At 64.3% G+C, this 52,141-nt stretch carries 48 protein-coding genes; 34 read left to right on the top strand and 14 right to left on the bottom strand.

Annotation, left to right across the window (positions count from 1 at the left end):
* Window positions 1-333 precede the first annotated feature (333 nt).
* Together purL and GIB19_RS05955 are read left to right on the top strand one after the other, a co-directional pair.
* A complete protein-coding gene (purL, locus tag GIB19_RS05960; protein ID WP_274884256.1) occupies window positions 334-4,233 on the top strand; it encodes a phosphoribosylformylglycinamidine synthase in 3,900 nt (1,299 codons plus the stop codon).
* A gap of 3 nt (window positions 4,234-4,236) precedes the next feature.
* Window positions 4,237-4,548, top strand: a complete 312-nt coding sequence (locus tag GIB19_RS05955; RefSeq protein WP_099428439.1) for an NGG1p interacting factor NIF3 — start codon at window positions 4,237-4,239, stop codon at window positions 4,546-4,548.
* Window positions 4,549-4,651: 103 nt separating this feature from the next.
* Here GIB19_RS05955 and tatC read toward each other — a convergent pair whose 3' ends face one another.
* The 3 genes from tatC to tatA are packed head-to-tail and all read right to left on the bottom strand — an operon-like array spanning window position 4,652 to window position 5,933.
* A complete protein-coding gene (tatC, locus tag GIB19_RS05950) occupies window positions 4,652-5,413 on the bottom strand; it encodes a twin-arginine translocase subunit TatC (protein WP_027595690.1) in 762 nt (253 codons plus the stop codon).
* Entirely contained in the window at window positions 5,410-5,700 is a 291-nt protein-coding gene (tatB, locus tag GIB19_RS05945) for a Sec-independent protein translocase protein TatB (RefSeq protein WP_186675777.1), read from the bottom strand. The genes tatC and tatB overlap by 4 nt, the downstream gene beginning before the upstream one ends.
* On the bottom strand, window positions 5,700-5,933 hold the full coding sequence (tatA, locus tag GIB19_RS05940; RefSeq protein ID WP_099428441.1) for a twin-arginine translocase TatA/TatE family subunit: 234 nt from the start codon (window positions 5,931-5,933) through the stop codon (window positions 5,700-5,702). Before tatA ends, tatB begins: the two co-directional genes overlap by 1 nt.
* 147 nt (window positions 5,934-6,080) lie before the next feature.
* On the opposite strand from tatA, the gene gspK reads away from it, so the two are divergent.
* Window positions 6,081-7,046 carry a type II secretion system minor pseudopilin GspK gene (gene gspK / locus GIB19_RS05935; RefSeq protein ID WP_274884251.1) on the top strand — a complete coding sequence of 322 codons (966 nt, stop codon included), beginning with the start codon at window positions 6,081-6,083 and terminating at the stop codon, window positions 7,044-7,046.
* Window positions 7,047-7,232: 186 nt separating this feature from the next.
* Here the strand turns inward: gspK and GIB19_RS05930 are convergent, their stop codons facing one another.
* On the bottom strand, window positions 7,233-9,311 hold the full coding sequence (locus GIB19_RS05930) for a PhoX family protein (RefSeq protein ID WP_274884250.1): 2,079 nt from the start codon (window positions 9,309-9,311) through the stop codon (window positions 7,233-7,235).
* Between the two features lie 224 nt (window positions 9,312-9,535).
* Between GIB19_RS05930 and GIB19_RS05925 the strand changes: the two genes are divergently transcribed.
* From GIB19_RS05925 to gspN, 12 genes are all read left to right on the top strand, one after another.
* Complete coding sequence (locus tag GIB19_RS05925) at window positions 9,536-11,176, top strand: lipoprotein UxpA (RefSeq protein ID WP_274884249.1); 1,641 nt, start codon at window positions 9,536-9,538, stop codon at window positions 11,174-11,176.
* Window positions 11,173-11,598: a pilus assembly protein PilZ gene (locus GIB19_RS05920; protein WP_274884246.1), complete on the top strand. Its 426-nt coding sequence runs from the start codon at window positions 11,173-11,175 to the stop codon at window positions 11,596-11,598. The genes GIB19_RS05925 and GIB19_RS05920 overlap by 4 nt, the downstream gene beginning before the upstream one ends.
* Window positions 11,599-11,601: 3 nt before the next feature.
* Window positions 11,602-13,377: a type II secretion system secretin GspD gene (gene gspD, locus GIB19_RS05915; RefSeq protein ID WP_274884244.1), complete on the top strand. Its 1,776-nt coding sequence runs from the start codon at window positions 11,602-11,604 to the stop codon at window positions 13,375-13,377.
* Entirely contained in the window at window positions 13,377-14,825 is a 1,449-nt protein-coding gene (locus GIB19_RS05910; RefSeq protein ID WP_027595698.1) for a GspE/PulE family protein, read from the top strand. The genes gspD and GIB19_RS05910 overlap by 1 nt, the downstream gene beginning before the upstream one ends.
* A 3-nt stretch (window positions 14,826-14,828) precedes the next feature.
* Entirely contained in the window at window positions 14,829-16,031 is a 1,203-nt protein-coding gene (gspF, locus tag GIB19_RS05905; RefSeq protein ID WP_274884242.1) for a type II secretion system inner membrane protein GspF, read from the top strand.
* Window positions 16,032-16,048: 17 nt separating this feature from the next.
* The gene (gene gspG, locus GIB19_RS05900; RefSeq protein ID WP_027595700.1) at window positions 16,049-16,483 is read left to right on the top strand and encodes a type II secretion system major pseudopilin GspG; all 435 of its coding nucleotides are present in this window, start codon (window positions 16,049-16,051) and stop codon (window positions 16,481-16,483) included.
* Window positions 16,484-16,585: 102 nt separating this feature from the next.
* A complete protein-coding gene (gspH, locus tag GIB19_RS05895) occupies window positions 16,586-17,053 on the top strand; it encodes a type II secretion system minor pseudopilin GspH (protein WP_274884238.1) in 468 nt (155 codons plus the stop codon).
* Complete coding sequence (locus tag GIB19_RS05890) at window positions 17,050-17,418, top strand: type II secretion system protein GspI (RefSeq protein WP_099428449.1); 369 nt, start codon at window positions 17,050-17,052, stop codon at window positions 17,416-17,418. Before gspH ends, GIB19_RS05890 begins: the two co-directional genes overlap by 4 nt.
* Window positions 17,415-18,005, top strand: coding sequence for a PulJ/GspJ family protein (locus tag GIB19_RS05885; RefSeq protein ID WP_027595703.1), 591 nt, complete (start codon window positions 17,415-17,417; stop codon window positions 18,003-18,005). Before GIB19_RS05890 ends, GIB19_RS05885 begins: the two co-directional genes overlap by 4 nt.
* On the top strand, window positions 18,002-19,087 hold the full coding sequence (gene gspL / locus GIB19_RS05880; protein ID WP_274884237.1) for a type II secretion system protein GspL: 1,086 nt from the start codon (window positions 18,002-18,004) through the stop codon (window positions 19,085-19,087). The genes GIB19_RS05885 and gspL overlap by 4 nt, the downstream gene beginning before the upstream one ends.
* Window positions 19,084-19,470: a type II secretion system protein GspM gene (gspM, locus tag GIB19_RS05875; RefSeq protein WP_265969746.1), complete on the top strand. Its 387-nt coding sequence runs from the start codon at window positions 19,084-19,086 to the stop codon at window positions 19,468-19,470. Before gspL ends, gspM begins: the two co-directional genes overlap by 4 nt.
* Entirely contained in the window at window positions 19,467-20,126 is a 660-nt protein-coding gene (gene gspN, locus GIB19_RS05870) for a type II secretion system protein N (RefSeq protein WP_274884234.1), read from the top strand. The genes gspM and gspN overlap by 4 nt, the downstream gene beginning before the upstream one ends.
* Before the next feature lie 890 nt (window positions 20,127-21,016).
* On the opposite strand, the gene GIB19_RS05865 is transcribed toward gspN, so the two are convergent.
* The 4 genes from GIB19_RS05865 to GIB19_RS05850 form a co-directional block, all read right to left on the bottom strand.
* Window positions 21,017-25,543 (bottom strand): hemagglutinin repeat-containing protein, encoded by a 4,527-nt coding sequence (locus tag GIB19_RS05865; RefSeq protein ID WP_099428453.1) that lies wholly within the window; start codon window positions 25,541-25,543, stop codon window positions 21,017-21,019.
* A 29-nt stretch (window positions 25,544-25,572) separates the two neighbouring features.
* Window positions 25,573-27,240: a ShlB/FhaC/HecB family hemolysin secretion/activation protein gene (locus GIB19_RS05860; protein WP_274884232.1), complete on the bottom strand. Its 1,668-nt coding sequence runs from the start codon at window positions 27,238-27,240 to the stop codon at window positions 25,573-25,575.
* 161 nt (window positions 27,241-27,401) lie between these two features.
* Entirely contained in the window at window positions 27,402-27,956 is a 555-nt protein-coding gene (locus GIB19_RS05855; RefSeq protein ID WP_027595710.1) for a L,D-transpeptidase family protein, read from the bottom strand.
* 18 nt (window positions 27,957-27,974) lie between these two features.
* A complete protein-coding gene (locus tag GIB19_RS05850; protein ID WP_027595711.1) occupies window positions 27,975-28,526 on the bottom strand; it encodes an NUDIX hydrolase in 552 nt (183 codons plus the stop codon).
* Window positions 28,527-28,651: 125 nt separating this feature from the next.
* Here GIB19_RS05850 and GIB19_RS05845 point away from each other — a divergent pair, with 125 nt between their 5' ends.
* From GIB19_RS05845 to purT, 5 genes are all read left to right on the top strand, one after another.
* A complete protein-coding gene (locus GIB19_RS05845) occupies window positions 28,652-29,251 on the top strand; it encodes a CoA pyrophosphatase (protein ID WP_027595712.1) in 600 nt (199 codons plus the stop codon).
* A gap of 57 nt (window positions 29,252-29,308) precedes the next feature.
* Entirely contained in the window at window positions 29,309-29,833 is a 525-nt protein-coding gene (locus GIB19_RS05840; RefSeq protein ID WP_085272711.1) for a gamma carbonic anhydrase family protein, read from the top strand.
* Window positions 29,823-30,026, top strand: a complete 204-nt coding sequence (locus GIB19_RS05835) for a DUF1289 domain-containing protein (RefSeq protein WP_085272712.1) — start codon at window positions 29,823-29,825, stop codon at window positions 30,024-30,026. Before GIB19_RS05840 ends, GIB19_RS05835 begins: the two co-directional genes overlap by 11 nt.
* A 62-nt stretch (window positions 30,027-30,088) precedes the next feature.
* The gene (locus GIB19_RS05830) at window positions 30,089-30,556 is read left to right on the top strand and encodes a VUT family protein (protein WP_099428457.1); all 468 of its coding nucleotides are present in this window, start codon (window positions 30,089-30,091) and stop codon (window positions 30,554-30,556) included.
* Window positions 30,557-30,632: 76 nt separating this feature from the next.
* Complete coding sequence (purT, locus tag GIB19_RS05825) at window positions 30,633-31,814, top strand: formate-dependent phosphoribosylglycinamide formyltransferase (RefSeq protein WP_027595716.1); 1,182 nt, start codon at window positions 30,633-30,635, stop codon at window positions 31,812-31,814.
* 136 nt (window positions 31,815-31,950) lie between these two features.
* Here the strand turns inward: purT and GIB19_RS05820 are convergent, their stop codons facing one another.
* The 3 genes from GIB19_RS05820 to GIB19_RS05810 all read right to left on the bottom strand — a co-directional run bounded on the left by GIB19_RS05820 (window position 31,951) and on the right by GIB19_RS05810 (window position 35,553).
* Window positions 31,951-33,252 (bottom strand): MFS transporter, encoded by a 1,302-nt coding sequence (locus tag GIB19_RS05820; protein WP_274884227.1) that lies wholly within the window; start codon window positions 33,250-33,252, stop codon window positions 31,951-31,953.
* Window positions 33,253-33,528: 276 nt separating this feature from the next.
* Window positions 33,529-34,734, bottom strand: a complete 1,206-nt coding sequence (locus GIB19_RS05815; RefSeq protein WP_027595718.1) for a transporter associated domain-containing protein — start codon at window positions 34,732-34,734, stop codon at window positions 33,529-33,531.
* A 9-nt stretch (window positions 34,735-34,743) separates the two neighbouring features.
* Window positions 34,744-35,553, bottom strand: coding sequence for a cytochrome C assembly family protein (locus GIB19_RS05810; protein ID WP_027595719.1), 810 nt, complete (start codon window positions 35,551-35,553; stop codon window positions 34,744-34,746).
* A gap of 263 nt (window positions 35,554-35,816) precedes the next feature.
* On the opposite strand from GIB19_RS05810, the gene ffh reads away from it, so the two are divergent.
* The 6 genes from ffh (at window position 35,817) to GIB19_RS05780 (ending at window position 39,898) form a co-directional block, all read left to right on the top strand.
* Complete coding sequence (gene ffh, locus GIB19_RS05805) at window positions 35,817-37,193, top strand: signal recognition particle protein (protein WP_027595720.1); 1,377 nt, start codon at window positions 35,817-35,819, stop codon at window positions 37,191-37,193.
* Window positions 37,194-37,451: 258 nt separating this feature from the next.
* On the top strand, window positions 37,452-37,703 hold the full coding sequence (gene rpsP / locus GIB19_RS05800; protein WP_011535318.1) for a 30S ribosomal protein S16: 252 nt from the start codon (window positions 37,452-37,454) through the stop codon (window positions 37,701-37,703).
* A gap of 5 nt (window positions 37,704-37,708) precedes the next feature.
* A complete protein-coding gene (rimM, locus tag GIB19_RS05795; protein ID WP_027595721.1) occupies window positions 37,709-38,245 on the top strand; it encodes a ribosome maturation factor RimM in 537 nt (178 codons plus the stop codon).
* A gap of 3 nt (window positions 38,246-38,248) precedes the next feature.
* Window positions 38,249-39,001, top strand: coding sequence for a tRNA (guanosine(37)-N1)-methyltransferase TrmD (gene trmD, locus GIB19_RS05790; protein ID WP_008094486.1), 753 nt, complete (start codon window positions 38,249-38,251; stop codon window positions 38,999-39,001).
* A 42-nt stretch (window positions 39,002-39,043) separates the two neighbouring features.
* On the top strand, window positions 39,044-39,394 hold the full coding sequence (rplS, locus tag GIB19_RS05785; RefSeq protein ID WP_027595722.1) for a 50S ribosomal protein L19: 351 nt from the start codon (window positions 39,044-39,046) through the stop codon (window positions 39,392-39,394).
* 96 nt (window positions 39,395-39,490) lie between these two features.
* A complete protein-coding gene (locus GIB19_RS05780) occupies window positions 39,491-39,898 on the top strand; it encodes an acyl-CoA thioesterase (protein ID WP_238216461.1) in 408 nt (135 codons plus the stop codon).
* A 3-nt stretch (window positions 39,899-39,901) separates the two neighbouring features.
* Here GIB19_RS05780 and GIB19_RS05775 read toward each other — a convergent pair whose 3' ends face one another.
* Window positions 39,902-41,728: a cation:proton antiporter gene (locus GIB19_RS05775; protein WP_274884209.1), complete on the bottom strand. Its 1,827-nt coding sequence runs from the start codon at window positions 41,726-41,728 to the stop codon at window positions 39,902-39,904.
* Between the two features lie 68 nt (window positions 41,729-41,796).
* On the opposite strand from GIB19_RS05775, the gene xerD reads away from it, so the two are divergent.
* From xerD to GIB19_RS05745, 6 genes are all read left to right on the top strand, one after another.
* Window positions 41,797-42,693: a site-specific tyrosine recombinase XerD gene (gene xerD / locus GIB19_RS05770; RefSeq protein WP_085272717.1), complete on the top strand. Its 897-nt coding sequence runs from the start codon at window positions 41,797-41,799 to the stop codon at window positions 42,691-42,693.
* A gap of 153 nt (window positions 42,694-42,846) precedes the next feature.
* Window positions 42,847-43,608 carry a thioredoxin fold domain-containing protein gene (locus GIB19_RS05765; protein ID WP_027595726.1) on the top strand — a complete coding sequence of 254 codons (762 nt, stop codon included), beginning with the start codon at window positions 42,847-42,849 and terminating at the stop codon, window positions 43,606-43,608.
* 82 nt (window positions 43,609-43,690) lie between these two features.
* A complete protein-coding gene (locus GIB19_RS05760) occupies window positions 43,691-44,995 on the top strand; it encodes a homoserine dehydrogenase (RefSeq protein ID WP_085272718.1) in 1,305 nt (434 codons plus the stop codon).
* A 58-nt stretch (window positions 44,996-45,053) separates the two neighbouring features.
* Complete coding sequence (gene thrC, locus GIB19_RS05755; RefSeq protein WP_027595728.1) at window positions 45,054-46,463, top strand: threonine synthase; 1,410 nt, start codon at window positions 45,054-45,056, stop codon at window positions 46,461-46,463.
* Between the two features lie 130 nt (window positions 46,464-46,593).
* Complete coding sequence (locus GIB19_RS05750; protein ID WP_238216455.1) at window positions 46,594-47,010, top strand: response regulator; 417 nt, start codon at window positions 46,594-46,596, stop codon at window positions 47,008-47,010.
* A 79-nt stretch (window positions 47,011-47,089) separates the two neighbouring features.
* Complete coding sequence (locus tag GIB19_RS05745) at window positions 47,090-47,371, top strand: DUF3509 domain-containing protein (RefSeq protein WP_027595730.1); 282 nt, start codon at window positions 47,090-47,092, stop codon at window positions 47,369-47,371.
* A gap of 139 nt (window positions 47,372-47,510) precedes the next feature.
* On the opposite strand, the gene GIB19_RS05740 is transcribed toward GIB19_RS05745, so the two are convergent.
* Window positions 47,511-48,386 (bottom strand): TIGR02285 family protein, encoded by an 876-nt coding sequence (locus GIB19_RS05740; RefSeq protein WP_274884201.1) that lies wholly within the window; start codon window positions 48,384-48,386, stop codon window positions 47,511-47,513.
* Window positions 48,387-48,401: 15 nt separating this feature from the next.
* Complete coding sequence (locus tag GIB19_RS05735; RefSeq protein WP_274884199.1) at window positions 48,402-49,601, bottom strand: CaiB/BaiF CoA transferase family protein; 1,200 nt, start codon at window positions 49,599-49,601, stop codon at window positions 48,402-48,404.
* Window positions 49,602-49,733: 132 nt separating this feature from the next.
* Here GIB19_RS05735 and GIB19_RS05730 point away from each other — a divergent pair, with 132 nt between their 5' ends.
* Together GIB19_RS05730 and recJ are read left to right on the top strand one after the other, a co-directional pair.
* The gene (locus tag GIB19_RS05730) at window positions 49,734-50,276 is read left to right on the top strand and encodes a YaeQ family protein (RefSeq protein WP_027595733.1); all 543 of its coding nucleotides are present in this window, start codon (window positions 49,734-49,736) and stop codon (window positions 50,274-50,276) included.
* Between the two features lie 30 nt (window positions 50,277-50,306).
* Window positions 50,307-52,016 (top strand): single-stranded-DNA-specific exonuclease RecJ, encoded by a 1,710-nt coding sequence (gene recJ, locus GIB19_RS05725; protein ID WP_274884198.1) that lies wholly within the window; start codon window positions 50,307-50,309, stop codon window positions 52,014-52,016.
* Window positions 52,017-52,141: the final 125 nt, after the last annotated feature.

The raw sequence follows: 52,141 nt of genomic DNA, 5'->3' as shown, positions 1-52,141 counted from the left end.
TTTGTTTCGGGCCAATCAATCCTGAACTATTAGCGCGCGGCCCCTTGTTTGTCCCTTTCAATATCGTGTCGTACACCAAGGGGTACGCGCGCCAATGGCACAGGCATGATTGGCCCGAAACAAATGTGGGAGCGGGCTTGCCCCGCGAAGCGCCGCGCGGGCGGCGCTCGATCTCACAGGCCATAAACCTCTTGAGGCGAGCACCCGAAATATTGACCCGCAAGTCCGGTTCCACCGCCCGACAGGCGCGGCGTAGAGCAGGTGCCGAAAGCCGCGGAATTAGGCTAGAATGCACGGCCTCTAAGCACACCCCTTCCTGAGGCTGTCCCGACGATGTTGATCCTGCGCGGCGCTCCTGCCCTTTCTGCCTTTCGCCACGGTAAATTACTCGAGCAACTGAGCCAGAAAGTCCCCGCTGTTACTGGTTTGTATGCCGAATTCGCCCACTTCGCCGATGTCGACGGCGAGCTGACCGCCGACCAGCAGCAGGTGCTGGGCCGTCTGCTCAAGTACGGCCCGAGCGTGCCGGTACAGGAGCCGACCGGCCGCCTGTTCCTGGTCGTGCCGCGCCTGGGCACCATCTCGCCCTGGGCCAGCAAGGCCAGCGACATCGCCCACAACTGCGGCCTGCAGTCGATCCAGCGCCTTGAGCGCGGCATCGCCTACTACGTCGCCGGCAACCTGAGCGAAGCCGATGCACAGGCCGTCGCCGCCGAACTGCACGACCGCATGACCCAGCGCGTGCTGGCCCAGCTGGAGCAGGCATCCGACCTGTTCAGCCACGCCCAGCCCAAGCCGATGACCTCGGTCGACATCCTCGCCGGTGGCCGCGACGCCCTGGCCAAGGCCAACGTCGACTTGGGCCTGGCCCTGGCTGAAGACGAGATCGACTACCTGGTCGCCGCTTTCCAGAACCTTGCGCGCAACCCGAACGACATCGAACTGATGATGTTCGCCCAGGCCAACTCCGAGCACTGCCGCCACAAGATCTTCAACGCCAGTTGGGACATCGACGGCCAGGCTCAGGAAAAGAGCCTGTTCGGCATGATCAAGAACACCTACCAGATGCACAGCGAAGGCGTGCTGTCTGCTTACAAGGACAACGCCTCGGTGATCGTCGGCAACGTTGCCGGCCGTTTCTTCCCGAACCCTGAAACCCGCCAGTACGGCGCGGTGCAGGAGCCGGTGCACATCCTGATGAAGGTCGAGACGCACAACCACCCGACCGCCATCGCGCCGTTCTCCGGTGCTTCCACCGGCTCCGGCGGCGAAATCCGCGACGAAGGCGCCACCGGCCGTGGCGCCAAGCCCAAGGCTGGCCTGACCGGCTTTACCGTGTCCAACCTGCGCATCCCGGGCTTCGAACAGCCATGGGAGCAGGCGTACGGCAAGCCTGAGCGCATCGTCGACGCCCTCGACATCATGGTCGAAGGCCCACTGGGTGGCGCCGCGTTCAACAACGAATTCGGTCGCCCGGCGCTGACCGGCTACTTCCGTACTTTCGAGCAGGCGATCAACACCCCGCACGGCGAAGAAGTGCGCGGCTACCACAAGCCGATCATGCTCGCCGGCGGCATGGGCAACATCCGTGAAGACCACGTGCAGAAGGGCGAGATCACCGTCGGCGCCAAGCTGATCGTGCTCGGCGGCCCGGCCATGCTGATCGGCCTGGGTGGCGGTGCGGCTTCGTCGGTCGCCACCGGTGCCAGCTCTGCCGACCTGGACTTCGCTTCGGTACAGCGCGAAAACCCGGAAATGGAGCGCCGTTGCCAAGAGGTCATCGACCGCTGCTGGCAGCTGGGTGACAAGAACCCGATCGCCTTCATTCACGACGTTGGCGCCGGCGGTATCTCCAACGCCTTCCCTGAGCTGGTCAACGACGGTGGCCGCGGTGGCCGCTTCGAACTGCGCAATGTGCCCAACGATGAGCCGGGCATGGCCCCGCACGAAATCTGGAGCAACGAATCGCAAGAGCGTTACGTGCTGGCTGTCAGCGCGGTCGACTTCGAGCGTTTCCAAGCCATCTGTGAACGTGAGCGCTGCCCGTTCGCCGTTGTGGGTGAGGCGACTGAAGAACCGCACCTGACCGTGACCGACAGCCACTTCGACAACACCCCGGTGGACATGCCGCTGGACGTGCTGCTGGGCAAGCCGCCGCGCATGCACCGTTCGGTCACCCGTGAAGCCGAACTTGGCGATGAATTCGACCCAAGCACCCTGTCGCTGGCCGATTCGGTCGAGCGCGTGCTGCACCACCCTGCGGTGGCCAGCAAGAGCTTCCTGATCACCATCGGCGACCGCACCATCACTGGCCTGGTGGCCCGTGACCAAATGGTCGGCCCATGGCAGGTGCCGGTGGCCGACTGCGCCGTTACCGCCACCAGCTTCGACGTCTACACCGGTGAAGCCATGGCCATGGGTGAGCGCACCCCGCTGGCCCTTCTCGACGCCCCGGCGTCCGGCCGCATGGCCATCGGCGAAACCCTGACCAACCTCGCCGCCTCGCGGATCGAGAAGCTGTCCGACATCAAACTGTCGGCCAACTGGATGTCCGCCGCCGGCCACCCCGGTGAAGACGCCCGCCTGTACGACACCGTCAAGGCTGTCGGCATGGAGCTGTGCCCTGAGCTGGGTATCACCATTCCGGTCGGCAAAGACTCGATGTCGATGAAGACCAAGTGGAGCGAAGAGGGCGTCGAGAAGAGCGTGACCTCGCCGATGTCGCTGATCATCACCGGCTTCGCCCCGGTCAGCGACATCCGCATGACCCTGACCCCGCAACTGCGCATGGACAAGGGCGAAACCGACCTGATCCTGATCGACCTGGGCCGCGGCAAGAACCGCATGGGCGCCTCGATCCTGGCGCAGACCCACGGCAAGTTGGCCAGTGCCGCACCGGACGTCGACGATGCCGAAGACCTCAAGGCCTTCTTCGCCGTGATCCAGGGCCTCAACGCCGACGGCCACCTGCTGGCCTACCACGACCGTTCCGATGGTGGCCTGATGACCACCGTGCTGGAAATGGCCTTCGCCGGCCACTGCGGCTTCGACCTGGAGCTGGACACCCTGACCAGCAAAGCGGAAAAAGTCGCCGCCATCCTCTTCAACGAAGAGCTGGGTGCGGTCATCCAGGTTCGCCAGGATGCCACCCCAGACGTACTGGCCCAGTTCAGCGCCGCTGGCCTGGGTGAAGACTGCGTCGCGGTGATCGGCCGGCCGACCAACAACAGCGAAGTGGTCGTGCGCCTGAACAGTGAAGAACTGTTCAAGGGCGACCGTCGCCTGCTGCAACGCCAGTGGGCCGAGACCAGCTACCAGGTTCAGCGCCTGCGTGACAACGCCGAATGCGCCGACCAGGAATTCGACGCGCTGCTCGAAGAAGACAACCCGGGCCTGTCGGTCAAGCTGGGCTACGACGTCAACGACGACATCGCTGCCCCGTACATCAAGAAAGGCGTGCGCCCGCAAGTGGCGATCCTGCGTGAGCAGGGCGTCAACGGCCAGGTCGAGATGGCTGCTGCCTTCGACCGCGCCGGCTTCGCCGCCATTGACGTGCACATGAGCGACATCCTGGCTGGTCGTGTTGACTTCGAAGCCTTCAAAGGCCTCGTTGCTTGCGGCGGCTTCTCGTACGGCGACGTGCTGGGTGCCGGTGAGGGCTGGGCCAAGTCGGCGCTGTTCAACGCCCGTGCCCGCGATGCCTTCCAGGCCTTCTTCGAGCGTACCGACAGCTTCGCCCTGGGCGTGTGCAACGGTTGCCAGATGATGTCCAACCTGCACGAGCTGATCCCGGGCACCGAGTTCTGGCCGCACTTCGTGCGTAACCGTTCCGAGCAGTTCGAAGCCCGTGTGGCCATGGTCGAGGTGCAGAAGTCCAACTCGATCTTCCTGCAGGGCATGGCCGGTTCGCGCATGCCGATCGCCATCGCCCACGGCGAAGGCCATGCCGAGTTCGCCAACGAAGCGGCACTGCTGGAAGCCGACGTGTCCGGTTGCGTGGCCCTGCGCTACGTCGACAACCACGGCAAGGTCACCGAAACCTACCCGGCCAACCCGAACGGCTCGCCGCGTGGTATCACCGGCCTCACCAGCCGTGACGGCCGCGTGACCATCATGATGCCGCACCCGGAGCGTATGTTCCGCGCTGTGCAGAACTCCTGGCGCCCGGATGAGTGGCAGGAAGATGCTGCGCTGATGCGTATGTTCCGCAACGCGCGCGTCTGGGTGAACTAAGGCGTGTACAAGCTCGCCTTCTTCGTCCCGGCCAGCCATGTCGAGGTGGTCAAGGCTGCCGTATTCGCCGCCGGTGGCGGGCGAATCGGTGACTATGACCACTGCGCCTGGCAAACCCTGGGCCAAGGCCAGTTTCGCCCGTTGGACGGCAGCCAGCCGTTTCTTGGGCAAGCCGGCCAGGTCGAGGTGGTCGAGGAATGGAAGGTAGAGCTGGTGGTGGCTGACGACCTGATCGCTCAGGTCGTTGCCGCGCTCAAGCAGAGCCACCCGTACGAGACGCCAGCCTATGAAGTCTGGCCACTGGCCGACTTCTAGAGCGCATCAAGGCTTTTCGCGGGCAAGCCCGCTCCCACAGGGATATCACCGGTACTGAAGCTTGTGATATCCCTGTGGGAGCGGGCTTGCCCGCGAAGAGGCCCTATAATCCCGCCACAACTTCATTGCCAGGCTCAGGCCGCTTCAACCCGCTACACGCCAACAACCCCACCTCGAACAGCACCCACATTGGCACCGCCAGCATCGTCTGCGAAAACACGTCCGGCGGCGTCAGAATCATCCCCACCACAAAGCACCCGACGATCACGTAGGGCCGGCTACGGCGCAGGGTCGCCACATCCGCCAACCCCACCCAGACCACGATGAACGTCGCCACCGGGATCTCAAACGCCAGCCCGAATGCCAGGAACAGCGCCATGATGAAGTCCAGGTACTGGCTGATGTCGGTCATCATCGCCACCCCATCGGGCGTGACGCTGGCGAAAAAGCCGAACATCATCGGGAACACCAGAAAGAACGCGAACGCCATGCCGGCATAGAACAGCAGAATGCTCGACACCAGCAGCGGCAGGGCAATGCGCCGTTCCCGGCGGTACAGCCCCGGCGCCAGAAACCCCCAGGCCTGGTGCAACAACAGCGGCATGGCGACGAACAGCGCGCACATCGCGGTCAGCTTGAAGGGGGTCAGAAACGGTGAGGTGACACTGGTCGCGATCATGCTGGCGCCCTCTGGCAGGAAGCGGCGCAGTGGCTCCGAGATCAGTGTGTAGAGGGTCTGGGCGAAGGGGAACAGGCCGGCGAACACCAACGCGACCAGCCCCAGGCAACGCACCAGGCGCTTGCGCAGTTCGCGCAGGTGCTCGGTCAGCGGCATGCCTGCCGCAGGGTCCATGGCAAGGCTCATGAGGCATTCTCCCTGGGTGCAGCGACGGTTGCAGGGTCATTGGCCGGTGGTGCGGCAAGGCTGATGCCCTGGCGCATTTCCTGTTCCAGGCGCTGCAGGGGCGCGCTGTCGAAGTTGGGCAACTCGATCTCGCGCTCCATCTGTGCGCGCAGGCCCTGCATGGCCCTGCGCGCCTGGCCCAGGCCACGCCCAAGCGTGCGTGCCGCAACCGGCAGCCGCTCGGGGCCCAGCACCAGCAGTGCGACGATGCCGACCAGCAGCAACTCGCTGAAGCCTACCTCGAACATCAGGCCTGACGGTCCGCTTGCGGCTGGGGCGTTGCCTGGCCGGTCAACGGCGCCTGTTGCTGCACCTGGGCGGTGCCGGGCGGGGTGACGTCGTTGTCACCGCCCATGGACTTGCGAAACCCCTGGATCGCCTCGCCTACATCGCTGCCCAGGCCCTTGAGGCGCTTGGTGCCAAACAGCAGGAATACGATCATCAGTACGATCACCAGTTGCCAGATTCCAATGCCACCCATTGCGACTACTCCTGTAAGGCCATGAAAAGGAAGGGCAATCCTGCCTCGTGCAGATGACGTGAACATGACGGAACGCACCCTTGCCATCTACCTGCAACAACCGGCGTGTTGACTGGCGCTTTTACTGGCCATGAGAGGCGGGTGCAGATGGGTGGTAAACGACAGCACGGCGCGGCCCTGCTGATGGTGATGCTGGTGTTGGCGATGCTCGCCGCCGGTATGGCCTGGCTGGTGGAAGATGGCCGGCGCCAGGTTGATGAAGTGCGCTTGTTGCACCAGCGGGTGCAGGTCAGGGCCATGGAACAGGCCGGCTTGGCCTATGCTGAGCAGGCGCTGCGCGATCCGGCCTGGCGGCTGAGCCCGTTGTTCTGGCAGGCCTTGCGCGGGCAACCGCTGAACTACGATTTTGGCGCAGGCCAGGCGCAACTGCGGGTGCGCGACCAGCACACGTGCTTCAACGTCAACGCATTGCTCGGTGCCGACGGTGAGCGCGCCGAGCGCCAGTTGCGCCGCTTGCTGGGCGACGACATGGCGGCAGAACGCTTGGTCGATGCCTTGGCCGATTGGCTCGACAATGACAGCGATACGCGCCTGCAAGGGGCCGAAAGTGCCCAGTACCTGCGCCAGCAACCCGCGCGCCTGGCGGCCAACCAACCGATGCTCGACACCAGCGAGCTGAACTTGCTGCTGGAGCCAGATGCCACGCGCCAGGGCCGCTACCCGATGCTGTGCGCTTTGCCGCAAACCACTGGCTGGCGTTTGAACGCCAATGCCTTGGGCCTGGAGCATCTGCCCATGCTCGAAGCCTTGTACGAGGGGCGCTACCCACGCGCGCTGCTCAGCCGCATCATCAGTGGCCGGCCGGCGTCGGGGTATGTGGATGCCGCTGCGCTGCGCAAGGCGTTGGGGGCGGTGGATGACGAGACGTTCGAACGGTTGAGCGAAGGGTTGCTGCTCAACAGTGGGCATTTTCTGTTGCAGCTGTCGTTCGAGGAAGAGGGGCGGGTGATGCGCAGCGCGTTTCAGGTCGAGGCGCTGGGGGTGGTGCAGTGGCATGCACGGGTGCCGGCGCAGCAGGTGCGGGTGAGGAGTCGTGAGCCCATGCTCTGGTAAACCATGCCGGCCTCTTCGCGGGGCAAGCCCGCTCCCACAGAGACTTCACTGCCCTTGAAACCAGTGTGGTAACTGTGGGCACAGGTACCACACTGTCCTTGAGACTGGCGGGTTTGCCTGTGGGAGCGGGCTTGCCCCGCGAAGAGGCCGGTACAGCCAGCACAAGGCTGACTGACCGGCTTGCGATCAGACCGTCCCGATCTCCCCGCCATCATCACGCTGAATCACCACCGTCGAAGCCCGCGGCCTTACCGTAGCCCCAGCCGGGGTCGCATCGGTCGCTTTGTCGGTATACGGCCAATTCTCCGGGTGCTGGATGTTGACGAACATCGACTTGTTGTCCGGGCTGAAGGCAATCCCCGTCACTTCGCAACCGTTCGGCCCGACAAAAAAGCGCCGCAAGTCCACCTGGTTCTGCGCGTTGACCGGCACCTGCTTGCCCGTGGCATCTACCAGGTCAGTGGGGATTACCGCCAACAACTGGTCATTGGTGTAGTCGGTCAGCGTGGTTTCACCGTTGTCGGTCTCGAACCACAACACGCCACGGCTATCGAAGCTCATGCCGTCAGGGCTGGCGAACTGGTTCAGTTCGGTCAGGCCAGAGCGGTTGATGTCGGCGGTACCGGCGGCATTGGCGCCAAACACGAAGATGTCCCAGGTGAAGCTCAACTGGTCGTCACTGTCGTGCCAGCGAATGATGTGGCCGTGGCGGTTCGGGCCACGCGGGTTGGCCGCGTCGACTTTCTCTGGCGTACGCGCGCTGTTGTTGGTCAGGGTCAGGTAGACATCGCCATTGAGCGGGTTGACTGTGGTCCATTCTGGGCGGTCCATCGGGGTCGCGCCCACGGCATCGCCAGCACCCCGGGTGTTGAGGATGATGCCCGGCAGGTCACCGTACAGCGCGCCAAGGGTGCTGCCGGCGGTGGTGGGGGTGGCGACGTCGAGCAACAGCCACACGCCGGTGCCGTCGGCATTGAAGCGGGCCACGTAGAGCTTGCCTTGGTCCATGTACTTGGCACCGGTGGCCAGGCGGTCGGCCGGGCTGGCGTCAGCGGCGTCCCACACGGCCGTGGAGACGAACTTGTACAGGTACTCGTTGTTCGAGTCGTCGCCCATGTACCAGACCAGCGGCTTGCCGGCCACCGGCAGGCCTGGGCAGCACCCTTCGTGGCGGAAGCGGCCCAGCGCGGTGCGCTTGGTGGCCAGGGTGGCGTTGTTGTACGGGTCGATCTCGACGATGTAGCCATAGGTGCTGGCTTCGTTGCGGTAGTCGTCGGTGGCGCTGGCGCCTTTGACCGTTACGTCGAAACGGGCGAATTCGTCATTCACCTCGGTGCTGTCACCGGCGGCGCTTTCCCATTTGTACTGGCCGCTGGAGGTGCCTACGCCGATACGGCGCTGGTCTTCAGGGCGGGTGCCTTTGTTGACGAAGATGCCCGGCCAGTTCTCTTCGCAGGTCAGGTAGGTGCCCCACGGGGTGTAGCCGTTGCCGCAGTTGTTGTTGGTGCCGCGGCAGTGGGTGCCGCCGGTGGAGTACTTGGTTTTGACGTGGTCGGTGCCGCGCAGCGGGCCGGTGATCTCCATGCGCGAGGCGGTGGTGAAGCGGCGGTTCAGCGGGTCGTTGTCGACCACCTGCCAGCGCCCGCTGACTTTCTGCAGGCGCACCACGCCGGCGCCGTGGGCGTTGATCTCTTTGCGGATTTCTTCGGCCGGGCGCTTGCCGTTGACGTCAGTGGTCGGGCCGGCCGGGTGCAGGGCTGCCGCGTCGATGTATTCGAAGTTGATGGCCAGCAAGCCGTCTTCGGAGCTGCCATTGATCGGGAAGAAGTGCATGCCGTCATGGTGCATGCCCATGGCATTGGCCTGGTCGGTCGAGGTGTTGCTGCCATCGGACTTCCACGGGTTGCCATTGCTGTTCAGCGGTGTGCCCCACGGCGCCAGCACATAGGCGCTGTAGCCTGCCGCGACGACACAGGCATCGGTGCGCGAGCCTGGGATGGACTGGAAGCCCAGTGCCAGTTTCGGGACTTCCGGTTCGGTTACCGGTGGCTCGGTCACCGGTGGTTCGGTGACAGGATCATCGTGATCGGAACCGCCATCACCGTCGAAGCAGCCTGTCAGGCCGGTCCCGGCGATCATGGCGATGGCGGCGCCCAGGCTGCCGCGCATGATGCTGCGGCGGCTCAGGTAGGCGTCCATGACGCTGGCCATCGGCAGATTGCCGCTGTGGTTCCGGTCCAGGTTGTCGCCGGTATCTCGACTCATCAGGGTGTCCTTATGTTGGCTGAGTTAGAGGAAACCGCGACTTTAGAGCGCAAGTATGATGATTCCTTGGCAGAAATATGAACGCGCGCTTAAAACTACTCGTTCTTACTTTTGGCCCTGACAGATCAATTCGGAATTGCTGTCTGATTTCTGCCATCAAACTGTCATGCGAACGCCGCAACATCCGGAGCCCAACGTGAACTTGGTTAAGGATGGCGGGCTCGATGGTAAGCAGTGTGAACAGGCGCGAAGTGATCAGCTGGATGGGCGTCGGTGCCTTGGCACCCTTGCTCGGCGCCTGTTCCGCCTTGCCAGGCCAACGTGGTGGCAATGCCAACCTGGATTTGCTGTATGTCGCCGACACCCTCGATGCCCGCCAGCCTGGCTTGGCCGTTGTCCCGGCAACGCGCCTGGGGCCGGTCAGCCACCTGGGGCGTGCGCCGTGGATGACCGGTGCCAGTGCCAGCATCGCCTTCCCGCACTTGGCCCCCTTGCTGGATGCCAGCCAGGCCGCGCACGCCAACCTCGGTGGTTACGCCGTGCTGGCCGCATTGCTGGAGCAGTTGCGTGGCGAGGCCGGGGCGGGCAACAGCCTGACCCTGGAAAACGGCCAAGGCTGGAACGGCAGCGGCCTGGCCTACCTGACCCAGGGTGAAAGCGGCGTGCAGGGCAGCCAATTGCTGGGCAGCGACGCTCGCGTCAGCAGTGACGAGCGTGTGCTCTGGCCGCAGCGCAGCACGGCGCTGTACCGCCAGGCCGCTGCCATTACGTTGGGCGCGGGGCTGGCCGACGAACAACGCGAAACCCTGGGGCTTGAAGCACTGCAGCTGTTTGAGCGCGGCGGTGCGCGCATTGCCGTGGTCGGCGTGACCGACCCTTACGCCCAGGACCAGAAAGCCTCCCTCAAACAGTGGTACCAGTCTTTGCTGCCGGTGTTCGAGCAGGCCCGGCGCGAAGCCGACCTGGTCGTGGCCATGGCCGATGTCGGCACCGGGCCTGGGCTGTGGCTGGCTGAACGGCTGCCGGCAATCGACGTGTTGCTCTGTGCGCGTGGCCAGGACCTGTGGCCGACGCCCGTGCAGGCCACCCAGGCCAACGGCCGCCGCGTACCGGTGCTGTTTGCCGGGTGCCGGGGCAGCGGGGCGTTTCGCTTGCGTTGCCAACAGGTGGCCGGGCAATGGCAGTTCGAGGGGCGTTTCTTCCCAGCGTTCGAACAGCAGCTTTCCCCGGCTGCGCAGGTGCGCGCCGGGCACTTTCAGGCACAACTGAACCAACAGCGCGCCGGCCACGCGGCGTGGCTCGATCAACCGCTGGCCAAGGCACCCCAGGCCTTGTGGCGGCGTGACACCCGCGGCGGCAGCTGGGACCGCCTGCTGCACCAGGCCCTGGCCGATGACAACAATTTGCCTGTGCTGCTGCCGGGCCTGCGTTATGACTGCCCATTGGCCTCAGGTGCAGCGATCACCCGCGAGCACCTGATCAGCCTGACCGGCGGCTACCCGGCCCCGGTGGTCGAGGCCCCGGCCAGGCAGGTGGAGCAAGTGCTGGAAAATGCCGCGGAACAGTTGTTCGGCGACCCGCTGCTGCTGGACAACAGCCAAGACCTGCCCCGCTGGCAAGGCCAGGCCTGGGGTGTCAGCTACAGCCCGCAAGGCAAGCGCATCACCGGCCTGGAACCGGTCCAGGGGCTGTGCCGCACCTTTGGCCTGCAGTTCGCGTCGCAGGCCGGCGAGCCACTTTGGCAGCGGGTAGAAGCCTGGCTGACGCGGCAAGGCGCCGACTGGCAACTGGCGCCGCTGCAGGTGCCCGAGGTGCGCTATGTGCAGGGGCACCCGGGCTGGCATCCACGGCAGTTGGCTTCGTGAGCCTTGGCGCGCGGCTGCTCACCGGTGGCTGCCTGACGTTGGCCGGTTGGCTGGCGGCGCAGTGCGTGCTGCAACTGGGCCGCCAGCCACAACCGGCCAGCCCCGTCCAGGCGGCTGCAGCCCAGTTGCCTGGGTTGATGGTCGGCCATTGGCAGGCGCCGGTCGATGACGGCGCGATCGTTATTACCCGTTTGCCACTGCATTACCTGGGTGGCCTCAAGGCCCAGCCGTTGTCGGCCAGCGTGGTGGTGCTGCGCTACGGCCAGCAGGTGCGCACACTGGCCCGCGGCCAGCGCCTGGCGCCAGGGATCGTGCTGCAGGACATCGACACCGATGGCCTGATTTTCAACAACCAGGGGCGGCGCGAACGCCTGCCCTGGCCGCCACGCCCCGCCGTGACCGGCTTCAAGCGGCAAGGATGAACGATGCCTGTTAAATACTGCGTGGCGGCTGCGCTGAGCCTGGCCCTGGCCGTGGCCTTACCCCAGGCCAGTGCCGAGGAGCCGGTGTTCGATGACAACGGCACGCCGATGTACGAAGTGAACTTCGTCGACACCGAACTGGGCGAGTTCATCGACAGCGTGTCGCGCATCACCGGCACCACGTTCATCGTCGACCCTCGGGTAAAGGGCAAGGTCACCGTACGCACCGTTGACCTACACGACGCCGATGCCATCTATGACATCTTCCTGGCGCAGCTGCGCGCCCAGGGTTACGCCACCGTCGACCTGCCCAATGGCAGCGTGAAGATCGTCCCCGACCAGGCGGCGCGCCTGGAGCCAGTGCCGGTGGAGCCTGCCGGGCAGCAGGGCGCGGGCAGCGACAGCGTGGCCACGCGGGTATTCGATCTACGCAACGCGGCCACCGAGCAAGTGGTTGGCATCCTCAAACCCCTGGTCGACCCTCGGGTAGGGGTGATCACCCCGTACCCGGCCGCGCATCAGTTGGTGGTTACCGACTGGCGCAGCAACCTCGAACGCATCGCCAGCCTGCTGCGCCAGCTCGACCGCCCCAGCGAAGCAGTGGGCAGCGCCAGCACCCAAGTCATGTACCTGCGCCACGCCAATGCCAGTGAAGTGGTGAAGGTATTGCGCGGGCTCAGCCAGGAAGGCATGGCACCGGCGCAAAGCACAGGCGAAGGGGAGAGCAAAGAGCCGCCGGTGACGGCTGCCGCCAGTAGCTCGGGCATCCGCCTGGAGTATGAAGAGGGCACCAATGCCGTGGTCATGGTCGGCCCCGACAGCGAACTGGCCGCCTACCGCGCCATCGTCGAGCAACTGGATATCCGCCGCGCCCAGGTGGTGGTCGAGGCGATCATCGCCGAGGTCTCCGACAGCAGTGCGCAAGAGCTGGGCGTGCAGTGGTTGTTCGCTGACGAGAAGTTCGGTGCCGGTGTCGTCAACTTCGGCAGCAACGGGGTGAACATCGCCAACATTGCGGGGGCTGCGGCCAGCGAAGACAGTGAGGCACTGGGCAAACTGCTGTCGGCCACCACGGGTGCCACGGCGGGCATCGGCCATTTTGGGGGCGGTTTCAACTTCGCCATGCTGGTCAATGCGCTCAAGGGCAAGAGCGGTTTCAACCTGCTCTCCACCCCGACCCTGCTGACCCTGGACAATGCCGAGGCGTCGATCCTGGTCGGTCAGGAAGTGCCCTTCGTCACCGGCTCCGTGACACAGAACAACGCCAACCCTTACCAGACCATCGAGCGCAAGGAAGTCGGGGTCAAGCTGCGGATCAAGCCGCAGATCAACGTCGACAACAGCGTGCGCCTGGACATCGTCCAGGAGGTCTCGTCGATTGCCGATTCCAGCGCCGCCAGCGATGTGATCACCAACAAGCGCGAGATCAAGACCAAGGTCATGGTCGAAGACAACGGCCTGGTGATTCTGGGCGGGCTGATCAGCGACGAGTTGAGCACCAGCAACCAGCGGGTGCCGCTGCTCGGGGACATTCCTTACCTGGGTCGGCTGTTCCGCTCCGACGCCAGCAAGAACACCAAGCAGAACCTGATGGTCTTCATCCGCCCGCGCATCCTGCGCGACGGGCCGAGCCTGGCTGGGCTTAGCGAGAACAAGTACCGCACCTTGCAGCAGACCACCCCGCTTCAGTTGCCAAACCTTGCGGGCGCAGAAGGTGGTACGCCACTGCTGCAGGTGTTCCCCGCCAGCCGAGCGCGCCTGGAAGGGGGTGACTGGTGATGCTGCCCTATCGCCTGGCACGCCAGGCCGGCCTGGCCATGACCCCGACCGACAGCGGCTGGCAATTGTGGCTGCGCCGCGACGCCGACAGTGACCAGTTGCAGGAGCTGCTGCGCGTGCATGGCCAGCCCAGCGCGCTGGCCTACCTGGAGCCTGCGGCATTCGACGAGCAATTGGGCCAGCTTTATCAGGGCGGCGATGCGGCCACCGAAGCGCTGATCGAAGGGATTGGCGACCAGGTAGACCTCGACAGCCTGATGAGCGAGATGCCGCGCATTGAAGACTTGCTCGAAAGCGATGACGAGGCGCCGGTCATCCGCCTGATCAATGGCCTGTTCGGCCAGGCCTTGCGCCTGCGTGCTTCGGACATTCATATCGAGACCTTCGAGCAGAGCCTGGTGGTGCGCCTGCGGGTCGACGGCCACCTGCGTGAGGTGCTGCGCCCGCCGCGGGCGCTGTCGGCGATGCTGGTGTCGCGGATCAAAGTCATGGCGCGGCTGGACATCGCCGAGAAACGCCAGCCCCAGGACGGCCGCATCACCTTGCGTGCAGCGGGGCGCGAGGTCGATGTGCGGGTGTCGACCTTGCCCGGCATCCATGGCGAGCGCGTGGTGATGCGTGTGCTCGACAAGCAGGCCAGCCTGCTGGCGCTGGACAACCTGGGCATGCCGGCAGCGGTGCTCGATGGCCTGCGCAGTTGCCTGGCGCGGCCCAATGGCATCGTGCTGTCCACCGGCCCGACCGGCTCGGGCAAGACCACCACGCTGTACGCCAGCCTCAACAGCCTCAACGATGGCAGCCGCAACATCCTCACCGTCGAAGACCCGGTGGAGTACGCCATCGCCGGCATCGGCCAGACCGCGATCAACCCCCGCGCCGGGCTGACATTCGCCACGGGCCTGCGGGCCATCCTGCGCCAGGACCCGGATGTGATCATGCTGGGTGAGATCCGCGACCAGGAAACCGCGCAGATAGCCGTGCAGGCCAGCCTCACCGGCCACTTGGTGCTGTCGACCCTGCACACCAACAGTGCGGTGGGCGCGGTGACCCGTTTGCGTGACATGGGCATCGAACCGTTCCTGATCGCCTCGTGCCTGCGCGGTGTGTTGGCACAGCGCCTGGTGCGGCGGCTGTGCCAGTGCGCGGTGGCGCAGCCGCTGCAAGCGGCCGAGCGTGACCTGTGGCCTGAACTGTGTGCATTGGGCAGCAGTTACCACGCAGTGGGGTGTGAGCTGTGCCAGGGCAGCGGTTATGTCGGGCGCCTGGGCCTGTACGAATTCATCGAACTGGACGCCGGCCTGATCGCGCTGCTGTACGACGGCGCCAGTGAGCAAGCCATGCAGGACTATTTGGCCGATCGTCGACGCAGCCTGGTGGCCATGGCCAGTGATTGCCTGGCGCGGGGCGAAACCAGCCTGGCCGAAGTGCTGCGCGCGGTGCAGGGCTGAGCCATGCCGACTTATCGCTATCAAGCCGTCGACCTGGCCGGCAAAGCCCACAAGGCCAGCCTGCAGGCCGACAGCGAGCGCCATGCACGGCAACTGTTGCGTGAGCAGGGCCTGTTCGCCCGCCAATTGCAACGCCATGAGGCAGGTACCCGGCAACCCCGCCGCCAGCGCTTGAGCCGTGCACAGCTGTGCGAATTGACCCGCCAGTTAGCGACGTTGACTGGCGCGGGCATACCCTTGGTCGATGCCTTGGCCACACTCGAACGGCAATTGCGCCAGCCGGCCTTGCACAGCGTGTTGGTCGCCTTGCGCGGCTCGCTCGCCGAGGGCCTGGGGCTGGCGCGTAGCCTGGCCCGTCAGGGGGCGCCGTTCAGTGGCCTGTACTGTGCGCTGGTCGAGGCCGGTGAGCGCTCCGGGCGGCTGGCCCAGGTGCTCACGCGCCTGGCCGATCACCTGGAGCAGGTGCAACGGCAACAGCACAAAGCGCGTACTGCCTTGATCTACCCCTGTGTGCTGATGGGCGTGTCGCTGGCGGTGGTGGTCGGCCTGATGACTTTCGTAGTGCCCAAGCTCACCGAACAGTTCGCCCACGCCGGGCAGAGCCTGCCGTTGATTACCGCCGTGCTGATCGGCCTGAGCCAAGGGCTGGTGCACGCCGGGCCGTGGCTGCTGGGGTTGGCGCTGGCAGGGGCGCTGCTCGCCAACTGGCTGCTGCGCAAGCCGCATTGGTGCCTGCGCCGGGATGCATGGCTGTTGCGCCTGCCACGTATCGGCAGCCTGCTGCAGGTGCTGGAAAGCGCACGCCTGGCGCGCAGCCTGGCGATTCTCAGCGGCAGTGGCGTAGCCCTGCTCGAAGCGTTGCAGGTGGCCACCGAGACGGTCGCCAACCGGCGCATTCGCCAGGCCATGGAACAGGTGCGCCAGCAGGTGCAGGGTGGTACCAGCCTGCACCGTGCGCTGGATGCCTGCCAACAGTTTCCGCCGTTGCTGGTGAACATGGTCGGCAGCGGCGAGGCCAGCGGCACGTTGGCTGACATGCTCGAACGCGTCGCCGACGACCAGGAACGCGGCTTCGCCCGCCAAGTGGACACCGCCATGGCGCTTTTCGAACCCCTGATGATCCTGGTGATGGGCGCCGTGGTGCTGTTCATCGTGCTGGCGGTGCTGCTGCCGATCATGCAACTCAACCAGGGCCTGCAACTGTGAACACAAGGAGTACTTCCATGCAGCATCGTCGTAACCGTCAGCGTGGTTTCACCCTCATGGAGATCATGGTGGTGATCTTCATCATCGGCCTGCTGATCGCCGTGGTCGCCCCCAGCGTGCTGGGCAACCAGGACAAAGCCATGCGGCAGAAGGTGATGGCCGACCTTGCCACCCTCGAACAGGCACTGGACATGTATCGGCTGGATAACCTGCGGTTCCCGAGCAATGAACAAGGCCTGGCTGCGCTGGTGAAAAAACCGGCCCAGGAGCCGCTGCCGCGTTCGTGGCGCAGCGATGGTTATGTGCGCCGCTTGCCGGAAGATCCGTGGGGTACTCCTTACCAGTACCGCATGCCGGGTGAGCATGGCCGGGTGGATGTTTACTCGCTGGGCGCCGATGGTGTGCCGGGCGGTGAGGGTCAGGATGCCGACCTGGGTAACTGGGCGCTGTAACCGGTGCGCGATGAATCCAATGCCGCATGGGGCTGCTTTGCAGCCCTTTCGCGACACAAGGCCGCTCCTACAGGCCGGCGCTGTACGTGTAGGAGCGGCCTTGTGTCGCGAAAGGGGCGCAAAGCGCCCCCAAAAGCCCATCAACAAGGCTTCAGCCTGATCGAACTGCTGGTGGTACTGGCCATCGCCGGCCTGATGACCGGGCTCGCCGTGGCGTCGCTCGACAGCGGCAAGGCCCGCGTCGATCAGGCCTTGCAGCGGCTGGCTGCACAGGTGCACGTGCAGGCCGCCGAGGCACGGCATGCCGGCCAGTTACGCGGGCTGCGCTGGACCGGCCAGCGCCCGGAGTTCGTGCGGCGTGAACGCGATGGCTGGGTCGTCGAACCGGTCAGCCTGGGCGAGTGGCCCAAGGGCTTGCAGCCCGACTGGCCAGCCAGCCCGCAGCCGCGCCTTCTGTTCACCCCGCAAGGTTGGGCGCAGCCGGGTTCGGTGCGCTGGCGCTGTGCCGAGGGCAGCCAGCAATGGGCCTGGAGCCGAGACGGCCGCCTGCAGACGGCGGCGCTGCCATGAAGCGCCAACAGCGTGGTTTTACCCTGCTGGAAGTGACCGTGGCCCTGGCGATTGCCGCCGTATTGGCGGTCATCACCAGCCAGGTCCTGCGCCAGCGCCTGGCGGTGCAGGACAACTTGCAACAGCACCGCCTTGGCCTGCTCTGCGCCCGCGAACTGCAAGCCCGTTTCACCGTCGAGCAGTACTGGCCGGCCCGCAATCAGGTGGATGGGCAGCTGAGCCAAGGCGGCCAGGTGTGCCATTGGCAGCTGAAACTGCGCCGCACCGGCGTGCGTGACCTGCGCAGGGGTGAACTGCTGCTGTTCGGCGACCGCGACCAGCGGCCCCCGCTTGGCCAATACAGTGTGTTTCTGGAGCGCCCATGAAGCGGCAGCAGGCAGGCCTGACCCTGATCGAACTGATGGTGGCCCTGGCCCTCACCGCGCTGCTCGGCGTCATGCTGGCAGCGTTGGTCAATGGCTGGCTGAAGGTGCGTGAGCGGTTGCAGGTGAGCAACCAGGAGGCGTCGGTGCTGGATTTCTGCCTGGCCCTGGAGCGGCGCTTCGACAGCCCGGCCCTGCGCCGGGTGTATGACCAGCGATTGCCCTTGCCCAGCCGTTGGTTCGACTGGCAAGCGGCGAGCGGCCAACTGCTGTGGGTGGCGGCGACAGGCCTGCCCGAAGCCGAAGGCGGGTCGCGTCTGCAGCGCCAGCGTCTGCGCTTCGAGGCGCGTGAGCAACGCCTGCTGCTGGAAACCTCGGCGGACCTGTATGCCGCCTCGGCGCCGCGCTGGGTGCTGCGTGAACAGCTAGGGCGGGTGAGCGCGATGAACATCCTTTATCACCAGGGTGGCCGCTGGCTGCCCTGGCCTTCCGACCAACCCGCGCACCCCGGCCGTGGCGTGCGCCTGGAATTGCAACGTGATGGAGCACCGTATGCCTGCACCTTCGTCCTTCCCTGGGGGCGCTCATGAACCTTGACTGGCGTCGACGCTCACCGGCTCGACCTTGGCTGTTGGTGCGACCTGGCAACCCTTGGGACTGGTTACTGGTCGAGAGCGGTGTCGCGCTACGCCAGGGGCAGGGCGAACCACCGGCGAACCTGCAGGCACGGGTGGCGTTGATCGTGCCGGCCGAGCACTGTAGCCATTTCCAGTTGCCCGCACCGCCAGGGCTCAAACGTGAAGAATGGCCATTGCTGCTTGAAGACCGCTTGCTGCAAAGCGTGGATGAGGTGGTGTGCGGGTATTTGGGGCGCGAGGCCGGGCAAGTTCGGTTACTGGCGGTGGCGCGCGAGCGCCTGGACGATTGGCGCGGGCAATGCGCCGAGTGGGGGCTGATGGCCGAGCGTTGCTGGGCCGAATTCCAGTTGCTGCCGGCACCCGAGGCGGGGGCCGCCTGGTGGTGGCGCAAGCAAGACGGGGTCAGCCTGCTCAAGGGGCTGAGCGAAGACGCTGGCGAGCATTGGCTGGCCTGGCCTGAAGCCATGGGCGAGGTGCTGGTTGAACCCTGGCCGCAATTACGCAGGCTACCTCTGGAAGGCCAGTGGCCTACAGCATTGGCAGCGCTGGACAGCTTGCCTGGCCTGTTCGAGCAGCGGCGGCGTCGCACGTTGGCGGGGCCGACGCGGCAGCAGTGCCAGCTCATGGCTGCCTGCCTGCTGTTGGCGTGTACCTGGGGCGGCGTGTGGGCGGCCCAGCAATGGCGCCAGGCCCAGCTCTGGCAAGCCCAGGTGATTGCCGTGACGGGTGAGCAGGCGGGCCCCAGGCAGGCGGTGCAGGCGCTCAAGCGCCTGCGTGAGGCCGGCTTGCAGCAGCAAGTGCGCCTGCGTCAGCTCGACGATTTACAAGGGCGCTTGCACGCCTGGCTGAGTGAGCATCCCGGCTGGCGCCTGCAAGCGGTGCGCTTTGATGGGCAGCGCTGGCATGTGCGGCTGGAGGGCGAGGGCGCCACACCTCCTTGGCGCGAGATGGCCAGTGCGGTGGGCGCTCAGGTGCAGGTCAGTGGCGGCGAGTCGTCGCCAACCGTGGTGTTCGACTTGGAGGTGGCGGCATGAGCACGGCGTGGATGCAGCGTCACCGTTTGCCGCTGGCCGTGTGCCTCATCGCGCTGCTGTCGAGCGTGCTGCTGCTACGTGAAGGCGTGGCGCAATGGCGCGCGCTGAGCCAATGGCAGGCGCTGGCGCAAATGGCAGTAGGTTTGCAGGGCGGTGCGACGCTGAACCTGGAGCGTCTGCGCCAGTCGGCTCAGGCGCGGCAGATCGAATTACTGGAGGTGGTCACGCAGGGCGAGGCCTGGCACCTGCGCGGTCAGGTGGGCGATGAGCAGGCCTTGCTGGGTTGGGTACGTGCGCTGCAGGCCGAAGGCGCGCAGCCCTTGCAGTGGGGGCTGGAGCAAGACACCCAGGGTATGCGCTTCGACCTGGTACTTCGGCCATGAGCCGGGGCGCAGTGGCGTGGTTGCTGCTGGTGTTCAGTGTGACCTTACTGGTGCAGTTGCCCGCCAGCTGGCTGGTGCGCGGCTTCGGGGTACCGGCCGCGGGTGTGAGCGGCAGCCTGTGGCAGGGGCAGGCGCAGCAGATCGGCCCGTTCGGGCCGTTGCAATGGTCCTTACAGCCTTGGCGTTTGCAAGGGCAGGGCGCGCTGGGGTTTCAGGGGCAGGCGTGGCACGTGCAGGTCCACGGTTGGCCCTGGCGCTGGGAGGGGGACGTACGCCCGGCTGCGGCACAGGTGACGGTAGCGGCGGCGTATCGCCTGGCCGGGCAGTGGCAGGGTTCGGTGCGTGTACAGGGTGCGTGGCGGCAATGCCTGGCCAGCGATGGGCGCCTCACGGTTACGGACTTGGCGCTGAGTGAGCCCTGGTCGCTGGGGTTGGGGCAGGGCCGGGTCGAGGTGCAGTGCCGCGGGGGGTGGCACCTGTTGGGGCAGTTGCTGCAGCCAGGGCAGCATCAGCTCGACGTGGACGCCGATGTGCGGGGGCGACAGGCCCAGATCGCCATCGCGCTGCAACCCGATGCTGCCCTGACCCCACTGTTGCGCGGCGCGCAGTGGCTGGGGCCGGAGGCAACGACAGGGCAGCGGCGCGTCCGTTGGTAACCACCCGAATCTGCGGCCAAGCGCCCCCCCTGTAGGAGCAGCCTCGTGCTGCGAAGAGGCCGGTGACAACACACTAAATCTTCGCTGCTGCCACGGGCCTCTTCGCAGCACAAGGCTGCTCCTACCGGTGGGCGCAGTGGCTGGGCCTGGAGGAAACGACAGGGCAGCGGCGGGTCCGTTGGTAACCACCCCCGAATCTGCGGTGAAACGCCGCCCCTGTAGGAGCAGCCTTGTGCTGCGAAGAAGCCGGTGACAACACACTAAATCTTCGCTGCTGCCACGGGCCTCTTCGCAGCACAAGGCTGCTCCTACCGGTGGGCGCAGTGGCTGGGCCTGGAGGAAACGGCAGGGCAGCGGCGGGTCCGTTGGTAACCACCCGAATCTGCGGTGAAACGCCGCCCCTGTAGGAGCAGCCTTGTGCTGCGAAGAAGCCGGTGACAACACACTAAATCTTCGCTGCTGCCACGGGCCTCTTCGCAGCACAAGGCTGCTCCTACCGGTGGGCGCAGTGGCTGGGCCTGGAGCAAACGGCAGGGCAGCGGCGGGTCCGTTGGTAACCACCCGAATCTGCGGCCAAGCGCCCCCCCCTGTAGGAGCAGCCTCGTGCTGCGAAGAGGCCGGTGACAACACACTAAATCTTCGCTGCTGCCACGGGCCTCTTCGCAGCACAAGGCTGCTCCTACCGGGGTGTGCAGTAGCTGGGGCCGGAGGCAACGACAGGGCAGCGGCGAGTCAGTTGGTAACTAGCCGGATCTTCGGCCAAGCGCCCCCCCCTGTAGGAGCAGCCTCGTGCTGCGAAGAGGCCGGTGACAACACTCTAAATCTTCGCTGCTGTCACGGGTCTCTTCGCAGCACAAGGCTGCTCCTACCGGGCGGCGGTGGGCGAGGGGTCAGTCCGCCTTGCCCTGGGTACTCGATACCCATTGCTCGCTGCGGTTATGCCCGCTGGTACGCAATACCCCAAGATCAAGCGCATTCTCGCCGTCAGCCGCGCCCTTGCCCTTGGTGAACTCAGCCACTGCTGTGCCCAGGTCCACCGGCGAGTTGGACACGTCAATCGACACATCGCGGCGATAGTCGCTGCCACTCAGGGTCTCTTGGCTAATCGCATTGGCGCTCAGCTCGACATCACCCTTGGCCGACTGCAACCGCGCGCCGACCAAGTGAGCGTCGCCCGCAACCTTCAACGCGATGCCTTCGCTGCCCTTGAGCGTGGTCTGCCTGGCCACGGTGTCGCGCTGTTGATGCGACAGGTCCAGGCGCAAGGTCGGTGAGAAACCAGGTTCGGCCTTGCTCAAGGCTGGGCCGGCCTTTTCGCCGACCTTGCTACCCAGCGGCCCTGCCAGCGCGGTGGCGGCGTTGGTGTAGCCTTGCGGGTTCTTTTCCTGGCTCAGGCGTGCGTCAGCTTTCACGGTCAGGCTATCGACGCTGTCCTTGCGGCTGGCAATGCGCAGATCGCCGCCGACCTCACCGGTAATACGCCCTGCCTCCAGGCTGGCACCTTCGATGCGTGTGTCGCCACGGCTGTGCAACTGGATACCCTCAGCGCGCAGCTGGCTGGCGTTCCAGGTCTGGTTGTCACGTTTGTCCAGGGCGACCTGTGCGCGGCCATGCAGACCACGGGTATCGGTATCCCCCTTGGCCATGTTGAAACCGGCCCCCGCGGTGATGTCGAGGTTGTCGCGTTGCTCCCGGTTGCTGGATGCTTCCACCCGCATGCCGCCCCCGGCGGCGTTGAGCACGATCTGTTCGGCTGAGGCGTGCAGCCCTTGCAGGTGCAAGGCGATGTCCTCGCGGGCACGGCTGCTCAGCGTCAGTGTGCCGGCGCTGTCGAAGCGGGCATCGACAGCCTGGCTGGCATCTTCGTTCTGCTTGCCGTGGTTGAAGTGCCCGCCGATGCCGCCCCCTTTCGTTGCGCCGGTCTTGACCGCAAGCTCCAGGCCGCCGCCCAGGTTGCCGCCCTTGGCCTGTTGGGTATCGCTGCCTGCGGTGACCTGCAAGCGGCCACCACTTTCCAGCAGGGTATCCCCGACCTTGGCGTCACGGCTGCCGATACGCGTCCCCTCCAGCTTCAGGTCGCCATCACTGCTCAGGTGAACATCGCCCTTGGCATCGATCTGCGCAACCTGGGCCTTGGTCTGCGCGCTGTCTTGCTGGTGGTGATCAAGGTAGCCGCGCGCGTCGACGCCAGTGCTGCCGGGGCGATTGCCAACCTTGGCCCAGGCGTTGCCGTCAAGCTGGCCTGCGGACTGGGTATTACGGTCATTGGCTTGGGACAACGACAAGGTGCCCCCACTGCGCATGGCCACGTTGCCTTCGCCACCGTCGATGCGCGTGCCTTCGTACAGGCCATCGCTGCCCAGCTGTACCTGGATGCCCTGTTGCCCATAGAGGCTTCCGGGCACGGCGGTACTGGCAGTGTCCTGTTTGCCCAGCGAGCCGCCCTTGCCGGCGGCGCGAACATTGAGGTCGTTGCCGCTGCTGGTGTCCACGCGGGCATCGCCGCCATAGGCCATGCGCTGCACGGTATCTACCTGAGTGTTCTCGGCTGCCCGCAGGGTGTGCTGCGAGGCGTCGATCAGCAGTTTCCCGGCGTTGGCCTTCCACGCGGTGCCCTGGTCATCAATGACACCGGCCTTGACCTCGACCGTTGCACCGGTCAGCTCACTCACCTGGGCCAAGCTGCGGCGTTGGTTCTCCAGGCGTTTGAGATGGTCCACGGTCATGTCGGCGCCGACGCTCGGGGCCACCATCGCGTCTTCGGGCGAGGCTTGCTGAAAGCGCGCGGCCTCCTCACCGAGCACCAAGCGTTCGATGGGGCGGGTGAGGTCACGGTATTCCACGCTGGCGCCGAGGCTGCCGGCCCAGTTGTCTGTGACGCTTTCACGCTCATGGGTTTCTTGCGCTGCACGGTTCTCGATGTGCTTGGCAGTGACCTTCAGTTGCTGGCCGGCATCGACGCGTGCGGCTTCGGTGAGCAAATGCTCGGCCTCCAGCTTCACCCCGGCGCTGGCCTTCAATTCGCTGCCTTGTACCGTGCTGTCACGTTCGAGCTGAGTCTGGGTGTTGTGATGGCCTGCGAAGGCGCTGCCCAACCGGTCGATACCCCCCGTCACTTTAACGCTGCCTCCGCTCTGGCTGTTTTTGCTGATGGACTCGCGCTCATTGCGGGTTGCACCCAGGGAGATGTGCTTGGCGGTCACGTCCAAGTCACCGGCGCTGGCCTGGACTTTGGAACCATTGACCTGCAAATGGGCGTCGCTTTGCAGGCCTACCGAGGCACCCTTGAGTTCGCTGGACACCTGTGATGTTTCCTGCGTCGTGCCGGTCGTGGTAGCGACCTGATAGCCCAGGCTGGCCTCGTACTGACGCGAGTCCGGCTTGCCATCCTGCGCCTCTTCAGTCTGCTTGGCGCCGACACTGAGGCCACGTTGCTGGTGCCGGGTGTCGGTTTCGTTGCGCGACTGCGCGCTGTCGATCACCAAGTCGCCTTTGGCTTCTACCTGCAAATGTTTGCCTGCTTCGACCTTTGCCCCGTGGATACGCAGTTCGTCGGCGCTGGCCAGGCGCAGGTTGCTGCTGGACGAGACGTCGCTGACCAGTACCTGGTCCTTGCGTGTGGTGTGCTTGCGGTCGCTGCCGATCAGGCCGAACAGTTTGCTGTCGCTCTGGTGATCGGTCGAGGTGCTGCTGCCGCGGTCGGCTTCGATCGCCAGCAGGCCGTTTTCGCTGTAGAGCACCGAGTCTTCCTTGCCATGCACCTTACTGCCTTTGATGGTGACCTGGTCGGCCGTCATGTTCAGCTTGCCGTCCGTCGTCACACTGCTGCCAGCCACGACCTGCGCTTGGGTGTCATTGCCTTTGCGGTCGCCAAAGAAGGTGCCAGAGACCAGGTCGCCGCGGTAATTGCGTTGGGTGCCGCTTTCCTGCAAGGCCGTGGTCCCGACCTCGATGTGCCGGGCCTTGAGTTGCATGTCGCTGTTCGCATGCAGCGTGCTGCCTTCAACCTTGAGGGCGTCGGCTGCCGTGAGGGTCAGGCGCCCGGCATTCAACGTGCTGCCCCGGGCTGTTTCGCGGGTTTGCTCGGTATCGCTGTCGCCGCGCCACAGGTCCTTGCGGTGGCGCACCTGTTCGGTGATGTGTTTGCTGTCGATGCCCGCCACGATGTCCAGGTTGCCGGCACTGTTGACGTTCAACTCACCCCCTGCACTCACGTCGGCGGCCAACAGGCGCATATCGGCACCCGATTGCAGCCGAACGTTGTCATGGCCGCGCAACTGCGTGCCCTGCTGTTGACGGTCATGGGTGGTGCGCTCGCGGTTGTAGGTTTCGCGGGTGATGAAGAGGAACTTCTTGTTCCAGTTTTCGCGATCGTGCTGGGTGTTTTCCAGGCTGTCAGCGTCCAGGGTGAGCTTCTGGCCGGCCGTGACTACCACCTGTTGTGCCTGGCCATCGACGGCGCGCAGGGTCAGGTCGTCGGCGGCGCTGAGGGCCAGGGCGCCCCGTTCGCTGTGCAGTTCGGCGCGGGTGTCGGCCTTGCCGCTGATGTGCAGGCTACCGGCTGACTGGATGTCGATACCGTCGGTGGCATGTGCCTGAACGGGCCCCATGCGCACGCCCGCGCCTTCGGCGGTGCTCACCACGCGGATGCGCCCGGCGCGCATGGCCCCGAACAGGCTGGCATCGATACTGGCCGCTGTGCCGGGCAAGTGCTCGACCACCTGGCCGCTGGCCTGGTCGATGCGGTTGCGGCCCACCGTGACGTTCAGTTCACTGCCGGCCATGAGCAGCCCTTTGCTGTCTACCTGCGGCGCGATCAGGTCAAGCGCGCCGGTGCTGTTGCTTTGGCCACCGGGCAGTACCTGCAGGGCGCCGCTGGCATTGAGGGTGTCGAGGTACTTGAGTTGCTGGTCTTCGAATTCTGGGGTGCCGACCACGAAGCCCGCGCGCGTGGTGTTGATGAAGCTGCCCCCGTTGAGGGTGATGCCATTGGGGTTGGCCAGGATGTAATCGGCGGGGCGGCCGAAGATTTCCTGCGGCCCCTCGATCAGCGAGGCGTTGCGGCTGATCACTTCATTGAGAATGGTCGAAGCCGCCTGGCCTTGGAACTGCGGGTTGGCGGCCAGGGCACCGGCCAGTTGCGATTGGCCGGCCTGGGTGGCGTTGTTCAGCACCACGCCGGGGTTGCCGACGTTGTAGTCGAGGAACTGGTTGTGTGACAGGCCGCCGGCGTTGGGGGCGACAATGTCGATGACTGGCACACCATGGCCATTGTTGATGACCGGGGTGCCACCTGGGCCGGTAGCGGCTTCAAGGCCGCCCTGGGCCAGCACGCTGCTGGAGCCGAGCAGGGCGAGGAAGATGGCCCAACGCAAGGTATCCGGGCGGGTAGACGTCAACTGCGAGCGCGTTTGCATGGTCTCGTTCTCTTTTTTTGTGGGGTGAATCAGATGCTCAGGTTCCACTCCAGCACCCAGAAGCCCGGCTCCAGAAGCGCGCGGGGCAGGTCACTGGTGTACAAGGCGCGCTGGTAGTCGAGGCGCACGCGGCTGTCGGGCAAGCTCAATTCGATGCCGGCTGCCGCGCCTGCCAGGCGTTGAACGGGGCTGTCGCGAGCCAGCCGGGTCCAGCCCTGATCGAGGCCGGCATAGGGCCGCAGCTGCAGCGATCCGGCCCAGGCCGGCGTCAGCGGATAACTGAAGGTGTTACGCCAGACGGCACTGCTGGCGCCGGAGTAAGTGCGCAGGCGGAACCCGCGCACAGCGGAATCATCGCTGGCCAGCAGTTGCTCGACGGCCGGCAGCCGGTCGCGGCTGTACTGCAGGCCCAGTTCGCTCTGCCAGCGCCAGGGCCGCTGCGCCGGGCCTTGGCGCAGGTGCAGCAGCGTGCCGCGGTACTTGTGAAAGTCCGGTCGTGGGCCCAGCGCACTGGGCGCTGAAGCGTCCGCGCCAAACCAGCCCACCCCTTGGGCGAACCCGAGGTAGCCGTGCCACAGGCCGCCTTCGAGCCACAGCAGGTTGATGCCCGCTTCTACCGTGGTCAGGGTGGGGCTCTGCAGGCTCACGGCCTTGCCGCCGGTGCGGTTGGTGAGCTGCTTGCGGTCCAGCCGGGCGCTGGCGCTGAGCATGCCCTGCTGGTTGCGCCATAGCACCCGCTCGGCGCTGAGCCCCAGAAAGCGGCTGTTGCCACTGCTGGTCTGGCGCCCTTGGGGTATGGGCGCGCGGTAGCTCAATTGGCTGGCGCTGGCGGCGAAGGTCCACGGGCCGTACGGAATGCTGTAGTACGCCGTGACACCGTTGCTTCGCCCCGGCGCATCGATGACGGTCCTGGCCAACGACAGGCGCAGGTCGTCGTTCAGGCCAAGCGGGCTGTCCAGGCCAATGCCGAGGTTCAGGCGATGGCGGCCGGTCAGTTCGCTGCCACGGTTGTCCAGGCGGCTGTCCAGGTGCCAGCGCGAGGCGGTCTTGTGGGGCTGAACCACTACTCGGGTGCCGCCCTGCAGGGCGCCGGGCAGCAAGTCGACACTCAGTTCATAGGCACGCAGGCGGTTGAGTTGGTCGAGCCCTTGCTCCAGCGCCGGTAGGTACAGCGGCTGCCCCAGCACGTCAGGAAAAGCGCCACGCAAGGAAAGCGGCAGGTCGGCACCAAGTTCGATCGACTCGACGAAGCCTTCGCTGATGAGGATGTCCAGCGGCGCGCCATCCTCGGGTGGCTGGCTCAGGTAAGGGCGGCTGGTGGGGTAGCCCGCCTGCACATAGCGCTGGGTGATGGCCTTGAGCAGCAGGTTGATGTCGACGATGCCCATGCAAGGCTGCATGAAGGGCCGCACGGTCGCTTCCAGTGCCGTGCCCGGCACCTGCCGATGGCCCGCCAGACGAACACCGGTCACCGCCCAGCAGTGGCTGTCGCCCGCCTGTATGGCCTGGTTTTCGTCATCGCCTGGCGGGGCGGGGGCACGCTGCCAGCGCTCGAGCCGTTGCTGCTGTTCCAGCTGGCGCAACGTTTGCTGCTGGTCGCGCAACTGCTGGCTGGCCAGGTCGTCGGCCGATGACACAGGGCTGGCCAGCCAGCAGGCAAGCAGGCTGCTCGCAATGATGCGTATTCGGTACGGCATTGAAGCACCCCGCAGATGACGTACGGATTTCGTATTCGTCTGCGTGGATGCTAAGAATTAAGTGATTCGCTTGGATGCAGTACGCCGCCTAAGCGGATGTCAGGCGGGTTCGCGGTTGAAGGTGCGAAAGCTCCTACACGATCAGCTCATTTTGTAGGACGTCAGGGGCGGATCTCGATCAATGTCCCGTCCTTGACCAGTTCCCAGACTTCCTGCATGTCGCGGTTACGCATGGCAATGCAACCGTCCGTCCAGTCCAGGGTATGGAAGTACCACTCCGGATACTCGTCGTTGATCGGCGTGCCATGGATCATGATCATGCTGCCGGCGCTTACGCCTTCGCGGGTGGCGCGGGCGGCGTCGCTGATGTTCGGGTAGTTGATGTGCATTGCCAGGTTGAAACGGTCGCTCTGTTTGCGCCAGTCCAACCAGTAGAGGCCCTCGGGGGTCTTCTTGTCGCCTTCGCGTTCCTTGGCGCCCTTGGGCTGCTTGCCCAGGGAAATCCGGTAGGTCTTCAGCGGCTCACCACGGCTGATCAGTTGCAAGCGGCGCTCGGACTTGATCACCAGCACCTTGTCGATGAGCGGCTGCATGGCGGCCTGCGATTGCGACTGTGCAGGCACCGGTGGCTGCGGCTTGCGAATGATGGTCTCGGTGAAGGCAGCCTGGGACACCGAGGTAACGCAAAGGCAGAAAAGGGCAAACAACCAGCGCATGAAGCAGCACCTGCAGGCTTAAGTAGTGGGCGAGACGTTCATCGGCGGCAGGTACTCATGGCCTATGGGGTAGTGCTGCCCGATGCGGTCGCGATAGTAGCATTCTAGTGTGCGTGTGACGGTGCGGAAAGCCAGCTCGTCCCACGGTATCTCATGTTGTTCGAACAATCGCACCTCCAGGCTCTCGATGCCCACATCAAAGCTTAGGTCGGCCAGTTCCGCGCGGAAGAACACGTGTACCTGGTTGATGTGCGGCAGGTCGAACAACTGGTACAGGGCCATGGGCCCTACCTGGGCGCAGGCCTCCTCGACGGTTTCGCGACGGGCGGCCTGGTCGAGGGTTTCGCCGTTTTCCATGAACCCGGCGGGCAGGGTCCAGTAGCCGCGGCGTGGCTCGATGGCGCGCCGGCACAGCAGCACCTGGCTACCCCAGGTGGGCAGCACACCCGCGACGATGTTGGGGTTCTGGTAGTGAACGGTCTGGCAATACTCGCAGACATACCGCAGGCGGCTGTCGCCCTCGGGGATCCGCTGAACGACCGGTTGGCCGCATGCGCTGCAGAATTTCATGCTGTTCTTCCCTTTTGACTGGGCTATCTTGGCGCGCCGACGGGGCCGCCGCAAGCGCACGGGGCTTGGGTGCTTCGCGGCTTTGGTGCATCATGCAAGACAGGCCTTGGATACGAGAGTGCGCAATGCTGGACGAGCTTCTTCGCCGAATGAGCAACCATGAACCTGCATCACTGGAAACTGACCGACGGTTTCCCGAAGCGGCGGTACTCTTGCCCATTACCCGCAGCGAAGCGCCCGAACTGGTTTTGACCCTGCGCGCCAAGGGGCTGTCGACCCATGGTGGCGAAGTCGCCTTCCCCGGTGGCCGCCGCGACCCCGAAGACCCGGACCTGGTGTTTACCGCCCTGCGCGAGGCCGAAGAAGAAATCGGCCTGCCCCCTGGGCTGGTGGAAGTGATCGGCCCGCTGAGCCCACTGATTTCGCTGCATGGCCTGAAAGTGACGCCATTCGTCGGGCTTATCCCTGATTACGTCGAATACCGCGCCAATGATGCGGAGATCGCGGCAGTATTCACCGTGCCGCTGGAATTCTTCCGCCAGGACCCGCGGGACCACACTCACCGTATCGATTACCAGGGCCGCAGTTGGTATGTGCCCAGCTACCGTTACGGCGAATACAAGATCTGGGGGTTGTCGGCGATCATGATCGTCGAGCTGGTCAACCTGCTGTATGACGCGGGTATCAGCTTGCATCAACCCCCGGAACGTTACATCGAGATCTGAGCGGGGCCCACCCTGCCGTTTGCCGCAAACCGCCGCCGTTTATCCTGAGGAGCGAGCATGAAATATCGCCTGGGCGACCTGCGGGTCGACAGCCATCCGACCAGTTGGATCGCGCCCAACGCCACCGTGATCGGCAACGTGCGCCTGCAGGCCCGTGCCAGTGTCTGGTTTGGCGCTGTATTGCGGGGTGACAATGAGCTGATCGACATCGGCGAAGACAGCAATGTCCAGGACGGCACGGTGATGCACACCGACATGGGTTCGCCCCTGACCCTGGGCAAGGGGGTGACGGTGGGCCATAACGCCATGCTGCATGGGTGCACGGTTGGCGATTACAGCCTGATCGGCATCAACGCGGTGATCCTCAATGGGGCGCGGATTGGCAAGCACTGCATCATCGGCGCCAATGCGCTTATCCCCGAAGGCAAGGAAATCCCCGACGGGTCGCTGGTAATGGGCTCGCCTGGCAAGGTGGTGCGCGAGCTCAGCGAGCAGCAGATGCGCTTGATCGAGGCCGGCGCCGCGCACTATGTGCACAATGCCCAGCGCTATGCGCGTGACTTGGTGGTGGATGATGAGTGAAGTGGTCAAGGCAGAGCGCCCGGTGGCGTCGCCGTGCGTGAGCATCTGCGCGCTGGACGAGCAGGACATCTGCACGGGGTGCCAACGTACGGTGGCCGAGATCGGGCGCTGGGGGCGCATGGATAACACTGAGCGCCGCGCGGTGCTGAAGCTTTGCCATGAGCGGGCAGTGGCTGCCGGGATGATTTTGTAGGCGCGGCTGCCGCTGACCCCAAAATCAAGTAACCTGTGCGGCTTGTCTGACGGTTACTGCTCATGCTCTATCTCATCGCCTATATCAGCAGCGTAGTGCTGATCAACTACGCCTTTTCCAGTGCCCCGCACCTGGACATCATCTGGTCTGCCTGGGGCGGCCTGGTATTCATCCTGCGCGACATGGTCCAGACCCGTTTCGGGCATGGCGCCTTGGTCGCCATGCTGGTGGCCCTGGTTCTGTCGTACGTTACCTCGGAACCGGCCATTGCGCTGGCCAGCGCCACCGCCTTCTTCATCTCAGAGCTGATCGACTGGCTGGTGTTCAGCATCACCCGTCGGCCGCTGCGCGACCGCCTGTGGCTGAGCTCGGCGCTGAGCATCCCGGTCGATACCTTCATTTTCTTCGGCATGATCGGTGCCTTGACGCCGGCCGTGATCGGCACGGCAATGGCCTCGAAGTTCGCCGGTGTCACTGCCGTATGGCTGGCCATGGCATTTCGCGCCCGGCGGGCTGCCGCGGTCGGTTGATGGTGTAGAATACGGGTCCTTTTTCAGCGGGCGGCGCTCAGCCTGGCGCAGCCCCGGACGCCTTCGAGGACCTGAAATGACCCGTATCGGAACCCCATTGTCGCCCACCGCGACCCGAGTACTGCTCTGCGGCTGCGGTGAGCTGGGCAAGGAAGTGGTGATCGAGCTGCAGCGCCTGGGCGTCGAAGTGATTGCCGTAGACCGCTACGCCAATGCACCGGCCATGCAGGTGGCACACCGCAGCCATGTGGTCAACATGCTCGATGGCGTCGCCCTGCGCGCAGTGATCGAAGCCGAGAAGCCGCATTACATCGTCCCCGAAATCGAAGCCATTGCCACCGCGACCCTGGTCGAGCTGGAAAACGAAGGCTTCACCGTGGTGCCCACCGCCCGCGCCACCCAGCTGACCATGAACCGCGAAGGCATCCGTCGCCTGGCCGCCGAAGAGCTGGACCTGCCGACCTCGCCGTACCACTTCGCCGACACCTACGAAGACTATGCCAAGGCCGTGGCCGATGTCGGCTACCCGTGCGTGGTCAAGCCAGTGATGAGCTCGTCGGGCAAAGGCCAGAGCCTGCTGCGCAGCGATGCCGACCTGCAGAAGTCCTGGGACTACGCCCAGGAAGGCGGCCGCGCCGGCAAGGGCCGGGTGATCATTGAAGGCTTCATCGATTTCGATTACGAGATCACCCTGCTGACCGTGCGCCACGTCGGCGGCACCACGTTCCTGGAGCCTGTCGGCCACCGTCAGGAGAAAGGCGATTATCAGGAGTCGTGGCAGCCCCAGGCCATGAGCCCGAAAGCTCTGGCAGAATCGCAGCGTGTGGCGCAGGCAGTCACCGACGCCTTGGGCGGCCGTGGCCTGTTCGGCGTAGAGTTGTTCGTCAAGGGCGACCAGGTGTGGTTCAGCGAAGTGTCGCCGCGCCCGCACGACACGGGCCTGGTGACGTTGATCTCCCAAGACCTGTCGCAGTTCGCCCTGCATGCACGCGCCATTCTGGGCCTGCCGATTCCGGTGGTGCGTCAGTTTGGGCCATCGGCGTCGGCGGTGATCTTGCCAGAAGGCCAATCGCAACAGACCAGCTTCGCCAACCTTGGCGCTGCGCTGAGCGAGCCGGACACGGCCATTCGCCTGTTCGGCAAGCCGGAAATCAACGGTACCCGTCGCATGGGCGTATGCCTGGCACGTGATGAGTCGATCGAAGCGGCGCGAGCCAAGGCGACTCGCGCTTCGCAGGCTGTCAAGGTCGAGTTCTGATTCAACACCGTTAGGGCCGCTTTGCGGCCCATCGCAGGCAAGCCAGCTCCCACAGGTTCTGCTCAAAGCTCAAGGGCTGTGTGGGCCTTGTAGGAGCTGGCTTGCCTGCGATGGGCTGCAAAGCAGCCCCCATTAGTTAGAGCTCCGTGTTTCGGGTCTCTTTCAGGCACAGCACCGCAATCAAGCTGATCACCGCCGCCACCGACACATACCCGCCCACCCAGCTCAACCCGCCCATGCTCACCAGTTTCTGAGCAAAGAACGGCGCCGCCGAAGCCCCCACGATGCCACCCAGGTTGTACGCCGCCGACGCGCCGGTGTAGCGCACATGGGTAGGGAACAGCTCGGGCAGCAACGCCCCCATCGGCGCAAAGGTCACGCCCATCAGGAACAGCTCGATGGCCAGGAACAGCGCCACGCCCGTGGTCGAGCCCGAAGTCAGCAGCGGCTCCATGGTAAAGCCCGATGCCACCGCCAGCAGGCCGCCGACAATCAGCACCGGTTTGCGCCCGTAGCGGTCGCTAAGCCAAGCCGACAGGGGCGTGGCCAGCGCCATGAACACCACCGCGAAGCACAGCAGGCCGAGGAACGTCTCACGGCTGTAGCCCAGGGTAGTCACGCCGTAGCTGAGCGAGAACACCGTCGAGATATAGAACAGCGCATAGCACACCACCATCGCCGCAGCGCCCAGCAGGGTCGGTACCCAGTATTTGGAGAACAGGTCGACCACTGGCATCTTCACGCGCTCATGGCGGGCAATGGCCTTGGCAAACACCGGGCTCTCTTCGAGCTTGAGGCGCACATAAAGGCCGACCAGTACCAGTGCGGCGCTGAGCAGGAACGGAATGCGCCAGCCCCATTCACGGAACTGCTCGTCGCTGAGCACCAGGGCCAGGGTCAGGAACAGGCCGTTGGCAGCCAGGAAGCCGATCGAAGGCCCCAATTGCGGGAACATGCCGAACCAGGCGCGCTTGCCCGGTGGCGCGTTCTCGGTGGCCAGCAGCGCCGCGCCGCCCCATTCGCCACCTAGGCCCAGGCCTTGGCCGAAGCGCAGCAGGCAAAGAATGATCGGCGCCCAGACGCCAATGCTGTCGTAGCCTGGCAGCACGCCGATGGCGGTGGTGGAAACGCCCATCAGCAGCAGCGACGCCACCAGGGTCGATTTACGGCCGATGCGGTCGCCAAAATGGCCGAACAGCGCCGAGCCCAGCGGGCGAGCGAGGAAGGCGATGCCGAAGGTGAGGAAGGCCGCGAGCATCTGCGCGGTGCCCGACCCGGACGGGAAGAACACCGGGCCGATCACTAGCGCGGCGGCCGTGGCGTATACATAGAAGTCGTAGAACTCGATGGCCGTGCCGATGAAGCTGGCAGTGGCCACCCGTGCGGGGGAGTTGACCGGCGCGGCAGGCGCTTCGGCATAGGTGCTGCTCGTGGTCATTAAGTAGGTCCCTAACAGTCTGGTCGTGCTCCAAGGGCTTGATCCGCCAGGGCGCGTACCTTCGAAGGGCAGGCACGCCTACGCGGACGCCGGAGCGTATTGTTCTTTTGCTCGCCCGACTGACGATAGCCCAAGGGGGATAGGGGCGGGAGCGGGCACTGTTCGGGGTGTTGAAGCAGGCCCGCGGGGCGTGTCAGTGGAGCGGACTGGCCGTGTGGCGCCGGGTGCGGGTAGCAGGCGGGACGGCGGGGCTGGGTAAGCGTGACCCGAGTATAGCTATCGGGTCACGGTCCACACCAGTACCTTGCTGGCGCAATTGTCCTCTGTTTCGAGGATTTCCAGGCGATATCGGCCGATCTTCAGGCAAACGGCGCTTTCCGGGATGCTTTCCAGTGCTTCGGTGACCAGGCCGTTGAGGGTCTTTGGCCCGCCATCGCAGGGCAGGTGCCAGCCCAGGGTGCGGTTGATCTCGCGCAGCGAGGCGGTGCCTTCGATGACGAAGGTGCCATCGGGCTGGGGGTGGACGTGCGGGTTGTCCAGCCCCTGTTCGTCTTCGAACTCGCCGACGATCTCTTCGAGGATGTCTTCCAGGGTGACGATGCCCAGCACCTCGCCGTATTCGTCCACCACCACACCCAGGCGGCGTTGCTGTTTATGGAAGTTCAGCAACTGCAGCTGCAGGGGCGTGCTTTCGGGTACGAAATAGGGCTCGTAACAGGCGCCGTGGAGTTTCTCCAGGGTCAGCTCCGCCTTGGGCAGCAGGTGGCTGATCAGCTTGGTGTTGAGGATTGCCTCAACCTGGTTGATGTCGTTGTGATAGACCGGCAAGCGGGTGTGACGGCTGACGATCAGCTGCTCGATGATGCGTTCGATCGGGTCGTCCAGGTTGATGCCATCGACTTCGTTGCGCGGCACCAGGATGTCGTTGACGGTGACTTTGTCCAGCGATTGCAAACCGTCGAGCAGGCCATGGCGTGCAGGCTCGTGCTCCTCGTCTTCGTCGAAGTCGTCGTCTTGCTCCGGGTGCAAGGCGACCGCCGTAGGCTGCACACGGAATGGGCGCAGCAGCAGCTTGGCGCAGCCATCGAGCAGGCAGGCCAAGGGTTGCAGAAGCGCCAGGGGCACTTTCAGCAGGCTTGCACCCAGGCTTGCAAACGCCTGCGGGTTACGCCGCGCCAGGCGCCGCGGCAGAAATTCGGCAAACACCAGCAAGGCCAGCGTCGCGCCCAGGCCTGCCAGCCAGAAGCCGTGTTCGCCGCTGTAGCGCTGGCCAATCAGGCACGCCAGGCCCAGCACCAGCAACTTGCCGAGGCTGGCGCACAGCACCAGCGCCTGGGCGGGCAGGGGGGCTTGACCGTCGTCGCCGTTGCGCAGCGAACCATTGAGTTGCAGGCGGGCGGCATCCACGGCGCTGAAAAGCGCCGACCAGAGCAGCGCCAGTGCCAGAGTGCCGAGGAGCGGTGCGTACGGCAGGGTGTCCATGGGCGGCCGTCAGATATGCAGGATGAATTCGCGAACCAGCTTGCTGCCGAAATAGGCCAGCATCAGCAGGCAGAAACCGGCCAGCGTCCAGCGGATCGCTTTGTGGCCACGCCAGCCCAGGCGGGTGCGGCCCCACAGCAGCACGCTGAACACTACCCAGGCGACGCAGGCCAGCAAGGTCTTGTGCACCAGGTGCTGGGCGAACAGGTTGTCGAGGAACAGCCAGCCAGAAATCAGCGACAGCGACAGCAGGCACCAGCCGGCCCAGAGAAAGCCGAACAGCAGGCTTTCCATGGTTTGCAGCGGCGGGAAGTTGCGGATCAGGCCTGACGGGTGCTTGTTTTTCAGCTGGTGGTCCTGCAGCAACAGCAGCAACGACTGGAACACCGCGATGGTGAACAGGCCGTAGGCGAGGATCGACAGCAGGATGTGCGCAAGGATGCCGGGCTCTTCGTTGATCAGCGGCACGGTACCGGGGGGCGCGAACTGGGCCAGCAGCGCAGTGACCGCGCCCAGCGGGAACAGCAGCACCAGCAGGTTTTCTACCGGGATGCGCAGGCACGCCAGCAAGGTCAGGGTAATGACCGCAACGGCGATCAGGCTGGCGGCGCTGAAAAAGTCCAGGCTCAGGCCCAGCGGGGTGATCAGCTGGAAGAACAGGGCGCCGCCCTGGGCGATGACAGCCAGGGCGCCGAGCAGGCCCAGCAGCCGTTTGTCAGCTTTGCGGCCCTGGGCCAGGTGCGTGCCCTGGTAGAGGGTCGCAGCTATATAAAGGCCGGCGGCGATCAGGTTGGGGATGAGGCTGGGTGAGGAGAACATAAGTCCTGGTTGGCGAGCCTTAAAGAGACGGAGTTTGGCATAGAGAGCTGCAAGCTGGAAGCCGCAAGGTACAAGCAAAGGCGGATCCGCGAGGTGGCTGCATTTTCTTGCCGCTTGACGTTCGTAGCTTGCCGCTGGGAAGGCAAGGTGTGCGCCGCCGCCGCACTTCGCTATAATCGCCGCCTTGCTGTGCCCCGGGTGTGTGCATTTTCCCCCTGGGCGCCTGACAAACCTCGGCTTTTACTGGGCCTGAAAGGATCACCATGTTCGAAAACCTGACCGACCGCCTGTCACAGACGCTGCGCCATGTCACCGGCAAGGCCAAGCTGACTGAAGACAATATCAAGGACACGCTGCGCGAAGTGCGCATGGCGTTGCTCGAGGCCGACGTTGCCTTGCCGGTGGTCAAGGATTTCGTCAACAGCGTCAAGGAACGTGCGGTCGGTACCGAGGTGTCGCGCAGCCTGACCCCAGGCCAGGCCTTCGTGAAGATCGTCCAGGCCGAGCTCGAAAGCCTGATGGGTGCGGCCAACGAAGACCTCGCGCTGAACGCCGCGCCACCTGCCGTGGTGCTGATGGCCGGCTTGCAGGGTGCAGGTAAGACCACCACCGCCGGCAAGCTCGCGCGCTTCCTCAAGGAGCGCAAGAAGAAGAGCGTGATGGTGGTCTCGGCCGACGTCTACCGCCCGGCCGCGATCAAGCAGCTGGAAACCCTGGCCAACGACATCGGCGTAACTTTCTTCCCGTCCGATATCAGCCAGAAGCCGGTCGCCATCGCTGAAGCGGCGATTCGCGAAGCCAAGCTCAAATTCATCGACGTGGTCATCGTCGACACCGCCGGCCGTCTGCACATCGACGCCGACATGATGGACGAGATCAAGGCGCTGCATGCTGCGGTCAAGCCGGTCGAGACCCTGTTCGTGGTCGACGCCATGACCGGCCAGGACGCCGCCAACACCGCCAAGGCCTTTGGTGAAGCCCTGCCGCTGACCGGCGTGGTGCTGACCAAGGTTGACGGTGATGCCCGTGGCGGTGCCGCGTTGTCGGTACGTGCCATCACCGGCAAGCCGATCAAGTTCATCGGTATGGGTGAGAAGACCGAGGCCCTCGAGCCGTTCCACCCGGACCGCGTCGCCTCGCGCATCCTCGGCATGGGCGACGTGCTCAGCCTGATCGAGCAGGCCGAGCAGACCATCGACAAGGCCAAGGCTGACAAGCTGGCCAAGAAGCTGAAGAAGGGCAAGGGCTTCGACCTCGAAGACTTCCGCGACCAGCTGCAACAGATGAAAAACATGGGCGGCCTGGGCGGCCTGATGGACAAGCTGCCGAGCATCGGCGGGGTCAACCTGTCGCAGATGGGCAATGCCCAGGGCGCGGCCGAGAAGCAGTTCAAGCAGATGGAGGCGATCATCAACTCCATGACCCCGGCCGAGCGCCGCGATCCGGACCTGCTCAGCGGCTCGCGCAAGCGCCGCATCGCCATCGGCTCCGGCACCCAGGTGCAGGACGTCGGCCGGCTGATCAAGCAGCACAAGCAGATGCAGAAGATGATGAAGAAATTCTCTGCCAAGGGCGGCATGGCCAAGATGATGCGCGGCCTTGGCGGCATGATGCCAGGCGGCGGCATGCCGAAGCTGTAACCCCTATTCCGGGCGCTTGTCTTTTACCGGACGAGCGCTCAGAACCCCGCCGTGGCGGGGCAATGGCCGCGATAAGCGTGGCTTAACCGGCGAATCTGGACGGCATGGCGAGGCCTTGCCGAAAAAGTCATTTGCAAATGTCCGTGTATTCCCCGAGAATATGCGGCCTTTTGGGCACGCATGTGCCTATTTGGCTTTCAGATTTGCAGCACCGACTGCAGTACCAACTGCAGCACCGACTATAGGAACGATGTTCACATGGTAACCATTCGTCTGGCCCGTGGCGGCTCGAAAAAGCGCCCTTTCTACCACCTGACCGTGACCAACTCGCGTAACGCCCGTGACGGCCGTTTCGTTGAGCGCGTTGGCTTCTTCAACCCGATCGCATCGGGCGCCGAAGTCAAGCTGTCGGTCAACCAGGAACGCGTCACCTACTGGCTGAGCCAGGGCGCACAGCCGTCTGAGCGTGTTGCTCAGCTGCTGAAGGAAGCTGCCAAGGCCGCTGCCTAAGATATATGAACGCGACGCCAGAAAAGGCTGACGACCTCATCGTCGTTGGCAAGATTTTTTCGGTTCACGGCGTTCGCGGCGAGGTGAAGGTGTATTCCTTTACCGATCCGATTGAAAACCTGTTGGATTATCCACGCTGGACGCTCAAGCACGAAGGCAAGGTAAAACAGGTAGAGCTGGTCAGCGGTCGTGGCTCCCAAAAGGGCCTGGTCGTAAAACTGAAAGGCCTCGATGATCGCGATGAAGCCCGTCTTCTGAGTGGTTACGAGATCTGCATACCGCGGAGCCTTTTGCCCAACCTGCCCGTCGACGAGTACTACTGGTACCAGTTGCAGGGCTTGAAGGTCATCAACCAGGACGAACACCTGTTCGGCAAGGTCGATCACCTGTTGGAGACCGGTGCGAACGATGTAATGGTGGTCAAGCCGTGCGCAGGCAGCCTGGATGATCGCGAGCGTTTGTTGCCCTATACGGAGCAATGCGTGCTGGCAATCGACCTGGAAGCAGGCGTGATGCGGGTTGAATGGGACGCGGACTTCTAAACGATGGGTAACCTTCGCGTAGACGTCATCACGTTGTTCCCCGAGATGTTCTCGGCCATCACGGAGTACGGCATTACCAGCCGCGCGGTAAAACAGGGGTTGCTTCAGGTAACGTGCTGGAACCCGCGGGACTACACCACAGATCGCCACCATACCGTGGATGATCGGCCGTTTGGCGGTGGTCCGGGCATGGTGATGAAAATCAAGCCTCTGGAAGACGCCCTGGTTAGCGCCAGGCAAGCGACCGGAGCATCGGCAAAGGTGATCTACCTTTCGCCGCAAGGCCGCAAGCTGACTCAGCAAGCGGTCAAAGGCCTGGCCGAACAGGAATCGTTGATCCTGATCGCCGGTCGTTATGAAGGCATCGACGAGCGCTTTATTGAGGCTCATGTCGATGAGGAGTGGTCGATTGGCGACTATGTGCTTTCCGGTGGCGAGCTGCCGGCCATGGTACTGATCGATGCGGTTACGCGGCTGCTGCCCGGAGCTTTAGGGCATGTGGACTCGGCGGAGGAAGACTCTTTCACCGACGGTCTGCTCGATTGCCCGCACTACACCCGACCTGAGGTGTATGCGGATCAGCGTGTTCCCGACGTGTTGCTAAGTGGCAACCATGCACATATCCGGCGTTGGAGGATGAAGCAGTCCCTTGGTAGGACCTTCGAACGACGCGCCGATCTTCTGGAAAGTCGCTCGCTTTCTGGAGAAGAGAAGAAGCTGCTCGAGGAATACCTCCGCGAGCGGGACGATAGTTAAACGTATCGATGGTGGATCACGTATCCATCTTAGGAGCACAGCATGACCAACAAGATCATCCAGCAGCTCGAAGCCGAGCAGATGAGCAAGGAAATCCCAACCTTCGCACCGGGCGACACCATTATCGTCCAGGTTAAAGTGAAGGAAGGTGAGCGTTCCCGTCTGCAGGCGTTCGAAGGCGTCGTTATCGCCAAGCGTAACCGCGGTCTGAACAGCGCCTTCACCGTGCGCAAAATCTCCAGCGGCGTTGGCGTAGAGCGTACCTTCCAGACCTACAGCCCGCAGATCGACAGCCTGGCCGTGAAACGTCGTGGTGACGTGCGTAAAGCCAAGCTGTACTACCTGCGCGACCTGTCCGGCAAAGCCGCTCGCATCAAGGAAAAACTGTCCTGAGTGCAGTTTGACCGGTGGCCCAGGCCGCCTTGCGAGAAAAAAAGCAGCCTTCGGGCTGCTTTTTTGCGTTTTGAAACCCAAGCGATGTGACCCGACATGACAACCCGAGACCAGGAAATCCAGCGCCGCACCGAACTGTCGGTGACCCGCGTGACCAAGGCGGTATTCCCCAACACCACCAACCACCACAACACCCTGTTCGGCGGCACTGCGCTGGCCTGGATGGATGAAGTGTCGTTCATCGCGGCCACGCGCTTTTGCCGTTTGCCGCTGGTAACGGTGTCGACCGACCGTATTGACTTCAAGCACCCGATCCCGGCGGGCTCGATCGTCGAGCTGGTCGGCACGGTGATCAAGGTGGGCAACACCAGCCTGCAGGTGCAGGTGGATGTGTTCGTCGAGAACATGTACCTGGATGGCCGTGAACGGGCAATCCATGGCGTGTTCAGCTTTGTCGCCATCGACGAAGACAAGCGCCCGGTGCCGGTGCTGCCAGCAACCTGAGGTTCACCCTGGTGTGGTGGCCGTGCCCGCGACCGGCGCCGGTTCGACCAGCGCCACCAAGGTCCAGCCAGGTTGCGGGGTGAGCGGGTTGTCAGGGCTCGACACATGCACCCAGCCGTGGCTGTCACGGGCGAACAGCAGGTGCGCACGCTCGCCATGCAGTGCCTGGTAGTTGTCCCAGTCGAAACCTTCGGTCAGGGTGGTGCTGTACAGCTCGGCGCCGTGGTGCAAGCGATTGGCCAGTTGCTGGTAGGTCATCGGGCTTGAACCGAGCAAACGGCCGCGGTGTTCCTCACTGGCGCGGTGCTTGTCGCTGCGCTGTTTTTCCAGGCCGCTGGCCAGCACGAACAGGCGGCCATGGCCGAAATCGTGGCGAAAACGTGCGCAGGCCAAAGCGTTGATCTCACCTGCAGGGGACAGCCCCAGCAGATGGCCGAGGCCGACCAGGTCCAGGTGTGCATCGGCATGTTGCGAGGCCGGGTTGCCAAAGTAGGTCGGCAGCCCGTCCATGCGCGCGGCGCGGATGTTTTCCCAGCTCGAGTCAGTCAGCAGTACCCGGCAGCCCAATTGCTGAAGGGCTTTGCCGAGGGTGCGCGCGGGCCCGTTGGCGCCAACGATGAGAAAGCCGCTGGGGGCAGGCTCGGCCACCTTGAGCAGGCGCGCCAGGGGCCTGGCCGTGGCGCTTTGCAGCACAACGGTGCCGATGATCACGGCAAAGGTCAGCGGCACCAGCAGCAGTGCACCCTGATGGCCGGCTTCATGCAGGCGGATGGCGAAGATCGCCGAGACTGCCGCGGCAACGATACCGCGCGGTGCGATCCAGGCCAGCAAGGCCCGTTCACGCCAGTTCAGCCCCGAGCCCAGGGTGGACAGAAAGACGTTCAGCGGCCGCGCCAGCAGCTGGATCACCAGCAACAGCGCCAGCACCGCCGGGCCCAGGCCGATCAGGGCATGCAGGTCGAGGCGTGCGGCCAGCAGGATGAACAAGCCGGAGATCAGCAGCACGCTGAGGTTTTCCTTGAAGTGCAGGATTTGCCGCACATCCACCCCGCGCATGTTGGCCAGCCACATGCCCATCACCGTCACGGCCAGCAGCCCTGATTCGTGAACGATCTGGTTGGCGGCGATGAAGATGCCCAGCACTGCCGCCAGTGCAGCCAGGTTGTGCAGGTACTCTGGCAGCCACTGCTCACGCATGACCTGCCCCAACAACCAGCCGCCGGCCGCGCCCAGTGCGCTGCCACAGAAGATCACCCCGGCAAAGGTGGCCAGGCTCTGGCTCAGGCCATTGCCATCGGCACTCGCGATGATGAAGCTGTACACCACCACGGCGAGCAGGGCGCCAATCGGGTCGATGACGATGCCTTCCCAGCGCAGGATGTTGGCGATCGCCGCCTTCGGCCGCACCACGCGCAGCATAGGCACGATCACCGTCGGCCCTGTGACCAGGGTCAAGGTGCCGAACAGGATCGCCAGCGGCCAGTCGAACCCCAGCAGCCAGTGGGTCGCCAGGGCGATCACCAGCCAGGTCGACAGGGCGCCGATTGTGACCAGGCGGTGGACCACGCTGCCGATGTCGCGCCACTGCGACAAGTGCAACGTCAGGCTGCCCTCGAACAGGATCAGTGCCACGGCCAGCGACACCAAGGGCATCAGCAGTGGGCCGAACAGTGCCTGGGGGTCGAGCCAGCCGAGCAGCGGGCCGGCGGTGATGCCGGCCAGCAGCAGGAAGAGGATTGCCGGCAATTTCAGGCGCCACGCCAGCCACTGGCAGGCCAGGGCGGCGCCGCCGATGCCCGCGACGCTGAGCAGGATCTGCTGTTCGTTCATGCGGGCTCCCTATGCCAGCGTTGTTATGAAAGACTAAGCGTCATTTCGTCGTTTGCCACCGAGTTTTCATGCCCGCCCTCGACCACCCCCTGATTGACCAGTTTCTCGATGCCTTGTGGCTGGAAAAAGGCCTGTCCGACAACACCCGGGTTTCGTACCGCAGCGACCTGGCGCTGTTCAATGGCTGGCTGCAGGAGCAGGGCGTGGCCTTGCCCGACGCGGGGCGTGAGCTGATCCTCGATCACCTGGCCTGGCGCCTCGACCAAGCCTACAAGCCACGTTCTACAGCACGCTTTCTCTCTGGGCTGCGTGGATTCTTTCGTTACTTGCTGCGCGAAAAGCTGATCGCTGTCGACCCCACGTTGCAGGTCGAAATGCCACAGCTGGGCCGGCCGCTGCCCAAATCCTTGTCAGAAGCCGACGTCGAGGCACTGCTGCAGGCGCCGGACCTCGGCGAAGCCATCGGCCAGCGCGACCGCGCCATGCTCGAAGTCCTTTATGCCTGTGGCCTGCGCGTGACCGAACTGGTCAGCCTGACGCTCGATCAGGTCAACCTGCGCCAGGGCGTGTTGCGGGTGATGGGCAAGGGCAGCAAGGAGCGCCTGGTGCCGATGGGGGAAGAGGCGGTGGTATGGCTGGAACGCTACCTGCGCAATGGCCGCCCCGAGCTGCTGAATGGGCGCCCGAGCGATGTGCTGTTCCCCAGCCTGCGCGGCGAGCAGATGACCCGTCAGACCTTCTGGCACCGTATCAAGCACCAGGCACAGGTCGCCGGGATCGACAAATCGCTGTCGCCGCATACCCTGCGCCATGCCTTCGCGACCCACCTGCTCAACCACGGCGCCGACCTGCGCGTGGTACAAATGCTGCTGGGCCACAGCGACCTGTCGACCACGCAGATCTACACCCACGTGGCCAAAGCCCGTCTGCAGCAACTGCACGCCCAGCATCACCCGCGTGGATGAATGATTTTCATGTTCCGCCGACCGGTACTCGCAGACCCCTTCACGGCTAGCGTGTTGTGGTAGGCTTGGGCGGTTTGCACCAAGGGCCGCACGGTCGCCGCGTTTTTTCCGCAGGCGACGCCCTCCGGCCCCTGTCCGCCTTCAGGAGTTCCCATGCGCGTGACCCAAATTTTCGCCGCCGCCGCGTTGGCGCTGGCCAGTACCTTTGCCGTTGCCGCGGCAACCGACAGCAATGCCGGTGCCGAGCAGGCCATTCGCAAGTCGTTGCAGAACCTCGAACTGGAAGTCCCGGTAGAAAGCGTCGCCAGCAGCCCGCTCAATGGCCTGTATGAAGTCAAGCTGCAGGGCGGCCGCGTGCTGTACGCCAGTGCTGACGGCCAGTTCGTCATGCAGGGCTACCTGTACCAGATCCAGGACGGCAAGCCGGTCAACCTGACCGAGAAGACCGAGCGCCAAGGCGTTGCCAAGCTCATCAACGGCATTCCAGCCGCCGAGATGGTGGTTTATCCTGCCAAGGGCGAGACCAAGTCGCACATCACCGTGTTCACCGACACCACCTGCCCGTACTGCCACAAGCTGCACGCCGAAGTGCCGGAGCTCAACCGCCGCGGTATCGAAGTGCGCTATGTCGCCTTCCCGCGCCAGGGCCTCGGTTCGCCAGGTGATCAGCAGTTGCAGGCAGTCTGGTGCTCCAGCGACCGCCGTGCGGCGCTGGACAAGATGGTCGAGGGTAAGGAAATCAAGGCCGCCAAGTGCGCCAACCCGGTCAGCAAGCAGTTCCAGCTGGGCCAGTCGATCGGCGTCAACGGCACGCCGGCGATCGTCCTTGAAAGCGGCCAGGTGATCCCGGGCTACCAGCCGGCACCGCAAGTGGCCAAGTTGGCCCTGGCCGGCCAGCAGCAAGCAGCCAAGTAATCAATACAGTACGCCGTCGTCATGGGGTGACGGCATGTTTCACGGTCGGCGCAGGTGCCGGCCGTTCAATGGGGAGTTCACAGTGAAACCGGTCAAAGTAGGCATCTGTGGGTTGGGGACCGTCGGTGGCGGAACCTTCAATGTACTTCAGCGCAACGCCGAGGAGATTGCCCGCCGTGCCGGGCGCGGTATTGAAGTGGCACAGATTGCCATGCGCTCGCAGAACCCGAACTGCCAGATTACCGGTACCCCCATTACCGCTGATGTGTTCGACGTTGCGACCAACCCGGAAATCGACATCGTCATCGAGCTGATCGGTGGTTACACCATCGCCCGCGACCTGGTGCTCAAGGCCATCGAAAACGGCAAGCACGTGGTCACCGCGAACAAGGCGCTGATCGCCGTGCATGGCAATGAAATCTTTGCCAAGGCCCGCGAGAAGGGCGTTATCGTCGCCTTCGAAGCGGCGGTTGCCGGTGGCATCCCGGTGATCAAGGCGATCCGTGAAGGCCTGTCGGCCAACCGTATCAACTGGCTGGCCGGCATCATCAACGGCACCGGTAACTTCATCCTCACCGAAATGCGCGAAAAAGGCCGTGCCTTCCCGGACGTGCTGGCCGAAGCCCAGGCCCTGGGTTATGCCGAAGCTGACCCGACCTTCGACGTCGAGGGCATTGATGCGGCCCACAAGCTGACCATCCTGGCGTCCATCGCCTTTGGCATTCCGCTGCAGTTCGACAAGGCCTACACCGAAGGCATCACCCAGCTGACCACCGCTGACGTGAACTACGCCGAGGCCCTGGGCTACCGCATCAAGCACCTGGGCGTGGCACGTCGCACGGCTGAAGGCATCGAGCTGCGCGTGCACCCGACATTGATCCCGAGCGATCGCCTGATCGCCAACGTCAACGGCGTGATGAACGCGGTCATGGTCAACGGCGACGCCGCCGGTTCGACCCTGTACTACGGCGCAGGTGCCGGTATGGAGCCGACCGCTTCGTCGGTCGTCGCCGACCTGGTCGACGTGGTTCGCGCAATGACCTCCGACCCGGAAAACCGCGTGCCGCACCTGGCCTTCCAGCCAGACTCGCTGTCGGCGCACCCGATTCTGCCGATCGAAGCCTGTGAAAGCGCCTACTACCTGCGCATCCAGGCCAAGGATCACCCCGGTGTGCTGGCCCAGGTGGCCAGCATCCTCTCGGAGCGTGGCATCAACATCGAGTCGATCATGCAGAAGGAAGCCGAGGAACAGGACGGCCTGGTGCCGATGATCCTGCTGACCCATCGCGTGGTCGAGCAGGGCATCAACGACGCCATTGTCGCCCTGGAAGCCCTGCAGGATGTGGTCGGCAAGGTCGTGCGCATCCGCGTCGAACAGCTCAATTAACGAATCATGCCGTTGGGCTGCGCACGCGGCCCCGGCCTCAGTATCGAAGGTTTGCACCATGCGCTATATCAGCACCCGTGGCCAGGCACCGGCCCTGAATTTCGAAGATGTCCTGCTGGCTGGCCTGGCCAGCGACGGCGGCCTGTACGTCCCTGAAAACCTGCCGCGCTTCACCCAGGAAGAGATCGCTTCCTGGGCTGGCCTGCCGTATCACGAACTGGCCTTCCGCGTGATGCGCCCGTTCGTCGCCGGTAGCATCGCCGACGCCGACTTCAAGAAGATTCTCGAGGAAACCTACGGCGCGTTCGCACACGCCGCCGTGGCGCCGCTGCGCCAGTTGAACAGCAACGAGTGGGTGATGGAGCTGTTCCACGGCCCGACCCTGGCCTTCAAGGACTTTGCCCTGCAACTGCTCGGCCGCCTGCTCGACCACGTGCTGGTCAAGCGCGGCGAGCGCGTGGTGATCGTCGGTGCCACCAGCGGTGACACCGGCTCCGCTGCCATCGAAGGTTGCCGCCGCTGTGACAACGTCGACATCTTCATCCTGCACCCGCACCAGCGCGTGTCGGAAGTACAGCGTCGGCAGATGACCACCATCTTCGGCGACAACATCCACAACATCGCCATCGAAGGCAACTTCGACGACTGCCAGGAGATGGTCAAGGCCAGCTTCGCCGACCAGTCGTTCCTCAAGGGCACCCGCCTGGTGGCCGTCAACTCGATCAACTGGGCGCGGATCATGGCCCAGATCGTCTACTACTTCCACGCAGCCCTGCAGTTGGGCGGCCCAGCCCGCTCGGTGGCGTTCTCGGTGCCCACCGGCAACTTCGGCGACATCTTCGCCGGTTACCTGGCACGCAACATGGGCCTGCCGATCAGCCAGCTGGTGGTCGCCACCAACCGTAACGACATCCTGCACCGCTTCATGAGCGGCAACCAGTACGTCAAGGACACCCTGCACGCGACCCTGTCGCCGTCGATGGACATCATGGTGTCGTCCAACTTCGAGCGCCTGCTGTTCGACCTGCACGGCCGTAACGGTGCAGCCATTGCCGCGTTGATGGACAACTTCAAGCAGGGTGGCGGTTTCAGCGTTGACGAAGACCGCTGGACCGAAGCGCGCAAACTGTTCGACTCGCTGGCCGTCAGTGACGAGCAGACCTGCGAGACCATCGCCGAAGTGTTCGCCAGCACCGGCGAAGTACTCGACCCGCATACCGCGATCGGCGTCAAGGCCGCCCGCGAGTGCCGTCGCAGCCTGGACACGCCGATGGTGGTGCTGGGTACCGCGCATCCGGTCAAGTTCCCGGAAGCCGTGGAGAAGGCAGGTGTTGGCAAGGCGCTGGAATTGCCTGCACACCTGGCCGACCTGTTCAGCCGCGAAGAGCGCTGCACGGTGCTGGCCAATGACCTGAAGGCCGTTCAGGGCTTTGTCAGCCAGCATGGTAACCGCGGTAAGCCGCTTTAATTGCGGTGATATCAAGGGCCGCTTAGCGGCCCTTGATTGTCTGGTTTTCCATCTGATCTTTCGGATATTTCCTATTTAACCCTCTTGGGATGTTGCCTAGATTTGCCAGCCCTTCCTCCAGGAGTGGCTCATGTCCAGGCCTTATGTGCTGATTCACCAGGCACGCCCTTCCCATCAAATCCTCCTGCACCAGGCATTCAATGCCCAAGGCATCTTCAATGTGCGCATCACTGAAGAAGCCGCTGATCTGCACGCGTGCCTGAGCGCTGAGCGTTGCCCTGACTTGCTGATCCTCGATCACGCCATGCCCAAAAGGGCAGGGCTTGCGCTGTTGAAAAAACTGGCGGGTAGTCACGCCTTGCGCGCCTTGTTGTTTGTCGGTCAAGCCACACCCGAACAGCAGAACCTGGCCCTGGAGGCGAAGCGACGGGGGTTGTGGGTCGTCGCCGAGCTGCCGTGGCCACTGTCCATGACCAATCTGCAACACGCACTTCAGCGCCTGGGCGGGCGTATTCAAACTGTCACCTGCGCCCCGCATGCTCACTGAAACAGCCGCAGCGTTTCGAACTTTGTGCTGCGCTTGTTGGTCAGTTTCTCTATAGCCCACCACGCAGCGAGTGATCCGGATGGAAAGAATCTGCAGACTGCTGAACGAAGCCCTGACCCCCTACCAGACGCACCTGGGCGTTGCCGATGCCAGTGGCAACCGTCAATTGACCGTCTTTGACAGCCTTGAAGGCATCACCCTGCAGCGCACGGTGAGCCTGCGCCAGTTGCAGGAACAGCGCCTGCTCATTGACCTGGTGGATGGTTTGCACCGTGACCTGCAGATTGCAGAAGGCCGCTTGCAGCCCTGTGTGATTGCTGCCTTGCAACAGCGACAGCAAATGCCGGGAACCTTTGCCTGAATTGCTTATCAGACACAGTAAGGGCAGCTAGCCAGCGCATTGCTCCGGTGCTGGCAGGCTGTCACGGGAAGTCCCAAGGGACTTTCAATTAGCCCCGGGCGTCCTCCCCAGCGTTCCGGGGTTTCTTTTGTCTGCAGTACTAGGGTTGTTTGAAAAACTGCTTGCTCTGTTCCAGGTAGGTTGCCTGCAACTCAGGGTCCAGCCACCGGGCATATAGCCCTGGCAAGGTCTCTTGGCGTAGCGTGGGCAATAGCTGGTCGATATGCGCAACGGCCTCGCGACCCAGTGCCGAGTCTGAGCAACCCACATGCAGAAACTGATAGCGGTTCACGCCCCGAACCGGATGAAACTGGTAGTCACCCAGTGACCCGCCTTGCTGCTGGATCAGGTAACGCACTTCTGGCCAATACCCCATCACCATGTGCAGGCGCCCCAGTTGTTGCATCTGCAACTGGTTGGCGGTGGCATCGTTGCCGTAGTGGCGGCTGAGTGCCGAGTCTGGCAATTGGCGCAGGATCTCGTCGATCTGCGTGCCATAGCTGCGTTCGGCGACGATGCCGAGCTTCAACGGGGTGTGGCTCATCAGCCCGGGCAGGTCGACCTCGTTGTCGGTGAGAAACGGCGCCAGCAGTGCCTCACCTGCCTTGCGCACCACCAGCCCCCCGCTTAACACCCCCAGCGACGGTATGGAAAAGTGCACGTACTCGGCACGCTCCGGCGTCCACAGCAAGGTCGGGTCGCAGGTAAAAGTGTTCGGGTCCTGAAGCATCTGGATACCGCGGGCACGGTTTACCCGGACGATACTGTGATCGTATTCAGGCATCTGCTCGATCAGCAATGGCAGCAGGCGGTCAATGACCCCTTGGCCTTTCTCTGTCCCTTCAAAAATGGTGAAGGGCGGCAGGTCGCGAACCAGCCACAACAAGCGCTCCTTGGCCGCCGCGTGCGGCACGCCCAGTGCAGGCAGCAGCGCGCACAGCAAAAGCAGGGTGCGTAACCAGTGGGCAGCTCGCATCGGCGGCGGCAGGCGTCAGACCGCGCCTGCTTCGCGCAGGCCGGCGATGGCGGCCGCGTCGTAGCCCAGGGCGGTGAGCAGTGCGTCAGTGTGTTCGCCCAGCGCAGGGCCGACCCACTCGGTGGAGCCGGGTGTTTCCGAAAGCTTGGGTACGATGCCTGGCATCTTGAAGGGTTTGCCGTCTGGCAGGCGCGCCTGCAGGAACATTTCCCGCGCCAGGTATTGCGGGTCGTTGAACATGTCCTCGGCAGAATAGATGCGGCTTGCAGGTACTTCGGCGGTGGTGAGCACCAACATGAGCTGCTCCAGCGGCTGGCTGTTGGCCCAGCGGTCGATCACCCCATAGAGCTCGTCACGGCGCAGGTCGCGGCCATCGTTGGTGGCCAGTGACGGGTCATCGGCCAGGTCGGCGCGGCCTATGGCCTGCATGAAACGCTTGAAGATCGCATCGCCATTGGCGCCGATCTGCACATGCTTGCCATCGGCACTGGTGTGGATGGAGGAGGGCGTGATGCCGGGCATGATATTGCCGGTGCGTTCGCGGATGAAACCGAAGACGTCGAATTCCGGGACCATGCTTTCCATCATGGCAAAGATCGCCTCGTACAGTGCCACGTCCACCACTTGGCCCTGGCCGCCGTTGACCTCGCGGTGCCGCAACGCCATCAAGGCCCCAATCACCCCCCACAGCGCGGCAATCGAATCACCGATGGAGATGCCGGTGCGCACGGGCGGGCGGTCGTCGAAGCCGGTGATGTAGCGCAGGCCGCCCATGGACTCGCCCACTGCGCCAAAACCTGGCTGGTCTTTCATCGGCCCGGTCTGGCCGAAACCCGACAGGCGTACCATGACCAAGCGCGGGTTGAGCGCGTGCAGCACATCCCAGCCCAGGCCGAGCTTTTCCAGCACGCCGGGGCGGAAGTTCTCGATCAGGATATCGGCCTCGGCCAGCAGGCGCTTGAGGATCTCGCGGCCGTCCGGGTGCTTGAGGTTGAGGGTCAGTGACTGTTTGTTGCGTGCCTGCACGAACCACCACAGCGACGTGCCTTCGTACAGCTTGCGCCATTTGCGCAGCGGGTCGCCGCCGTCGGGGGACTCGACCTTGATCACCTCGGCACCGAACTCGGCACAGATGCGCGACGCGAACGGGCCAGCGATCAGGGTCCCGAGTTCGATGACTTTCAGGCCGGCGAGGGGTTTGCTGGGCGTAGACATGGGGCATCCGTGGCAACTGGGCAGAGCCGTGGTTTTATCATAGCTCTGAAGCGGCAGATACTGCCGCGGCGCAACGAGGGGCAGGATCGGTTAGACTGTGTGACTTTTCTTTGCGCAAGAAGCCCGTCGACCATGGCCCAGCCGTCCACTACCTACAAATTCGAACTGAATCTGACTGACCTCGATCGCAACGTCTACCAAAGCGTCAAGCAGACCATTGCCCGTCACCCTTCGGAAACCGAAGAGCGTATGGCCGTTCGTCTGTTGGCCTACGCACTCTGGTACAACGAGCAATTGTCGTTTGGTCGTGGTCTGTCGGATGTCGACGAACCGGCGTTGTGGGAAAAGAGCCTGGACGATCGCGTCCTGCACTGGATCGAAGTCGGCCAACCGGATGCCGACCGCTTGACCTGGTGCTCCCGTCGCACCGAGCGCACCAGCCTGCTGGCCTACGGTAGCCTGCGCGTGTGGGAGACCAAGGTGGTGCCTGCGGTCAAGGGCCTGAAGAACCTGAACATCGCTGCAGTGCCGCAGGAGGTGCTGGAAACCCTGGCCACCGACATGCCGCGCAGCATCAAGTGGGACGTGATGATCAGCGAAGGCACGGTGTTCGTCACCGATGACCGTGGCCAGCACGAAGTGCAGCTGGAGTGGCTGCTCGGTGAGCGTGGCTGACCTGACCCTTTCCTGATTGCCGAAGACCCCATGCGTATCGAACCTCGCCCCCTGCCGTCGACCTTGCCCTTGCTGGGTAACCTGCCACCCTTGTTGACCCGTCTGTATGCCGCCCGCGGCGTGCAGACCGAGGCCGAACTGGACAAAAGCCTGGCGCGGCTGTTGCCGTACCAGCAACTCAAAGGCATCGAGGCGGGGGTAGACCTGCTGGTCGAAGCCCTCGACCAGCGCCAGCGTATTCTTATCGTTGGCGACTTCGACGCCGACGGTGCCACTGCCAGCACCGTTGGCGTGCTGGGCCTGCGTTTGCTGGGTGCGGCCCACGTCGATTACCTGGTGCCCAACCGCTTCGAATTCGGCTATGGCCTGACGCCGGAGATCGTCGACGTCGCACTGCAGCGCCAGCCGCAGTTGCTGATCACCGTCGACAACGGCATCTCCAGTGTCGATGGCGTGGCGGCAGCCAAGGCGGCGGGGCTCAAAGTGCTGGTCACCGACCACCACTTGCCGGGTGAACAATTGCCCGACGCCGATGCGATCATCAACCCGAACCAGCCGGGCTGTGGCTTCCCAAGCAAGTCGTTGGCAGGTGTCGGGGTGATCTTCTATGTGCTCATGGCCTTGCGCGCACGCCTGCGCAGCCTGGGGCGCTACGACACGCAAGCACAGCCGAACATCGGCGAGCTGCTCGACCTGGTGGCGCTGGGCAGCGTCGCCGACGTGGTGCCGCTGGATGCCAACAACCGCATCCTGGTGCACCAGGGCCTTGAACGCATTCGTGCTGGCCGCGCTCGGCCGGGCCTCAAGGCGATTCTTGAGGTGGCCCGCCGTGATCACCGGCGCATCACCTCCACCGACCTGGGCTTCATTCTGGGCCCGCGCTTGAACGCGGCTGGGCGCTTGGACGACATGAGCCTGGGCATCGAATGCCTGCTGTGCGAAGACGCCGCCCTGGCCCAGGACATGGCCCAGCAGTTGGACGACCTCAACCAGGACCGCAAGTCTATCGAGCAGGGCATGCAGCGCGAGGCGCTGGCCCAGCTCAAGGACCTGCCCGTCGAATCGATGCCGTACGGCTTGTGCCTGTTCGATGCCGACTGGCACCAAGGCGTGATCGGGATCCTTGCCTCACGCTTGAAGGAACGTTATCACCGGCCGACCATCGCCTTTGCCGATGCCGGCGACGGCATGCTCAAGGGCTCGGCACGTTCGGTGCCGGGTTTTCACATCCGCGATGCGCTGGATGCGGTGGCGGCGCGCCATCCGCAGCTGATCAGCAAATTCGGCGGGCACGCCATGGCCGCCGGGTTGTCGTTGCCTGAAGGCAACTTCCCGGCATTCGCCGAGGCGTTTGACCAGGAAGTGCGGCGCCAGCTGCGCGAAGAAGACCTCACCGGCCGGCTTCTGTCGGATGGCAGCCTGGCCGTGGAAGAGTTTCACCTCGACCTGGCCAAGGCCCTGCGCCACGCCGGGCCATGGGGGCAGCACTTCCCAGAGCCGTTGTTCCATGGTGTGTTCCAGCTGGTCGAGCAGCGAGTGGTCGGCGAGCGGCACCTGAAAGTGGTGCTCAAGAGCGAATGTGGGTCGGTGAGGCTTGATGGCATTGCCTTCGGCGTCGACCGCGAGGTGTGGCCGAACCCTACCGTGCGTTGGGTGGAGCTGGCGTACAAGCTGGATGTGAACGAGTTTCGGGGTAATGAGAGCGTGCAGTTGATGATTGCCCATATGGAGCCGCGCTGACGGTTTCAAGGTGATTGGCTTGGGTGTTGTGGTGCGGCGGATATCGAGCGCCGCCCGCGCGGCGCTTCGCAGCACAAGGCTGCTCCTACATTTGTTTCGGGCCAGTCACTTCTGTGAGGTCACCT

The sequence above is a fragment of the Pseudomonas sp. ITEM 17296 genome (genome assembly GCF_028895205.1).
Classification (GTDB): domain Bacteria; phylum Pseudomonadota; class Gammaproteobacteria; order Pseudomonadales; family Pseudomonadaceae; genus Aquipseudomonas; species Aquipseudomonas kermanshahensis.
This window is presented reverse-complemented; position numbering and strand designations above follow the sequence as displayed.

Coding starts and splice junctions, on each gene's coding strand:
- gspK (WP_274884251.1), top strand. CDS start 6,081: ATGGGTGGTAAACGACAGCACGGCGCGGCCCTGCTGATGGTGATGCTG.
- GIB19_RS05890 (WP_099428449.1), top strand. CDS start 17,050: ATGAAGCGCCAACAGCGTGGTTTTACCCTGCTGGAAGTGACCGTGGCC.
- rpsP (WP_011535318.1), top strand. CDS start 37,452: ATGGTAACCATTCGTCTGGCCCGTGGCGGCTCGAAAAAGCGCCCTTTC.
- trmD (WP_008094486.1), top strand. CDS start 38,249: ATGGGTAACCTTCGCGTAGACGTCATCACGTTGTTCCCCGAGATGTTC.
- gspG (WP_027595700.1), top strand. CDS start 16,049: ATGCAGCATCGTCGTAACCGTCAGCGTGGTTTCACCCTCATGGAGATC.
- GIB19_RS05735 (WP_274884199.1), bottom strand. CDS start 49,601: ATGTCTACGCCCAGCAAACCCCTCGCCGGCCTGAAAGTCATCGAACTC.
- GIB19_RS05730 (WP_027595733.1), top strand. CDS start 49,734: ATGGCCCAGCCGTCCACTACCTACAAATTCGAACTGAATCTGACTGAC.
- tatC (WP_027595690.1), bottom strand. CDS start 5,413: ATGAGCCTTGCCATGGACCCTGCGGCAGGCATGCCGCTGACCGAGCAC.
- gspD (WP_274884244.1), top strand. CDS start 11,602: ATGCCTGTTAAATACTGCGTGGCGGCTGCGCTGAGCCTGGCCCTGGCC.
- xerD (WP_085272717.1), top strand. CDS start 41,797: ATGCCCGCCCTCGACCACCCCCTGATTGACCAGTTTCTCGATGCCTTG.
- GIB19_RS05745 (WP_027595730.1), top strand. CDS start 47,090: ATGGAAAGAATCTGCAGACTGCTGAACGAAGCCCTGACCCCCTACCAG.
- gspF (WP_274884242.1), top strand. CDS start 14,829: ATGCCGACTTATCGCTATCAAGCCGTCGACCTGGCCGGCAAAGCCCAC.
- GIB19_RS05845 (WP_027595712.1), top strand. CDS start 28,652: ATGCTGGACGAGCTTCTTCGCCGAATGAGCAACCATGAACCTGCATCA.
- GIB19_RS05830 (WP_099428457.1), top strand. CDS start 30,089: ATGCTCTATCTCATCGCCTATATCAGCAGCGTAGTGCTGATCAACTAC.
- rimM (WP_027595721.1), top strand. CDS start 37,709: ATGAACGCGACGCCAGAAAAGGCTGACGACCTCATCGTCGTTGGCAAG.
- gspM (WP_265969746.1), top strand. CDS start 19,084: ATGAGCACGGCGTGGATGCAGCGTCACCGTTTGCCGCTGGCCGTGTGC.
- GIB19_RS05840 (WP_085272711.1), top strand. CDS start 29,309: ATGAAATATCGCCTGGGCGACCTGCGGGTCGACAGCCATCCGACCAGT.
- GIB19_RS05775 (WP_274884209.1), bottom strand. CDS start 41,728: ATGAACGAACAGCAGATCCTGCTCAGCGTCGCGGGCATCGGCGGCGCC.
- GIB19_RS05850 (WP_027595711.1), bottom strand. CDS start 28,526: ATGAAATTCTGCAGCGCATGCGGCCAACCGGTCGTTCAGCGGATCCCC.
- GIB19_RS05930 (WP_274884250.1), bottom strand. CDS start 9,311: ATGAGTCGAGATACCGGCGACAACCTGGACCGGAACCACAGCGGCAAT.
- GIB19_RS05820 (WP_274884227.1), bottom strand. CDS start 33,252: ATGACCACGAGCAGCACCTATGCCGAAGCGCCTGCCGCGCCGGTCAAC.
- ffh (WP_027595720.1), top strand. CDS start 35,817: ATGTTCGAAAACCTGACCGACCGCCTGTCACAGACGCTGCGCCATGTC.
- GIB19_RS05865 (WP_099428453.1), bottom strand. CDS start 25,543: ATGCAAACGCGCTCGCAGTTGACGTCTACCCGCCCGGATACCTTGCGT.
- GIB19_RS05810 (WP_027595719.1), bottom strand. CDS start 35,553: ATGTTCTCCTCACCCAGCCTCATCCCCAACCTGATCGCCGCCGGCCTT.
- GIB19_RS05765 (WP_027595726.1), top strand. CDS start 42,847: ATGCGCGTGACCCAAATTTTCGCCGCCGCCGCGTTGGCGCTGGCCAGT.
- GIB19_RS05750 (WP_238216455.1), top strand. CDS start 46,594: ATGTCCAGGCCTTATGTGCTGATTCACCAGGCACGCCCTTCCCATCAA.
- GIB19_RS05910 (WP_027595698.1), top strand. CDS start 13,377: ATGCTGCCCTATCGCCTGGCACGCCAGGCCGGCCTGGCCATGACCCCG.
- rplS (WP_027595722.1), top strand. CDS start 39,044: ATGACCAACAAGATCATCCAGCAGCTCGAAGCCGAGCAGATGAGCAAG.
- GIB19_RS05740 (WP_274884201.1), bottom strand. CDS start 48,386: ATGCGAGCTGCCCACTGGTTACGCACCCTGCTTTTGCTGTGCGCGCTG.
- purT (WP_027595716.1), top strand. CDS start 30,633: ATGACCCGTATCGGAACCCCATTGTCGCCCACCGCGACCCGAGTACTG.
- GIB19_RS05925 (WP_274884249.1), top strand. CDS start 9,536: ATGGTAAGCAGTGTGAACAGGCGCGAAGTGATCAGCTGGATGGGCGTC.
- GIB19_RS05860 (WP_274884232.1), bottom strand. CDS start 27,240: ATGCCGTACCGAATACGCATCATTGCGAGCAGCCTGCTTGCCTGCTGG.
- gspL (WP_274884237.1), top strand. CDS start 18,002: ATGAACCTTGACTGGCGTCGACGCTCACCGGCTCGACCTTGGCTGTTG.
- GIB19_RS05855 (WP_027595710.1), bottom strand. CDS start 27,956: ATGCGCTGGTTGTTTGCCCTTTTCTGCCTTTGCGTTACCTCGGTGTCC.
- gspN (WP_274884234.1), top strand. CDS start 19,467: ATGAGCCGGGGCGCAGTGGCGTGGTTGCTGCTGGTGTTCAGTGTGACC.
- thrC (WP_027595728.1), top strand. CDS start 45,054: ATGCGCTATATCAGCACCCGTGGCCAGGCACCGGCCCTGAATTTCGAA.
- tatB (WP_186675777.1), bottom strand. CDS start 5,700: ATGTTCGAGGTAGGCTTCAGCGAGTTGCTGCTGGTCGGCATCGTCGCA.
- GIB19_RS05885 (WP_027595703.1), top strand. CDS start 17,415: ATGAAGCGGCAGCAGGCAGGCCTGACCCTGATCGAACTGATGGTGGCC.
- purL (WP_274884256.1), top strand. CDS start 334: ATGTTGATCCTGCGCGGCGCTCCTGCCCTTTCTGCCTTTCGCCACGGT.
- tatA (WP_099428441.1), bottom strand. CDS start 5,933: ATGGGTGGCATTGGAATCTGGCAACTGGTGATCGTACTGATGATCGTA.
- GIB19_RS05835 (WP_085272712.1), top strand. CDS start 29,823: ATGATGAGTGAAGTGGTCAAGGCAGAGCGCCCGGTGGCGTCGCCGTGC.
- GIB19_RS05780 (WP_238216461.1), top strand. CDS start 39,491: ATGACAACCCGAGACCAGGAAATCCAGCGCCGCACCGAACTGTCGGTG.
- GIB19_RS05815 (WP_027595718.1), bottom strand. CDS start 34,734: ATGGACACCCTGCCGTACGCACCGCTCCTCGGCACTCTGGCACTGGCG.
- recJ (WP_274884198.1), top strand. CDS start 50,307: ATGCGTATCGAACCTCGCCCCCTGCCGTCGACCTTGCCCTTGCTGGGT.